The organism is Mycobacterium noviomagense, assembly GCF_010731635.1.
In the GTDB taxonomy this organism is placed as follows: domain Bacteria; phylum Actinomycetota; class Actinomycetes; order Mycobacteriales; family Mycobacteriaceae; genus Mycobacterium; species Mycobacterium noviomagense.
In genome coordinates this window covers 286,563-344,233 of record NZ_AP022583.1, presented here as the reverse complement: position 1 = coordinate 344,233, position 57,671 = coordinate 286,563, and the positions used below count along the sequence as shown (strand labels likewise).

Here is a 57,671-nt window from a genome sequence, read left to right as displayed (position 1 = left end):
CGTCGTTGCTCCACCTGATTGAGGAAATAGTCGTGTAGCTCGATGGACGCTCTCAGTCCCGCCTCGATGTCGACCGGAATGGAAATCAGGTCGAACGACAGCCGCCGGAACAAAGCGAGATCCTCTGGGGGAAGCCCGAGCAGAGTGGAGATGATGCGGGTCGGAAATTCGAACGTCAACGCCTTCACCAGGTCGGCGGTGCCTTCGTTCTTGAACTCGTCGACCAGCTGATCGCAGACGGGCCCGATGACGGACGGCTCCCAGCGCTCAAGCGCGGTAGCCCGAAACGCCTTGGCCACCAGGTTGCGGTGGTCGTGATGCTCTTTGCCGCCCATCGCCAAGATGGTGTGGCCCATCACCAGTCCGATTGTCTGATCGTAGCCCTGAGAACTGAACATCCGGTCGTCACGGAATGCTTGGAACACGCTGTCGTAATCGAACAAGACCCACTCGTCGTGTGGCACCAGTTCGGGCGGCACCTTGGAATGGTCCATCAGAGTCCCGTGCCATACCGGCTCCGTGCGCCTCATGTATTCGAAGAATGGATAGGGGCTGGTCTCACCCGTCGTGTCGAGCGTGACGGATTGGCCGTGCTGGTCGGCGCTGATCGTCATCCGCATGCCTCCTGAGCAACCGGTAAGGGCAGTTCTCGCGGAACCGCCGCCGCCCTGGTCAGCGAATCGTCGGAGTTGAACCTCGCTATCATAATATAAATAGCAACTAAGCCCAATGGGTTGTAGCGTTTACCGTAACGGGAACGGTATCCGCGACCGGCACTCGGCCAACGTCGGTAGCCGCTTTTAAGCGCGCGTCGGTGATGTCGCAGCTACGCTCGACCGGTGTGCTCACCGACGAGTTAGCACGGCGGTTCTGTTAGGCAGCTGGTGATGCGGGGGAGCGCTACTGGATCTTCCACCACATGGAATCGCAGGTCTACCTGGAAGGTGGTCAATGACGACCGAGACGAATCGCACACGGCCGCAAGGCCTTAGCAGAATCGACCCGGCACTTCGCGACGCCGCGGCCAAGCTCGACATTGTCGAGTTCAGCACCGAGTCGCTGCCCGCCGAACGCGACAGATTTAACGGATTGGCCGCAGACCGCGCCGCAGCTGTCGACACCGGCGGTGTCGCCATCGACTCTCCCTCGATCACCGGGCCCGGCGGCGCGCGGCTGGACCTTCGGCTCTACCGCGGTCTCACCAAGTCCGCGGCGCCGCTGGTCCTGTACGCTCACGGCGGCGCGTTCGTGACCGGGAATCTCCACACCGACCACGCGCACTGTGTGGCGTTGGCCCGAGCCGCCGGGTGCCTCGTGGTGTCGGTCGACTACCGGCTCGCGCCGGAAAACCCCTGCCCGGCCGCGCTCGACGATGTGCAGGCCGCGTTCCGCTACGCCATTGACAACTCTGCTCGCCTCGACGCGGACGGCAGCCGGGTGGCGGTCATGGGCCGCGATGCGGGCGCCGCGCTGGTCGCCAGCCTGGCACAGCGCACGTTCGACGAGGAGGGCCCACCGATCCGGGTGCAGATCCTGCACCAGCCGATGCTCGACTCCGATGCCACGCCGTCGCGGCGGGAATTTCAGCGCACGCCCGGCCTCAACGGTCGAGCGGTCAGCCGGGCCTGGGGCCATTACCTCGGCCACAGTGTCGCCAAAGCCCACCATGTCCCGGCGCATCGGGCAAATCTGGAAGGGCTGCCGCCGGCGTTTATCAGTTGTGCGGAGATCGACCCGTGTCGAGACGAAGCCATCGATTACGCCAACCGGCTCCTGCACGCCTACGTGCATACCGAACTGCACGTGGTCGCCGCGACATTTCATGGCTTCGATTCGACGGTGCCGGAATGGGTGGTCTCCCGGGAAAGCAGCGCCCTGCATGCTCAGGTGCTTCGTCGCGCGTTCGCGGTGTAGTCGACCGACCGTCCGTCGGCGTCGTATCGACTGAACTCCGGTAGCTCTTACTGTATTGGTCATTGCTACCATCGGAGTCGCCGCGGATCCCGAGCGGGACTGACCGGCAGATGTCGGACCGAAGGAAGGCCTGGCCACATCATGACGACGGTCGAGTCCCCCGAGAAGGCGCTCTTCGCCTCGACCACTCGGGCGTTCCTCCAAAAGGAAGCGCCGCTGACATACGTGCGCGAACTGCACGCGGCGGGAGTGTCGTTCGACCGAGGGTGGTGGCGGCGGGCTGCGAAGTTGGGGTGGACAGGCCTGCTCGTTCCCGTGGAGTTGGGTGGCGGCGCAATCTCCGGCAGCGGTATTGCCGATCTGGCCATGGTGGCCGGACTGATCGGGAAGACGGTGGCGCCCGGACCGCTGTATCCGGTCAGCACCGTGCTGTGCGCATTGGTCGAGTGCGGTGAGCATGATGCGCGCGCTGCCACCATCGAATCGCTGATCTCCGGCGAGACGGTGGCTTCATGGGCGGTCTACGAGCCTGGCCAGGGGTGGGCGCCGCTGGAGCCGTCGGTCACCGCCACGCCGCACAACTCGGGGTACCGCATCGACGGCGTCAAAGACCGCGTGGAGGCGGGCGCTCAGAGCGACATGTTGTTGGTGGTGACGCGCAGCGACGACGATCAGGTTCGCCAGTTTCTGGTTCCGACGACCGCGCCCGGGGTTCGGATTGAACCGCAGCCGTCGGTCGATCTGGTCAAACAGTACGCACGTGTGCATTTCGACGGGGTAGAAGTCGAGCGCTCCGCGGTTGTCGGCAAACCCGGCGAGACTACCGCACTGATTGAGCGGCAGAGCCAGATTGCGCAGGTGCTGCAGTGCGCCGAGGTAGTCGGAATCCTGCAGACGGTGTTCGACTTCACGGTCAAGTGGGCGCTGGACCGGCACACGTTCGGGCGTCCGTTGGCGTCGTACCAAGCGCTTAAACACCGTTTCGCCGACATGAAGACCTGGCTGGAAGCGTGTCGCGCAACGGCAGGGGCTGCGGTGGCGGCGGTCGCCGAACGCTCACCGGAGGCGGGGTTGTTGGCCAGCATCGCCAAGTCCTATGTCGGGGAAAAAGCCCCCGCGATTGTTCAGGACTGTGTGCAGATGCACGGCGGCATCGGCGTCACCTGGGAACACGACCTACACCTGTATCTACGACGGGTTGTGTTGTACCGCTCCATGTTCGGCACACCGGAGGAACACAACCTGCGGGTGTATGCGTGGAAGGAATCGTCGCGATGACAGACAACGGGTCGGCGCCCGCCGGCGAATCGGTCGCGCAGTTCCGCGCCCGGGCCCGAGCGTGGCTGGCCGCCAACATGCCGCGGATCGACCCGGCCTCACCGCCTGCGGCTAACCGCGACGATGAACGCTCCTGGCAGCGGGCGCGCGAACTGCAAAAGCGGCTCTACGAAGGCGGATTCGCCGGGATCTGCTTCCCACGCGAATACGGCGGCCTCGGGCTGGATTACGAATATCAGAAGGCGTTCAACGAGGAAAGCATCGACTATGAGATGCCGCTGATCCTCAACACGCCGACGTTCACCATATGTTGTGCCACGCTGCTTGACACCGCTAGCGAGGAACAGAAAAAGCAACACATCGCCGCGGCATTGCGCGGCGACGAGGTGCTGGTGCAACTGCTGTCTGAGCCCAGCGGCGGATCGGATCTGGCCGGCGTGATGACCCGCGCTGAGCGCCGCGGGGACCGCTGGGTGATCAATGGCGCAAAGACATGGAGCACCAGTGCGTTCGCGGCGGACTACGGATTGTGTTTGGCCCGCACCAACTGGGATGTGCCCAAACATGAGGGCCTGACCATGTTCCTGGTGCCGATCGCCCATCCGGGAATCACGTTGCGGCGCATCACCCAACTCAACGGGTCTACCGAGTTCTGTGAGGAGTTCCTCGATAACGTTGAGGTCGGTGACGACGCGGTTGTCGGCGAGGTGGACAACGGCTGGACGGTCGCGTCGCGACAGCTCTACCACGAGCGTCGCGCGGTGGGTCAAGGTTCGGAATTCGCCAGCGGCAGCGGCAGTGAGGGCGGTCGCTCGACACCGGTGGATTTCATTGCGCTGGCCACCAAGACCAGGCAGGCCGACAACGAACGGGTGCGCGAGATGGCCGGCCGGGTGCTGGTCCACCGCGCGGTCAGCGACCAGCTTGCCGAGCATGTGTACCGCAGCGTACTCGAGGGCACGCTGCCGCCGGCCGCCGGCACATTGATCCGGCTCTTCCACTCGGACACCGTGACCTTGGACATGGACACCGCGCTGGCTATTGCGGGTACGGCCGGTGTAGTCGGCGCAGAGGGAGAGGGCTTGGAGCATGGGCTGCGCTACTTGTCCCGGCAGACGGTTGCCATAGGCGGCGGCACCACGGAGATGGCCCGCAATGTCATCGGGGAACGTGTGCTGGGCTTCCCGCGAGAATACGCCGCTGATCGCGGTGTGCCGTTCAAGCAGGTGCGGCACGGTAAATCGGACTGACTAGAAGGTTGCGCCGCTGTCCTTGGCCTTGACGATGTCGTCCCAGTCGTAACCGAGCTCGAGCAGTATTTCCTCGGTGTGCTGACCGTGCTCGGGTGCCCGGGCAGGCGGTGGCGGTGTTTCATCGAATTGAACTGGGGCGGCTACTATTTCGTACTCGACACCGTGGTCGTCCCTGTTGGTGACCAGATAGCCGTTGGGTTTGGCCTGCGGCTCATTGAGCACCTCGCGCGGAGTGGCCAGCGGGGCCCAGACTCCCGGTTCATCTGCCAGCGCGCGGCGCCAGTGGTCTAGGTCGTATTCGGCGAATTTGGCAGCTATCACCCCTGTCGCCGCAGCTGCATTGGCCACCAGATTCGACGACGGCACGAAGCGCTCGTCGGTGGCCAATTCGGGCAGCCCTATCCGCTTGCAGAAGCCGACCCAGAACTTGTCGGGTTGCAGAAAGACCAACTGGATCCACCGGCCGTCCTTGGTCTTGTATCTATTGACGAGCGGGTTTATCGCCAATCCTGGCGGTGCGCCGGGGATCCCGTCGATATCGAACAGGTCGGCGACCGAAATCGAGGGCGCGATACTCCACATTGCCTGTGCCAACAGTGAGGAATCCACGATCGTGGGCTCGCCGGTGCGCTCCCGATGAAATAGTGCCCCGCAAATACCGCCGGCCAACGTGATTCCGGCCTGCAGGTCGCCGAACGCGGGGCCCTGAACGGCCGGATACTCCGTTCCGAACGGTGTGAGCGTGTAAGCCACGCCGCCCCGAGCCAGGTAGGTGGCGGCGTCGAACCCGCCCCTGTCACGGTCAGGTCCGCGCACCCCCAACCCCGTTCCGCGGGCGATGATGATGTTCGGGTTGAATGCGCGGATGTCCTCGACTGTCAGGCGGGCCCGCTCCAGCGCTGCGGGCAGCCAATTGGTGAGCAGCACGTCAGCTTGGGCCAGGAGCCGGCCGAAGATCTCGCGACCGGTTTCGGTCTTGAGATCCAATGCGATGCTGCGCTTGCCGCGGTTGCTCAACTCGAGAATGAAGTCAGTGTCGGCACGCGCGGCTTGCCGGGTGAACCACCCGATGACGAGGGCTCGCCCCGGGTCGCCGCTGGCGACGCTCTCGACCTTGACGACATCCGCGCCCCAGTCCGCCAGCGCCACACCAGCGGCCGGTACATAGGTCCACGACGCCAGCTCGACGACCCGGACACCACTGAGTACGCCTGACATTTCTGACCACCCTCCGCTCAGCTCGAATAGCTGCTGAATGCAAGAGCCATTCCAAAAGGAATTCCGCGAACCCGCCCATTGCCGTCGGTGTCTTCTCTATTTTAAGTATTCTAGATACTATAAGTATCCCTTAGACGGTACTGCCGCCGCGCGGCTTCGTGGAAGAGATGAGATGGAGTCGAACGTTCGCCTGGTCATCGTTTCCCGCCGGGTCAGGACGGTGAGCGCGGAGACCGGGTAGGCGGTGGTTCGGACCTTGCACCGATGCGCTCGTGGGGCGACGAATGACCTTGGGCGCCTAAGTCGTTGGTGAGAGCCTTCAGGAAGGACCGGCTATGGGCAGGGTGACGGGCAAGGTGGCGCTGATCAGCGGAGCCGCGCGCGGTCAGGGACGTTCGCACGCGCGGATGCTTGCCGCGGAGGGAGCCGACATCATCGCGGTAGACCTCTGCGCCGACATCGAAACCAACGAGTATCCGCTGGCCCGCCCAGAGGATCTCGACGAGACGGCCAGGCTCGTCGAGAAAGAAGGACAGCGCGCGCTGACCGCGGTCGCCGATGTTCGCGACCGGGCGGCTCTGTCCGAGGCGATCGATCGCGGCGTCGCCGAGTTCAGCCGACTGGACATCGTGGTGGCCAACGCCGGCATCTGCCCACTGACCGCGGGACTGCCACCGCAGGCCTTCGCCGATGCCGTCGATGTGGACCTGGTCGGCGTGATCAACCTGGTGCACGCCAGCCTCAAGCACCTACAAGCCGGCGCGTCGATAATCGTGACCGGATCGGTAGCGGCGTTCATGGCGTCGATGAACACCAGCGGTATCGACGGCGGACCAGGCGGAGCCGGTTATGCCTTCGCCAAACAGGTTGTCGCACATTATGTTAACGACTTCGCGCTACAACTGGCGCCGAAGTTTATCCGGATGAACGCGATCCATCCGACGAACTGCAACACCGATATGCTGCACAGCCCGCCGATGTACCGGGCTTTTCGGCCCGACCTGCAGCACCCGACCCGTGAAGACGCGGAGCTGTCGTTCCCGCTGATCCAGGCGATGCCGATTCCCTACGTCGAACCCGAGGACATCAGCGAGGCCGTGGTGTTTCTCGCCAGCGATGCGGCCCGCTACATCACCGGCCAGCAGCTGCGCGTTGACGCCGGCGGCTTCCTCAAAGTCAAGCCCTGGTCGGGGGTGTGATGGAACCGTCGGCGTCGGGAGAGGTGCCTCCGGACATCAAACGGCGCATCTATGAGTTGATGGTGCTGATGAAGGCGGCCGACGACCGGCTGTCCAAGGGCATCAGCACCGGCGAGTTCATGTGCGTGTACTGGCCCGCGCGCGGACAGGAGGCTATCGGCGCGGCGATGGGTGTCGCGCTGAGGGAGGACGACCAGTTGGTGACGACCTACCGGGGGCTGCACGACCTGATCGGCAAGGGCGTGCCCCTCGAAGAGATCTACGGCGAGATGATGGGCCGCGTCGTCGGCGCCGGCCGCGGCAAGGGCGGCACCATGCACATCGCCAAGCCTGACACGGGTGTCATGTTCTCGACCGGAATCGTCGGTGCCGGACTGCCGGTGGCCGTGGGCCTGGCGATGGCGGCCAGGCGCAAAAGGATCGACCGAGTCACCGTCGTCAGCTTCGGCGACGGCGCAACCAACACCGGTTCATTTCACGAGGCGGCGAATATGGCCGCGTTGTGGGACCTGCCGATGGTGCTCGTGTGCCAGAACAACCGCTACGCCGAGATGACGCCGACCGAACACACGATGAAGCTCGAGCGCGTTGCCGATCGGGCCGCCGGCTACGGCATGCCGGGCGTCCGCGTCGACGGAAACGACCCGCTCGCCGTGAAATCGGCGCTCGACCAAGCGTTAGCCCGGGCCCGCCGCGGTGACGGCCCGACGTTGCTGGAGTGCGTGACATTCCGCTTCCGCGGTCACTACTTCGGTGACCGGATGCCGTACATCCCCAAGGATCAGCTTGCCGCGGCGATGGCTGCCGACCCGGTGCCGCGGTTCCGCAGCCGTCTCGCCGAAACCGGCATCTGCGGCGATGACGAGCTCGACCGGATCGAGCGCGAGGCCGCCGACACCGTTGAAGCGGCGTTGCGGACCGTCATGAGCGCCGAGCCGGCCACGGTCGAGGAGCTCGAGCGCGACGTCTACGCCGATCCGATCGGGATCCCCGTATGAGCGAGCCGAGCATGGACGAGAAAGAGATGACGATGCGCGAGGCGCTGAACCTCGCGCTCGACCAGGCGCTGGAAGCCGACGAGCGAGTGTTCTTGCTGGGCGAGGACATCGCCGATCCCGGGGCGAGCGGCCCGACCGCGGGGCTTTCGACGAAATACGGCAGCGACCGCGTGCTCGACACGCCAATCTCCGAGGCCGCGATCGTCGGGGCGGCGATCGGTGCGGCGATCGACGGCCTGTTACCGGTGGCCGAGATCATGATCATGGATTTCATCGGGATTGCCGCCGACCAATTGATCAACAACGCCGCCAAGTTGCGATTCATGACCGGCGGACGCACGACGGCGCCGATCACGGTGCGCACCCAGGTGTACGGCGGACTGGCCACCGGTGCGACGCATTCCCAAACGCTGGAAGCGTGGTTCATGCACATTCCCGGGATGAAGGTGATCGTGCCGTCCACTCCGCGCGACGGCAAAGGCCTGCTGACATCGGCGATCTTCGACGAGGACCCCTGCTTGTTCGTCGAGACGATCCGCTTGCAAAGCCAACGCGGTTCGGTGCCTGTCGATCCCGGCTTCGCGATCCCGCTCGGTCGCGCCGAGATCAAGCGACCCGGTGCCGACGTGACCTTGATCAGCTACGGGCGCAGCGTGCACGACGCGCTCGCGGCCGCGGCCGGCCTGCAGGAGCAGGACATCAGCGCCGAGGTCGTCGACTTGCGCACGCTGGTACCACTCGACGTCGAGACGATGTGCGAGTCCGCCCGCCGCACGCGCCGAGCAGTTATCGTCCACGACGCCGTCCGGTTCGGTGGTCCCGGTGCCGAGATCGCAGCGATCCTGCAATCCGAATTGTTCGGTGAGCTCGCCGCACCCATCGAACGGGTGGGTGCCAGATTCGTCCCCAACCCGGCAGCCCCCGCGCTCGAGTCGCAGGTGTACCCGTCGCCGGACCGGATCGTGGCCGCGGCGCAGCGCACCTTTCGGTCGGTGAGCGCGCGTGGGTGACTTCGTGATTCGCATTCCGCGGGTCTCCGTCGCCGTGTCCGAGGCCGAACTCGTCGAACTGCTCGTCGAAAACGGCCAACACGTCGAGGAAGGCGCGCCGATCTATGTCATCGCGACCGAGAAGGCAGAACAAGAGATCGAGGCCGGTGCATCGGGCATCGTGCAATGGACGGCAGACGTCGGCGCCACCTACGACATCGGCGCCCAGATCGGCGTGATCAAATCGGAGGAGAGGGCATGGATTTGAAAGAGACTCGCGAGCGCACGATCTACGAAAAGCAAGGCGCCATCGCGCGTATCACGCTGAACTGGCCCGAAAAGGCCAACGCTCAAGACCAGAAGCTTGTCGAGGAGATGGACGCCGCGCTGGCCGACGCGGACCGCGACTACGACGTCAAGGTCCTGATCGTCAAGGCCAACGGCAACGGGTTCTGCTCGGGACACGCCATCGGCAACAACGCTGTCGACTATCCGGAATTTGTCGAGGGCTTCAAACACACCGGCACACCGTGGAAGCCGCAGACCGACCTTTTCGTCAAACCGGTGCTGAACTTGTGGGAGTTCTCCAAGCCGACGATCGCGCAGGTGCACGGCTACTGCGTCGGCGGCGGCACCCATTACGGGCTGACGACCGACATCGTCATCGCATCGGACGACGCCTACTTCCAGTACCCACCGCTGCAGGGTTTCGGCATGCCGTCCGGCGAATGCTCCATCGAGCCCTGGGTTTTCATGAACTGGCGGCGAGCGGCCTACTACCTTTACCTGGCGGAGATCATCGACGCCCAAAAAGCGCTCGCCATCGGTCTGGTCAACGAGGTGGTTCCCCGCGACGAACTCGAATCGCGTGTCGAGGCCATCGCCCGTCACATCGCCCAGGCTCCCTTGACGACACTCTTGGCGACGAAGGCAAACCTCAAGCGGGCCTGGGAGCTGATGGGCATGCGGGTGCATTGGCAGAGCTCCAACGACCTGGTAGCGCTTGCGTCGCTGAGCGCCGACGTGCAGGCCCTGGTGCAGCAGGTACTCAAAGGCAAGATTAAACCCTCCGAGATGGCCCGCCGCCAGGCAGCGGCGTCAGAAGCAGCGGAATCCGCGCAGGCGTAAGGATTGTCGGTGAACATTGCCGACCACCCGAGACACGCGCCGCAGTCCCCGGCGCTGATCGTCGGGGACGGTAAGCGGATCTCCTACGCAGAGCTGTACACCGGCAGCCAGCTTGTCGCCGCGCTGTTGTACGAAGCGGGTCTGCGGCGCGGAGATGGCGTGGCCATCGTGCTGCCCAACCGCGCGGAGTTCCTCGAGATTACTTGGGGCTGCCAGCTTTCCGGCCTTTACTACACCCCGGTCAACACGCACCTTACCCCCGACGAGGTGGCTTACATCGTTGCCGACTGCGAGGCCCGCGCGTTGTTCGTCGACTCGTGTTTCGCGGAACTCGCGCCACAAATCCGCGACAGCTGTCCCGGGCTGGATGTTTTCGTGACCGTCGGCGGCCGACTGCCAGGCTGGCGCTACTACGAGGATGCCCTGGCAGCAGCCGGTGATCCTCCGCCGCCATCGGACGGCACCGAGATGCTCTACTCGTCCGGAACCACCGGTTGGCCCAAGGCGGTACGCCGCCCGCTGCCCACGGAGAACGGGTCATGGGCGCAGGCAGTGCTGGAATTGGCACTACGTCGCCGCTACGGCATGGACACCTCAAGCGTTTATCTCTCCCCGGCACCGCTGTACCACGCTGCCGGCGTCAACTACACGATGGCGGTCAACCGCGTCGGCGCTGCGGCGATACTTATGGAGAAGTTCGACGCCGAGACCGTGCTGCGGCTCATCGAGGCCCACCGGGTCACCCACGCCCAGTTTGTACCAACGATGTTCGTGCGGATGCTCAAACTGCCCGAGCCGGTCCGCCAACGATACGACGTCTCGAGCCTGACATGCGTTTTGCACGCCGCCGCTCCGTGCCCGGTCGACGTCAAGCAGGCGATGATGAAGTGGTTCGGCCCGATCATCCACGAGTACTACGGCGGCACTGAGGGATTCGCGGGTACGACGATCGGGCCCGATGAATGGCTGGCGCACCCCGGCTCTGTCGGCAAGCCGCTCACGGCGGTTCATATAGTCGGCGAGGACGGACGTGAGCTTCCGGTCGGCGAGCCCGGCGAAATCTATTTTGAGGGCGGCCCTGACTTCGAGTACTTCAAGGATCCGGCCAAAACGGCGTCAATCTGCAACGAACAAGGTTGGCGCACATTGGGCGACGTGGGCTACGTCGACGAAGACGGCTATCTGTACCTCACCGACCGCTCGACGTTCATGATCGTCTCGGGCGGGGTGAACATCTACCCGCAGGAGGCGGAGAACCTGCTGGTGATGCATCCCAAGGTGATCGACGCCGCGGTGTTCGGGGTTCCCAACGACGAATTCGGGGAAGAAGTCAAGGCCGTGGTGCAACCGGACGACGGTGTCACGCCCGGCCCGTCCCTCGAGGCGGAACTGATCGCGTACTGCAGAGCACACCTCGCCGGCTACAAGTGCCCGCGCACGGTCGAATTCGACCCGCAATTGCCCCGCGACCCGAACGGAAAGCTCTACAAGAGGCGCATCCGCGACCGCTACTGGCAGGGGCGGACATCGCGAATCGTCTGAAGTGAACGAGGGATAGCCATGACGACAACTAAGAATTGGACGCCGCTGCCGGTGCCGTGGGCGGTTGAGGTCCCGGATCGGATCCCCAAGCAGCGGTACTACAGCGCGGAGTTCTACGCGCTGGAAACCCAGCTGTTCTGGCCGCGGGTGTGGCAGATGGCGTGTCGGCTCGAGGAGATTCCGAAGCCGGGCGACTTCGTCGAGTACGAGATCCTCGACCAGTCGATTATCGTCGTGCGCCTCGACGGTGACACGGTGCGTGCCTACCACAACGCATGCCGCCATCGCGGAGTAAAGATAGTGGAAGGCAACGGAACACGGCGCACCTTTGTCTGCCCGTTCCACGGGTGGTGCTGGGGTCTCAACGGCGAAAACACCTATCTGCCGCGCTCGGAGGTATTCGCCGAGCACAACGTTTGCCCCGATGACCTGCGCCTGGTCCCGGTCAGATGCGAGCTGTGGGGCGGGTGCGCGTGGATCAACCTTGACGACGGTGCCCCCACACTGCGCGACTGCCTCGAACCGTTCGCCTCGATCTACGACGCCTGGAAGGTGGAGTCGCTGCGCACCGAGTGGTGGCAATCGTGTCTGCTCCCCGTGAATTGGAAAGTGGCGACGGCCGCATTCATGGAGGGCTATCACGTCCCGCAGACACATCCCCAACTGTTGCCCACCTCTGGCAACGGTTCGTCGCCGACACGCAACTTGATCCAGACCAGCCTGTACTTCATGCGCACCCTCGGTGAGGGCATGGGCGGCATGACACATGAAAACGACATCCGCATCGCCGAGGGGCTGCAGAACATCGAGCTGCCGGCCGACCCGAGTGAGGCGATGGCCATCTGGCGCAGCACACTCAACGACGCGGTCGTCGCTTGGCATCGGGCCCGGGGTTGCGACATGCCCGACCTCAATGAACTCGACCGGCGCGGCATCACCGACGCGATCGGGTTCTGCTTCCCGCACTATTTCCTCTTGCCCACCTACAGCAGCGCCTCGTCCTATCGGATCCGTCCGCTCGGGCCCGAGCAGACTCTGTTCGAGATCTGGTCGCTCACCCGTATCCCGCCGGACCGGGTGACCGGGAAGCCGACTCCGCCTAAGCCGATGGCTCCGGACGACCCGCGCTGGCCGCCGATTCCCGCGCAAGACTTCTCCAATCTGCCGCGACAACAAAAAGGCCTTCACTCCAAGGGCTTTGAGTACATGAGGCTGTCGGATAAGATCGAAGGGCTCATCTCAAACTTCGAACGCGTCATCGACGGATTTCTCGCCGGCCTGCCCTACGAGACGCTGGTGCCCGCGATCCAGAAGACCAATACCACGATCGACGTGCCAGTCGCCGACCTGGAGCTGCAATGACCGGCCGCTGGGATGAATCCGTCGACCTGCTTATCGCGGGAAGCGGCGGGGGAGGAATGGTCGCCGGGCTGGCGGCGCTCGACTCCGGGCTGCAGCCGTTGATCGTGGAGAAGCAGGCACTGATCGGCGGCTCGACGGGACTTTCGGGTGGCATGGTCTGGCTGCCGAATAACCCGCTGATGCGGGCCGAGGGCATCGTGGATTCCCACGAGGACGGTCTTGCCTACTTCGACGACGTCATAGGAGACATCGGTGCGGCATCGTCACCGGCGCGCCGTGAGATGTTCCTCAATGCGGGCTTCGAAATGATCAATTTCCTTTGCCGCAAGGGCGTTCGCTTTGTCCGCTGTCCCGGATGGAGCGACTACTACCCGAACCATAGGGGTGGCAACGAGTCCGGTCGTGCCGTCGAAGGAGTTCCGTTCGATGCGGCCGAGCTCCAAGCCTGGAGTGCCAAGGTCCAGCCGGCGATGGCCAAGAGCTACGGGCGGTTCGTGATAAAGACCAACGAGTTGCGCTCCGTACAGTACTACAACCGAACGCTACCTGCCTTCGCTGTGGCACTGCGAGTGTTCTTGCGCACCAAGGCCGCTCGGATTCGCCGGCGCGACATGTTGACCAATGGCGCATCGCTGATCGGTCAGATGCTCAAGGTGCTGATCGACCTCAGCGACGGCGACCCTCCGATCTGGACAAACGCCGCGATGGACGACCTCATCGTCGAAGATGGTCGTGTCGTCGGAGCGCGAATCGTCCGCGACGGCTCAGCGGTGAACGTGCAGGCCCGGCATGGAGTCCTGCTTGCCGCCGGCGGCTTCAGCCGCAACGCGGACATGCGTCGCCGCTACAGTGGCGACCAGCCCAATGAGGCCCAGTGGTCGATCGCCAACGCCGGTGACACCGGTGAAGTGCTGCAGACGGCAATGCGCCTCGGCGCCAAGACTGATCTGCTGGACGAGGCCTGGTGGCTGCCATCGGTTTTCATTGCCGACGGAGGCGACGCGGCCAGGGCGCTCGGATCTGGGCGACAACGTCCGGGCGCGATCTACGTCGACGGGACCGGCCGACGATTCTGCAACGAGTCGAACTCCTACGTCGAGGTTGGCAAGGCGATGTACGCCAACAAGGCGGTGCCGTGCTGGATGGTCTTCGACCACGGGTACGTGCGGCGGTATGTGGCGGGCGCCAACCCGCTGAAGCGACGCCTGCCGTCGCAGCTGATAGAGTGTGGTGCGGTCAAACGGGGCGACACCATCGGTGAACTGGCCGGTCAAATAGAGATTCCCGCAGACGAATTGGGACACACTATCGAGCGCTTCAACCGGTTCGCGGCAAAGGGACTCGATCCCGACTTCGGCCGCGGGCAGTCGGCGTACAACGACTGCCTGGGCGATCCTGGGTATCGGCCGAACGCCGCGATCGGCCCGCTCGACCGGGCGCCGTACTACGCGACCAAGGTTTATCCAGCCGACGTCGGCACCTGCGGGGGAGTGATCACCAACGAACATGCCCAGGTTCTCGACGAGCAGGACCGGGTGATCGACGGGCTCTACGCGACCGGCAACATCACTGCCACAGTGATGGGCCGAACGTATCTGGGCGCCGGCGGCAGCATCGCGAGCACGATGGTGTTCGGCTACGTTGCCGCAAGGCACGCCGCCGGCCGCAGGCTCGCCGGCGAGATGAGCCATTGACCTTGGGCGAGCAGACGCAAATGGCCCCAATTTGTTTGCGAAATAGGGTCTTTTGCGTCTGCTCGCGCGCTAAGGAGCGTCGCCCCGGTCGACGAAATCGCGTGGCTTCAAACCTGACTGCAGCAGCTCGGCCCGACGCGCCTGCACATCCGATGCCGCACCGACCATGTTGGTCAAGATGTGGCTGACTTGCAAGTGCACGCGCATCCCCATCAGTTCCCAGGCCCGCTTCACGTTGTTCTTCACCGCCATCAACGTCGTCAACGGAATCTGAGCGATCCGGCGCGCCATCTCCTCGACGGTGTCCTCAAGCTCGTCGCGCGGCACCACCTTGTTGAGCAGGCCCCACTCCAGCGCTTGCTGAGCTGACAGCGTGGGCGCCAACAAAAGCCAGTCCATGACCCGATGCCAGTTCATCATCAGCCACGGCTCGATCATCGTGTGGCCGCCCGGCTCGCCGAGGCTTTGGGCAAGCGGCATCTGGAAATACGCGTCCTCGGACGCGACGCAGAAGTCGGTCAGCAATCCGAGGTAGATGCCGCCGCCCATGCAGTAGCCGTGGATTTGGGAGATCGTCGGCTTGGGGAACTCCCATAGATACAACGTCGGCCACAAAAACAGGTCAGCGGTGCCCTTGTAGAGCTCCTCGAAGGTGCTGCCGAACTCCGGGTACGGGTTCTCGTCGGGGCCCCAGCGGGCTACATGCCCGCCGCAGAAGCCGTTGCCATTGGCCTTGAGGATTACGACTTTGATCTCGCCGTCGCGGTCGGCGTCGTGCAGACACTCGTCGACTTCCCGCACCAGCGTTGAGTCCTTGGTGTTGGCCTTGTCAGGCCGGTTGAGGATGATCCGCGCAATCGGCGGATCGTGTTGGTAGATGACCGCGTTGAGGTCGCGCTGCTCCATGTCGGTGACCCTATTGCTGACCAGACGCAAAAGCCCCGCATTTCAACGCGAAATGGGGGCTTTTGCGTCTGGTGGCCGGTGCTAGGCGCTGACCTGTTTCGCCGGTGTCGACACCTTCATTAGCTTCATCAGGTTGCCGCCCATGATCTTTTCGACGTCTTCCTGGTCGAGGCCCTTGAGCTCGTCGACGAAGGTCAGCGGGTCAGCCAACCCTTCGGGGTGAGGCCAGTCGGAGCCGAACACCACTCGGTCGGAGCCGACCATCTTCACGACCTCGACGAAGTTGTCCTCCCAGAACGGGCTGATGTAGATGCACCGCTTGAACGTCTCGATGGGGTCCTCGGCGAACGCGTTCGGCATCTTCTTGTAGACGCCCTTGAGCCCCTTGAACAAATGCGGCACCCACTCGGCGCCGTTCTCGATCGACAGGATCCGCAGCTCCGGGTTACGCGACAGTGCGCCGTGGCAGATCAACGCACCCATGGCGTCCTCGATCGGCCGGTGGCCCATCACCAGCGTGCGGAAGGCGGTCGGCTTGAACGGCAGGAACTCGTCACCGGGTTCCCACACGTTCGCGAACTCTGTGTAGCCGCTGTCGGACGCGTGCATCGACACCGGGATTCCGGCTTTGATGCAGGCCTGCCAGAACGGGTCGAACTCCTCCAGCCCGAATGACCGGGTGCCCTTGTAGCCAGGCACCGGTGCAGGGCGGACCAACACGGTGCGCGCACCGCGCTCCAGACACCACTCGAGTTCTTCCAACGCCCGCTCGACGATCGGCAGGGTGATCACCGGAGTGGCGAAGATCCGCTCCTTGTAGTTGAACGACCAGGTCTCGTACATCCACTGGTTCAGCGCATGGATGACGTCGTGCGTCATTTCCGGGTCGTCCTTCATCCGCTCTTCGACCAGGCTGGCCAGCGTCGGGAACATCAGCGCGTAGTCAACGCCGAGTTCGTCCATGACCTCCAGCCGGGGTCCGGGTTCACGGAAGGCGGGGATTGCCTTCATCGGTTCGCCCATGATTTCCCGGTAGCTCTTGCCGCCGCTGCCGTGGCGGAAGTACTCCTCCTGTGCCCCCGGACGGGCCACCACCTCGAACGTCGGGTTGGGGATGTACTCGCTGATGTGGCCGCGCACCACGATCTTGGTGCGCCCGCGAATCTGCACGTAGTCGATCACGCGCTTGCGGTTGTCCGGAAGGAACTTGGTCAGCGCATCCTGGGTTTCGTACATGTGGTTGTCGGCGTCGAACACCGGGAAAGGCAGCTGGCGAGACGGCATGGCGATCTCCTTTGTCGAGGTCTTAGCTGATTAGTCTGCACGTCTGGTAATGACGTTACCACCATAAGTGGCAGGACGTAATAGGCCCCCGGATTTTCAGCGCGGCTCCTCGCCGTCGCGTTCGACAACGGCGAAGTTCACAGTGGCGGTGGCGGCGAGTTCGTCGTCGACGCTGCGGAAGATGTCGACCTGCGCGACGACGGAGCGCCGGCCGGCCCGAAGCACCCGGGGAACCGCCCGAGCAAACCCCTCCCGGATCGGTCGCAGATAGCGGACGAAGAGGTCAGCGGTGGTCAGGCCGGCGCCCGCCGGCAGATAGCGGAGCCCGAGCTGTCCTCCGGCCACGTCGGCCAGCGTGGCGATCAGGCCGCCCTGCAACGCACCGGAGGTGTTGACCACCGACGGGCTGACCGGTATCTCCACGGCGTCCTCGTGGTGAGCGGCATCCCGCAAACCGACCTGGGCGAACAGCTCGGACAGCGACGACGGCACCGAGTCGGTGTCGCCTTGATCAGCCCCGAGCGCCCGCATGCAGAACTCGTAGAGCTGGCCGGCGTCGATCGGGGTTCCGTTCAATTCCGCGCCCAGCCAATGCAACCGAAGCGCACCCAACAGGGTCTGCATGACGATCGCGGCAGCGGCTCCGACGTCCAGCCCGGGTCGAAATATGCCTTCGGTGATGCCGCGATCCACGATGTCGCGGATGAGGTTGTGCAGCGGTGACACCACTCGGGCGTAGTCGCGGGGCCGGGTTTCGGCCAGCTGCTGGTTGTACAGCGTCAATGCCCGGTTGAGGCTGTCCTGGGTGCTCGACTCGGGTTGCGCACTGATGCGGTCGACCACCAGCTTCAGCGCGGCGCAGCTGTCCATTCCGGCAATTTCGGCGCGCCAGGTCTGCGCCGTTTGTGCCATGGTTCGGTCGAACAGTGCGAGCAGCAATTCGTCCTTGCTACTGAAGTGCTGGTAGAAGGCGCGCAGCGACGTCTTGGCACGCGCGACGACTTCTTGCACGGTGAAGTCGGTGCGCCCTGTTTCACCGAGGATCTCGACCGCTGTCTTGATGAAGCGGTCGCCGCGGGTGGTTTCGACTTCCTCGTCTGGGGCGGCCATGGGCGTTTCTCCTCATTGTGGTCCGCACGTGAGAGCGCTTTGAGAATGAGGTTACCGCGTGGTCACCGTTTTGGCGCACCTGAATGCCGGGATCAAGGAAAGCGGGAACTATCCGCCGCGCTCCCGGACCATCGCCGAGCGGTTGATCTTGGTTGCCGCTGTGCGGGGGATCTGCTCGACGAACTCGACCGTTTTCGGGACCTTGTAGGGCGCGAGGCGACTTTTCGCATAGGCGATCACCTGCTGCTCGGTCAGGCTTGCGGCACTGGGAGCGGGTTGCACCACGGCGTGGACGCGTCGTCCCCAGTCTGGGTCGGGGAGTCCGATGACCACGACGTCGTCGATATCGGGATGTTCGGCGAGTGCACACTCCACTTCCGCCGGAAAGACGTTGGCGCCGCCGGTGATGATCATGTCGGCGCGGCGGTCGGCGATGTAGAGGTAACCGTCAACGTCCACGTGGCCGATATCGCCGGCGGAACGAAATCCGTCCGGAGTCGACGGAAGGGGCGGCGCCCCGCCCAGATAGCTGTAGCCGGCACTCATCGGTGCGCGCAGATAGATTTCACCCTGCTCGCCGGGGCCAAGCTCTCTGCCCTGTTCATCCAGAATCCGAATCTCGGTGCCCCGAAAGCCGCGGCCGACGCTGCCGGGATGCGCCAGCCATTCGTCGCCACGCAACACCGTGAGCCCCAGATTCTCCGTCATCCCGTAGGCCATCAGGACTTGCTCGGGACTCAGCAATTCGAACCAGGTGCGTAGCAGCCCCGGCGGGATCACCGCGGCACCCTGCAGAATCCAGGCCACGCTGGACAAGTCGCGCCGGCGGATGTCGGGTAGCGCGGCGATCCGCGCGAGCATGGTCGGTGTGGCGGTGAAGTTGGTGACCCGGTAGCGTTCGATCGCATCGACAACCCTTGCGGCGTCGAACTTTTCCAGCACCACCAATCGGTCACCGCCCAGCAGGTTGTTGAGCGGGGCAAACCCGTTGGTGTGATACATCGGCCCCGGCACCAGAATCGTCTGGGGTTGTGGCACCGGCATCCAGTGCGCCATGAAAGGGACGCTGTGTTCGGGTGTCCACAGCGCCTGCGCCAGGTTGAGGATCACTTTGGGCAGGCCGGTGGAGCCGCTGCTGCAGATCCCGTTGACCATGGGGGACAGCGCGTCCGGTAGCGGGCTGGCGGGCTCTTGGGCCGCCCGCGATGCCAGCGCCGAGCGATGCTCGTCGTCGAGGACGACGACCGGGTCGATCACCTTGAGCACCCGGGAGCGCTCCCAGTCAGGCAGATCCCAGCGCATCGGAACAGGAACAGCGCCGATCTTCCAGCATCCAAGCGCGGCCAAAACCAGATGCTCGCAGTTCGGAATAGCAAGCGCCACAAGCGCACCGACCTCCGCGCCAGCCGCGGCCAGTGCGCGGCCCCATTGATTGGCGCGAGCATCGAGTTCAGCGAAGGTCAGGCTGTGTGCGCTGCCGTCGGGCGCCAGCGTGACCACAGCTCGCTCGTCGCCGAGTTGCTCCGCGAGCTGCTGAAGCCTGGTCCCGAAAGGTATTCCGCCGTCTGCCTGACCGGGGGCCACCCCGGCGGCGATGGGCCCGACGCTCATGCCGTGGTCACCGATTGGCTGAACAGTGTTTCCAGTTCTCCGTCGCGCACGCCCGGTATCAGGCGTAAGGCGAGCTCCTCGGCGCTGGCGGGCAGCCGGATCAGTGGCTGGGTGTGTCGGTCGATGACGCTGACGTCCGACTCGTCGCAGAAACCCAGTGCGCCGAGCAATTGGTGCGATGTTCGCAAAACTTGACGGGCGGTTTCGACGGCTTTGAGTCGGAGAACCAGCGTATCGGCCGAATAGGATTGTGGCGCTGTGGATTCCGATCGCCACACCGTGTACTTGGCGAGTTCTTCGAGCCCACGTACCGCGACTGCCGCGTCGGCGACGGCGAACCGGACGGCCTGGAAGTCCGCCAGCGGCTTGCCGAACTGTATGCGGCTGTTGACGTGCTCGGTGACGATCTGCAGTGACCGCTGCACCGCGCCCAGAATCCGCCACGAGCCCAGCATCAGGTGGATATCGATGTCGCCGGGCGGGATCGTCCCGTCGGGTGCACTCAGGATGGCCGGCACCAGAAACGGCCCCAGCTTGGCGTTCGTCCGGGATGACATCTGTGGGCGGTACCGATTGCCGTCGAGGTCGGCGGCGATCCAGTCGCCCGGTAGGTCTCCGTGGTCGATGCGGGGTGCGGTGGGATTGACCAGAGCCAGCCGGGCGCCATCGATCGAAAGCAGCTCCTCGACAAGCGGATAGGGGAGTGCGTTGGCACCGGCGGCCCGGCACAGCACCGCGGCGGCGAGTAGATCGTCCGCTGACGAGCGGACATCGAGCTCGAACGCGCCGAGGTCGAGCAGCGCGCGCCGAGCCTGCCGGCGGACATCGTCGTCGCTCTCGGCCAGCAAGGCCGCCTGCGGTCCGCCGAGTCGGGCCAACCGCTTGGCCGCGACGGTGGCGAACTCGGAAATGTCTTCTGGTAGAGCGGTATTCACCGGTGCGCCCCCAAGACGTCGCGTGCCACCAGCATTTTCTGCACTTCGATGGTTCCCGACGCCACGGTGGCGGCTTGCGCGTAGCGCCAGTGGTCTTCGACCGCCCCGTGCAGCGGTGCCGAGTAGCCGCTGTCTAGCGCAACCGGACCTAGCACATCGAACAGCAACTCGGCGACCTGCTGGTCGCAGGTGGTGGTCGCGATGCGGGCCGCGCTGGCTGCCGCGCCCGCCGACGGGTCGTCCTGCAGCGACACCGCTCGGTAGGCCAGCAGCCGGGCAACCCGCAGGTCTACCAAGGCCTTCACCCAGCGGCTGCGCAGTGTTTCGGGTAAGGCGTCCCAGTCGTCGCCCAGTTCGATGCGCATCCGGGCCAGCAGTGACTCACATCGCGCGTACCGGGCAATGCCGACGCGCTCGAACGCCAGCGCTTCCCGCATCACCCGCCAGCCGTCGCCCACCTCGCCGAGGACGTCGCCGGGAAACGCCTGCACGTCGTCGAGGAACATCTCGTTGAGGTGATGCGGACCCAGCATCGATCGGATCGGTCGGACCGTGATGCCGGGCCGGTCCATGGGAACGAGAAAAAGCGTGAGCCGCCGCGACTTCGCCGCGTCGGGGTCGGTGCACGCGGCCAGCACACACCACGAAGCCATCTGCGCATACGACGTCCACACCTTTTGACCAGTGATGCGCCAACCGTCACCGTCGGGCACCGCACGGGTGCGCAGCGATGCGAGATCGGTTCCGGCTTCCGGTTCGGAAAACCCTTGGCACCAAATCACTTCGCCGGCAGCGATCGCCGACAGGTGGCGGGCCTTCTGCTCGTCGGTGCCGTAACGCATGACCGCGGGCCCGACCCAGTTGATTCCCATGTACTGCGCCCCGCGGGGTTCATGGTGGGCCCACATTTCTTCGCGCAGCACGGTCTGCTGCCAGATGGAGCCTCCACCGCCGCCGTGCTCTTTCGGCCAGGCCAGAGCAAGCAGGCCTTCGGACGCCAGGAGTTTGCAGAAGGACTCGGTGGTGGCTAGGTCTTGCGGGTCGTCGGTGCAGGCGCCAAGGAAGCCTTCGGGAATGTGGGTGGCGATCAGGTGCCGCAAGCGCTTTCGGAGTTCGCCGGCGTCGGCCCCGAGGTCGTAGTCCATCGTCGTCATCCCTTCGGCAGTCCGAGCAGCCGCTCGCCGATGATATTGCGCTGGATCTCGGAAGTGCCGCCGTAGATGGTCGCGGCCAGCGCGTCCTGACGCTCGAACAGAAGGTCCGGATCAGCACTCGATTGTGGGCCCGCGGCGGTCGAGCTGAGCTCCCAAACCCGTTGCAATGTGACCGATCCCAGCAGCTTGAGGATGTCCGCCTCCGGGCTGGGGCGGCCGGCGAGTTCGTTGTTCAGTGCCCGGTACCCGGTGGCCCGCAGCGCTTCGGCGTCGGCGAGCAGCGAGCCGAGCTCAGAGTAGATGTCCTCACCTTCCGGCGCGAGTGTGCGTGTTTGTACAGCGGTCCCCGGCGTGTCGGCGTACAGACACGCACGCTCGCGGAGTTGGCGTATCGAGGCCAGCCCGCGCTGGATTTCTACCCAGTTCATGATCCAGATCATCTGGCGTTCGTGGTGCAGCGACGCCAACGCGACGTTCCAGCCGCCGTCCAGCGGCCCCAAGAGATTGCCCACCGGCACCTCGACGTCGTCGAGGAACATCTCGCAGAACGTCTCGTCGGAAATCGACGCCATCCGAATCGGGTTAATGCTTACCCCCGGTGACTGGAGGTCGAGGATCAGACACGAGATACCACGGTGTTTCGGTGCGGCCGGGTTAGTGCGGGCATACAGCGTGCACCACCGCGACAGATGTGCCTGCGTGGTCCAGATCTTGCGGCCGTTGACCCGAAACACGTCACCGTCACGCTCGGCGCGGGTGCGCAAGCCGGCGAAGTCCGAACCAGCTTCGGGCTCCGACATTCCCAATGCCCACCACTCGTCGCCACGCAGCAGCGGCACCAGCAGACGATCGATCTGCTCGGGTGTGCCGAACTGGCGGATCGCCGGTGCAGCGACATTAGGGCCGGCGATGTTGGGCAGTTTGGGTGCCGAACGCATCGCCGCTTCGATCCGAATCTCCATCGCCGCCCGCAAATCGAGCGACCGCCCACCGTGCTCGCGCGGCCACGTCGGCTGGAGCCAGCCGGCCTCGAACGCCGCGCGCTGATAGTCGCGCCGCAGCGTGAGATCCCAACGGTATTCGCTATACCGCTCGCGGTAGTCGCGCGGCAAGAACTCGGTCAGCCAGGCGGCGAACTCGGCGACCACTTCCGGCGTTTCAGTCGTAGTCACGTTGTGCCCCCGTCGAATTGGCGCCCGACGGCGTGGTAGAGGGCGCGGCTGTCACCCAGGGTCGCCGCGCGCTGCCACGCGTGCCGTAGGTAGAGATGGATGTCGTGCTCCCAGGTTTGGGCGATCGCGCCGTGCACCTGAACCGCGGTGCGCGCACAGCCGATTGCCGCGTCGTCGGCGGCCGCCTTGGCCAGCGCCGCGGCCGTCCAGCCATCGGCGGCTGTGGTCGCTGGATCGTCGAGGCGGGCGGCCGCCGCATAGGTCAGGCTGCGGGCCCGCTCCACGCTGACGTAGTTGTCGGCCAATGCGTGCTTGACGCCTTGAAAGGCGCCGATCGGTTTGCCGAACTGCTGTCGCGACTTCGCATGCTCGACGGAGCGGGCCAGGGCGGCGCTGGCCACGCCGACGAGGTCGGCGGCCGCAGCGAGCATCGCTGGCGCCAAGGCAGATTCGACGTCGACCGGGGCGGTGATGAGCGGCTCGGTGTCGATCTCGACATCGGCCAGTGGTTGCGTGGGATCGGTGCAGTCGGCCGGCTGAATACTGATGCCGTCGCCACCGCGCGCGACCGCTGCCACCACGCTGTCGTCCGCGCTGGCCAAAGTGACGATCAACTCGGCGCGGGAAAGGTCTGGAACCGCAACGGCACGTCCGCGCAGCCGCCCGTCCTGCAGTGTCATCGGCACGCCGGGCAGCCGTTGCCGCGGCGGATGGACCGCGAGCGTGGCCACGACGCCGCCGCCGATATCGACCAGTGACGGCTCGCCTGCCGGACCGCTCGACCGCAAGACGCCCGCTGCGAGACCGACGCTGCTCAGCAATGGAATCGGTGCGATCGCGGCGCCGCATTCCTCCAGCACCACGACGCAGTCCATGAAGCCGAATTCCCCGTCGGGCGCGGCCAGCTCGGTCCAGCCGAGATCGACGACCGTCTTCCACAGCGCGCGCCAGTGTTCCGGATCGGTCATCGCCTGCCGGGCGACATCGGGCGGGCACTCGGTATGCAGAACGTCGCGCACGCTGTCGCGCAGCGCGAGTTGCTGTGAAGTCAGCCCGACATCCATGAGACCCCTAACATCATAAAAATAGTAAACTAGCGATGCAGGCGTCAATCTGTGTGATAGCACGCCGCTGGTCCTCGCCCGCGCCGCTTAAGATGCCGCGTGTGAATGGAAAAGCCGCCGAGGAGCAGCGTCTGCGCGACCTTGCGCGGCTGCGCCGTGTCCGCGACCGGATCGACCGGGAGTACGCGCAGCCGCTTGACGTCGAGGCGCTCGCGCGTGGCGTGAACATGTCGGCCGGGCACCTGTCTCGCGATTTCCGGCTCGCCTACGGCGAGTCGCCGTACTCATACCTGATGACGCGGCGCATCGAGCGCGCGATGGCGCTGCTGCGGCGGGGGATCTGAGCGTCACCAAGGTTTGTTTCGCGGTCGGCTGCTCGTCGCTGGGCACGTTCAGCACGCGGTTTACCGAGCTGGTCGGGATACCGCCCAGCGTGTATCGGCAACGGACGGCTCACGTCACGGCTGGGATGCCGTCGTGTGTGGAAAAACAGGTGACAAAACCGATCAGGAATCGAGAAGCGCCCGCAGTCGAGCTGCATCTAGCGTGAGCGTCATGGACATCACCATTCACTCGAGCATGCTGCCGCACGACGACCCCGAGGCCTCGCTGGCGTTTTACCGCGACATTCTCGGCTTCGAGGTGCGCCTCGATGTCGGAAACGGAAAGATGCGCTGGATTACGATCGGCCCGCCCAATCAGCCTGACACATCCGTCGTCCTGTACCCGCCGGCCGCTACGCCGGGCCTAACCGATGAGGAGCGCCGAGTCGTCGGCGAGATGATGGCCAAAGGCACCTACGGCATGATCGTGCTGGCAACCAAGGACCTCGACGGCACCTTCGAGCGGCTGCAGGCCGGCGTACAAGACGGACGAGTCGAGATCGTCCAAGAGCCGACGGAGCAGCCTTACGGTGTCCGTGACTGTGCGCTGCGGGATCCCGCCGGCAACATGATCCGCATCCAGGAGTTGAGCTAAGCGGTAAGCGTCATCGTCGCTGGGCGGCCCGTCGACGAGCCTCGGTCGGCACGATCGGAGGACGAGCGAAGGGGCCTCGGCGCACCGCGTGCATCCGGATCTCCGGCAGGTCCACCGACGGGTCGACCGTGTCGAGCCACGCGACGGCGTCGGCGACATCGGCGACCTGGATCGCGTGCATCTCGAACGGAACGTCTTGCAGCATCTCGGTTTCCACCGGTCCTGGCGTCACGATGTGGACGGCGATACCGTCACGGTCCACTTCCAGCGCCAGCGCCCGGGCGAACGCGTTCATGCCGGCCTTGGATGCCGAGTAGGCGGTTCGGGCCATCATCGGCTCGTGTGCCGCCGAGGAGGAGACGAATACCAGCCGCGAGCCCGCCCGCATCCGGGGCAAGACCGCGGACGTCACCACGAAGCACGAGTCGAGGTTGGCGGACATGATTTCCTGCCACTGCTCGAATGTCTGCTTGCGCGCGTACGTTCCACCCAGCATCCCCGCCGCGTGGACGACGAGATCGATGGTCTCGAATCCGCCTACCGCGCCGGAGAATCCGACCGGATCCGACGCGTCGGCCACGATATAGCGGGCGCCGATCTCCTCGGCCGCCGCCCGCAGCGGCTCCTCGCGGCGCGCGCACAGCACCACGTCATAGCCGAGCTCGCACAGCTTTCGTCCGCACGCCTTGCCGATTCCACCACTGCCACCGGTGACCAATGCAGTTCTCACGGTTCCCTCGTTGCACCGGTTTGCCATCGATGGTCTACAGACGGCGGGCGTCCCGCGGCCGCGACAGGGCCTGCGGCGACAGCGCATAAATCCGTTGATCCGGCCGGCCGGCCAACACGTGGGTCTGCGTGTCGGCAAGGTGACGGGCCGCGACCCGGCGCGCCCGGTCGACGTCACCTGCCTCGATCATCTCGGTCAGCTTGACGTGTGTGTTGAGCGCGGCACGACGCTTGGCCAGCGAGGGGTACGTTCCGTGAGCGGCACTCTCGTTGGCCCACTGCTGCTCGTGGCTGGTCCATAGCGTCTCCAGCGTGCCGACCACCGCGATGATGGTCTGGTTTCCGCACCCGCGAACCAGGGCATCGTGGAATTGCCGGCCGATTTCGGTGAATTGGCGACCGTCATCGAGGTGGGTAGCCATTGCGTCGTTGATCTGCTTGAGCTCGGGCACCAGCGTGTCGGCCCGGTCGGGCCGCTGCGCGGCCAGCGCCGCGCACGCGGGTTCGAGTTCCAGCAGCGCCGCACCGAGATCGGACACCTTGACGTACTCGCTTTGCAACAACAGCCCGAGCATGTAGGCGGCGCTGGTCTTGGCCGGCGCATGCACGACGGCGCCGCCCCGATTGCCGCGCCGAACCGACACCAGCCCCTCGGTCTCCAAAATCCGCAGTGCTTCCCGAAGGGACACGAGGCTGACATTGAATTGCTCGACCAGCACTTCTTGCCGCGGCAACAGATCGCCGTCGGCCAGTTCGCCGTCGATGATCTGACGCCGCAACTCGTCTGCGACGATCTCGGCGATCCGCGGCGCCGACAACCGACGGCGCGCCTCCGGGCCGACTCCCAGCGTGGTCATCTGATCCTCGCAGCGATACACGGTAAAGACGGTGCGGTCACCGGCGACCGCGCGGTAAATTCGTATCTTAGCAGTGATGGCACAATAGCGAGGTGAGCGAGGCGCGGGACGGCCGACCGACACCGCTTGACGACTTGCGTGTCATCGAGATCAGTGACCGGATTGCCGGCAGCTACTGCGGAAAGGTCCTGGTTGACGCCGGCGCAGAAGTCCGCAAAATCGAACCGCCGCAAGGCGATCCGCTGCGGCGGTTCACCGCCAGCCGCTCACCGGTGCCGGGTAGTGCCGACTCACCACTATTCAGCTACCTCAACGCCGGCAAGCGCAGCCTGACGATCCCGGCTTCTGACACGCGATTTCGCGCCGAACTCGCCGCCGCCGACGTTGTGGTGGTCACCGCCACCCGGTCACAAGCAGCCGAGCTCGGCATCAATCCGCAGCAGTTGCTGGTGGACTCACCGCACGCTGTCGTCGTCACCATCTCGGACTTCGGCTGGACTGGTCCATACGCCGAACGCACGGCCAGCGAGTTCACGCTTCAGGCCTGGGCGGGCTCGACCGGATTCCGCGGCGACCCCGCCGGGCCGCCGATCGCGATCGGCGGCGACCTCGGGGAATACATGGCAGGCGTGTTCGCCGCGTTCGGCACCCTGGCCATTCGCCGCCGCGTCGAGCACGGCGGTCCCGGTGAGCACCTGGACCTGTCCATGCTCGAAGCGATCACGCTGATGCAGAGCAGCGAATGGCTGCACTCGCAGCTGCTGCAGGTGCCCCCGGTCAGCCGCACCATCGAAGTGCCCTCGATCGAGCCTGCAAAAGACGGCTACGTCGGCATCACCATGGTGACCGGTCAACAGTGGCTCGACTTCGCTGCAATGGTCGAGTGCCCACAGTTGACCGAGATTCCACAGCTGCGTTTCCAGATAGGTCGGTGGGAGTACCGCGATCTCATCCGTGAGCTCATCGGTCCGTGGTTTGCCGAACGCACCGTCGAGGAGATCGTCGAACTCGGGCAGCTGTTTCGGCTGCCGATCGCGCCGTTGGGCAACGGCTCGACGATCCGCGACATGGCGTATATGCGCGATCGCGGTGTGTTTGTGCGCAACCCCTCCGGTTTCCACCAGCCACGACCGCCGTGGCTGATGTCGCGCTGCCGGCCCGCACCACTGCGTCGTGCGCCGGCGTTAGGCGAAGACGACGACGAATCGCCTTGGCAGCCAAGGAAACTCACTCCGAGTCTAGCGGATCGCCGGTTGCCGCTCGAGGGTGTTCGCATTGTCGACCTGACGGCCTTCTGGGCCGGCCCGGCGGCAACGCACCTGCTTGGTGCTTTCGGCGCCGACGTGATCAAGGTGGAATCGATCCAGCGTCCCGACGGCATGCGCTATTCGGGGGGCATGCGCACCGACGTCGATGACTGGTGGGAATACGGCTGGGTTTTCCACGCCATGAACACCAACAAGCGCTCGGTGACACTGGATTTGGCGTCCGAGGTTGGCCGGCGGCTGTTCAAGGCTCTGGTGGCGGGCGCCGACGTGGTGATCGAGAACTTCTCGCCGCGCGTGATGGACCACTTCGGGTTGACCGCCGAAACCCTGCTGGCCGTGAACCCGAAGCTCGTTGTCGCGCGAATGCCCGCGTTCGGTCTGGACGGCCCGTGGCGCGACCGCGTCGGATTCGCACCGACCATGGAGCAGATCGCCGGGCTTGCTTGGGTCACCGGCCTGCCTGACGGGCCACCCGTCGCCCCGCGCGGAGCCTGCGATCCACTGGCCGGGGTACACGCCGCGTTCTCGGTGCTGGCGGCCTTGGATTTCGCGGAGCGAACAGGACAGGGCCAGCTCGTCGAGTTGCCGATGATCGAAACGGTGCTGAACGTCACTGCCGTTCAGCCAATTGAATCGGAAGTCTTCGGAGTGACATTGAGCCGGGAAGGCAACCGCGGCCACGGCTGGGCGATTCAAAACCTCTACCGCTGCGCCCGGGACGACGAGTGGATCGCCGTCACGGTGGCGACCGACGAGCAGTGGCGTGCGCTGGTCGAGTTGATGGGTCGGCCGTCCTGGGGCGACGAGTCCGGGCTTGCCACGGTGGCCCGCCGGCGCGAGCGCGCCGACGACATCGATCGCCGGCTGCAGGCGTGGTTCGCGACCCAGGATCTGGCCACCGCGGTAGAGCGCTTGGCCGAGGCGGGCATTCCCGCCGCGCCGGTGGTGTCGCCGTCGCTGGTGACCGAAAACCCGCAGCTGCGCGACCGTGGGTTCTTCGAGTCGCTCAATCACCCGCGCACCGGCACCGGCTGGTATCCGCGTCCGCCGTTCGCGCCGCTGGCCGGCCACCGCCGGTGGCTGCGGCGCACGCCGCCCACGTTGGGTGAGCACAATGACGAGGTACTGCGCGAACTGTGCGGACTGGTGGAAGCCGACCTGGAGCGGTTGACGGCAAGCGACGTGATCGGAACCCGGCCCAAGGGCGCGTGACGCAGCTTTCGGCCGGCTAACACCGGATTATCCGGGAAGCCGCTGGGGTACCTCAGGAACATCCCTGACACCGACATGGCCGTGGATTCAATGAATCGTTTGTCGGCGCAGCGTCTTAGGGCCGGAAAAACAGGCGCGCGTGCCGCGACCACATTTAAGGACAGTTATATGAGTGAGCCCGACGCGATCGTCCAACAACTCCGGCGCACCCTCGACAAAGAGCAAGGCCTCGCCGATTTGCTCGAGCGGTCTTTGGTGAAGGCCCGCGAATGGGCCGATGCAGATTTGAAACCGGAGCTGTTCGCAGCGCTGGAGTGGCCCACCGATATCGCTGAATACGAGGCCTACCTCAAGCGCTTCATCAGGTGGGTGCCACACGAATCCAACGCCGACGCCTGGAAGAACGAAAAGAGCCAGGCGCAAGAGGTCAGTGACCGAATGTCACACTTCTACTTCCTGGCCTCTCAGAAGGTTGACGGCGAGGCGCTGCAGAACTCCGCCGTCTTCCGCGACTGGATGAGCGAATTCGCCCGACAGTGGGGCAGTTTCCTGGACACGCCGGAGTCCTTCGGCCCGGAAGCGTTGCAGTCGTTCATCGACAATGCCCCGGAGTACCGCATGCACGAGTCCCTGATCGACGGCGTGCCGAACGCGCCCAGCGGCTGGCTGACGGCCAACCAGTTCATCGCCCGCGAAATCAACGGCGGGCTACGTCCGATCGCCGAACCTTCGAACAACTTGGTTGTCACGTCGCCAGCGGACTGCCAATACCAGCACCTCTACGACATCGACGCCGACTCAAACATCCCGGCAACCCCAGTCAAAAACGAGAAGTACGGCAATATCAAACAGCTCATGGAAGGCAGCAGCTACAGCGAAAGTTTTGCCGGCGGCACGTTTGTGCATTACATGCTGCCGGTGCATGCCTACCACCGCTACCACCTGCCCGTCGGAGGCGTGGTCAAGGAATCCTTCCGGATCAACGGCAAAGTCTTCATGCAGGTCGGCCTCGACAGCGGCCAGTTCGCCGCCAGCGACAGCGCCAGCAGCGGATACGAGTTCTCGCAGACGCGGGGAGTGGTCACCATTGACACCTCGGCATCCGGCGCAGGCGACATCGGCGTCGTCGCGGTCATCCCGGTGGGCATGGCGCACGTGTCATCTGTTGTGCTGACCGCGGTGGAAGGCAAGCACATGGCCAAGGGCGAAGAGTTCGGCTACTTCCAATTCGGCGGCTCGGACATCATCATCCTGTTCCAGGAGGGGATTGGTCCGCAGATCGACACCAGCGAGGATTTCCGGCTCGTCGGCACCCCGGTAGCGCGCTGCAAGCCTCGGTCCTCCTAACCGCCGGCGGCGGGAAGTGCTTAGCTATGGGTATTGATCGGCTCGTAAGCGTGAGGAGCATCCGATGAGGGTGATTGTCGACGAATCGTTGTGCGAGGCCAATGGGTTCTGTGAATCACTGGCCCCTGACATCTTCGAGCTGGGCGACGCGGAGGTGGTGCAGATCGCCGACGGGCCGGTGCCGCGGGACCGCGAGATCGATGTGCGCGCCGCAGTCGACCAGTGCCCTAAGGCGGCCCTGCGGATCGTCGAGTGAGTACTAGCGAGGCGTCAGCGAGATCGCCATCTCGTCGTAGATCTGCATGTTGGTGATCAGGTTGGGGTGGGCCACCGTCGGCGGTCCGACCGCGATGTTGTCGCAGCGCAGCAGCAGCTCGTCGAATACGGCCCGCAGCTCCGCGCGAGCCAGCATGGCGCCCAGACAGTGGTGCGGTCCGCCGCCGCCGAACGCCACATGCGGGTTGCGTCGACGGCCGATGTCGAACCTGAACGGACCGTCAAAGACCTCTTCGTCGCGATTGGCCGAGCGCAGCATCGAGACCACCCGGTCGCCCTTGGGGATGTGCTGGCCGTCCATCTCAACATCGACCTTGGCGGTGCGGGTCCAGTACGCCACTGGGGTGGCCCACCGAAGCACCTCTTCGACCGCGGTAGGGCGCAGCGCTTCCTCGTCGCGATAACACGCGATTTGTTCAGGGTTCGCGACGAAAGCGCGGAGACCGGATGCAAGGGCGTTCTTGGTGGTGTCACTGCCGGCGAAGGCCAGCACGAAGAAGAAGATCTCGAGCTCGTTGCCGGGCAGCCGGAACTTCTCGCCGTCGTCGCCGGTGATTTCCGCGGTGGCCAGCGTGCTCCAGATGTCGTCGGCAGGCTCGCGTCGTTTCTGCGCGGTGAGTTCGAGTGCGTACCCGAAAACGGTGGCGTAGAGCTCGGTTTCCTCTTGTGCGCTGAGCCGGCCTTGTGGTGAGCGTGCGGTCAGGATGCGGTCGAAGGCGGTGAAGATCTGCGGCCGGTCTTCCTCGGGGATGCCGATGATGTCGCCGATGACCGTCATGGGCAGTTGATCGGCGACATCGGTGATCCAGTCGCCGCCACCCTGACTGAGGAGGCGGTCAATCATCCGCGCGGCGCGCGCCCGAATGCCGTCTTCCAGCTTGGCGACCGCCCGTGGGTTAAACGCGCTCGAGATCAGTTTGCGGCGCCGGTTCAGCTCCGGCGGATCCATGTCGATGATTGTCGGGTACGACAAAAACGTGTCGATGGGCTGGATCAGCGGGCCGTCGACTGCGGTGAACGAGTCGGCGTCGCGGTGAAGGCGCACGGCGTGCCGGTGCTTGGTGGTTATCCAGAAATCACGTTGGACGCCGGTCTTCGCGACGCCGGGCGTGCGGTCGTGGCGGAAAAGCGGCCTGGTACGCCGCAGTTCGGTAAACAGTTCATCCGGAAAGCCGTTGCGCCACAAGGCGAAATCGGAAAGATCCACTGCCGCGGTCGTCATGGTCCAACCTCGATTCACTGGGCCGTCGCGGTGCCTCGCCACGGCCACCGTACCGCCGCTCGTTGACGTTCAATGCCTAAGATAGTAAAAATAGAGCGAGTCTTCGAACCGCGGTGAGCCAGATGCAGGCTGCCCTCCGCCGCGTGGGAAACGGAGAGATAGTGACGCAGACCGTTTCGAATTCCGCCATGGACCCCTCGGAGCGGGAATTCGGTCCGAGGGGCATCGGATTGTCGCCGTACCGGTTCCCCACCGGCTGGTTCATCGTCGGGTTCGGGTCCGATCTGGCCGTCGGTGACGTCAAGCGGGTGCACTACTTCGGCGAGGAGCTGGTGCTGTTCCGCACCGAATCGAGCCACGTGCATGTACTCGACGCCTACTGCCAGCACCTGGGCGCCAACATGGGTGTCGGCGGCACAGTCGAGGGCGAAAACATCGTCTGCCCCTGGCATGGCTGGCGCTGGCGTGGTGACGGCACCAACGCGCTGATTCCGTACAGCAAGATCGGCTGCAAGCAGAACGTGCGAATCCGCACCTATCCGAGCACCGAGTGGTACGGCTTCATCCTGGTCTGGCACGAGCGCCACGGCAGGCCGCCGTACTGGCAACCACCCGTGCTACCTGAGCTGGAGACCGGAGAATACTACCCGCTGCATCCGCACAGCCGAATGTTGAACCGGGTCAAGGTGCACGCGCAGATGATCATCGAGAATGCGGCCGACCCGTATCACGTTCAGTACGTGCACAAGGCCGCCAACCCGGCCACCACCGCCTCGTTCGAGGTCTCCGGCTACCATTTGCACGCCACGGTCAACGCGAATTTCGGGGGCGGCCGCGAACGCACCTGGTTGACGCCGAACGGGCCGGTCGACGCCAAAATCATCTACGACAACTACTCGCTGGGGCTGGGCATCGTCCGGTTCCCCAGCGAGCTGGTGGCCACCATCCAAGTCACTGGGCAGACGCCCGTCGACGAGGACTACACCGACTACTTCTACACCCAGGCGTCAGTTCGCGAACCGGGCGACACCGGCGAGGTGCCTACCGGACGCGCCGCGCGATTCTTGGCCCTGCAGCAAGAGGTCGTCAAACAGGACTTCTTCACGTGGGAGAACATGAAATACCTGGAAAAGCCCAACCTGGCGCCCGAAGAAGCCCACGATTACGCGGCTCTGCGCCGCTGGGCGCACCGCTTCTACCCCGGCGAACAAGCTTCGCCCAACGACTTCGGATACACCCCCGACGGCGAGCCGGACCCGGCAGCCGCGCAAGCTTGAGCCGCCTGATGCGCGGAGTCGGTCCGGCTGATTTCGGAGTAGACCGGTTCAGCGTTCCCGCTGTACTCGACCGTCGCGCCCAGCAGCACCCCGACCGGGTAATGATGTCAATCGCCGGGATCCCGGTGACTTTCGAGCAGATGCGGCAGCGGTCCTGCGCCGCCGCGAGCGCTTTGGCCAACCTCGGCGTCGGGCGGGGTGACGGTGTCGCGCTGTTCACCGCGACCTGCCCGGAATGGGTGTACTTCTGGTTGGGCGCAGCCCGCATTGGCGCGGTGAGCGCTGCGGTGAACGGCGCTAACAAAGGGGACTTCCTGCTGCACGCATTGCGGTTGTCGCAGGCAAAGGTTGTCATCACCGACCTTGAGCGCCTCCCGCATGTCGACGAGGTCGCGGCCAGCTTGGGTACCCTCAGTGACATTGTGGTGCAAGGAGATTCGCTCGATGACTTGCTAAGCCGCGGAGCCGCTGAGTCGGTCCTCGACAACCCGGCCGATGTCGGCGAGGTGGGGTCGCTGTTCTTCACCTCCGGGACCACGGGGCCGTCCAAAGCGGTTGCCACCACGTGGCATTACCTGTTCTCTGCGGCCGCAACCGTGGCGGCGGCCTGGGAGTTCAAGGCCGGCGAGGTCGTGTGGACCGCGATGCCGCTGTTTCATCTCAGCGCGGCGCCATCGGTGCTGGCACCCATGCTGGTCGGCGGCACAACCGTGCTGGCGTCCGCCTTTCATCCCAGCGAAGTGTGGGACGAGGTGCGCGCTTGCGGGGCGGCCGGATTCGCCGGCGCCGGCGCGATGGTGTCCATGCTGTGGAACCAGCCTCCTGACCCCCGTGACGCCCAGCTGCCACTGCGGTTCATCTCAGCGGCACCCATCGACGCCGCCGTCTACCGCGACATCGAAAAGCGCTACGGCTGCCGGATCGTCACCATGTACGGCTTGACCGAGGCCTTCCCCATCGCCGTCAAAGGCGTCGGCGACGAGGGTGTTCCCGGGACGTCGGGCCACCCGAATCCGAGTTTCGAGGTCCGCATCCTCGACTCGGACGGCAATCCACTGCCCGCAGGGAAGGCAGGCGAAATCGCTTGCCGCGCAAAATATCCGCACGTGATGAGCGAAGGCTATGTTTCGCCTCCCGACGAGGACCCGGGCCTGCGCATCGACCAGCACCCGTGGTGGTTTCGCACCGGTGATCTCGGCGTGCTCGACGGCGAGGGCAACCTGACTTACCTTGACCGGGTTAAAGATTCGCTGCGCCGACGCGGCGAGAACGTCTCCTCGGTCGAAGTGGAGAGCATCGTCATGCGCCATTTGGCTGTGCGCGAGGCCGCGGTAGTCGGGGTGCCAAGCGAACTCGGCGAGGACGACATCCTATTGATCGTCACTTTGCACTCAAACGCCACACTGGATCATGCGGAGCTTCTGGACTTCTGTGCTGACCGTATGCCGTACTTCTGTGTACCGCGATATGTCGAGATCGTGAACGATCTGCCAAAAACTGTGATCGGCCGGGTGCGCAAGGATATTCTTCGCGCCCGAGGTGTCGGCCCTAATGCATGGGACCGAGAAAGTCACGGATACATCGTCAGTCGTTGACCTGGAGACGGAGAAAACCACCATGACCATGACCTACCAGCAGGAATACCTGCTCCATGCAGCGACGGGGCGAGCCGCAATCCTCAATCTCAGCGCCAGACACAACCGGTTTTACTCCGAAGGGGACCGTGACCGTTGGATCGCGACGTTCCGCCACTCCGGTGCCACCTTTACCCGCGACGGTGAACTGTTCACCGACCTGCGCGCCGCATTCGACGGCGACGGTAAACAGCGGCTGGTCACCGTTGACCACGAGATCAGCGTCGACGGCGTCAACGCAACCCAGCACTGTGTCGCCATCCTGTTCACCGTGGACCGGGTTGGTGTTACGACCTTAAGGACCACGGGAACATACCGGGACCAACTCATTTACGAGCGCGGCGGCTGGTATTTCACATCCCGTGAGCTGCAGTGGGATTCAATGCCGAGTCGGCACCCGCTCATGATGTGATGGACCTCAGAGAGAAACTCGCCTTCGGCAGCTACGAGGATGCGCTGCGCATGGTCGGGGTGGCCACCGAACCGCGAACCGCGGGCACAGTGGTCAGTGCGGCGCGCATCCAGCTGTTTGCCGCGCTGATTCACGATTCGAATCCGTCATACTGGGACGCCGATTTCGCCGCAAAAACCTGGGGTGGTCTGCTGGCACCGCCCGCGCTGCTGATGGGATGGCTGATATCGCCGCCGTGGCTGCCGACCGGTGAGCGGTGGGTTGCGTCGATCGCGCTGCGGGTGCCACTTCCCGGCACGACATTCATCAACGCCGCCAACGACGCCGAGTTCCCCTCGCCGATCGTGGAAGGAGACCGGCTCACGGTCGTCGAGCAGGTCGTGTCGGTGTCAGCAGAAAAGCGAACTCGGCTCGGCGTCGGCCACTTCGTCGAGACTCTGGAAACCTACCGCCGCCAAGGCGGTGCCGTGGTGGCCACGAACCGCAATACGTTGTTCCGCTTCACTCCCGGCACATCGTCATGACGGTCCACTGGCAACAGCTCAGTGTTCCGGTGGACTTACCGGAGGTTCGCGACGCTATCGACTACCAGCGGGTGGTCGAGAACGCGGGGGCGACATGGGATTACTTTCCCGGCCACATCGACCCCACCTACGCCCAAAGCCAGGGCCACCCAACCATCTTCGTCAACACCATGCACCTCGCGGGCTTCGCCGACCGTGTCGCGACCGACTGGGCCGGACCGCACAGCCGAGTGGTGCGCCGCAAGATGACGCTCGCCGGTTCGATCTATGCCGGCGACACCATGGTGGGCCGAGGACGTGCAGTGGCGAAGCGCCGCGACACGTCGGTTGACCCTCCCCGCTATTTGGTGGATCTCCAGATCGAGGTGACCAACCAGCGGTGCGAGCTGTGCTGTCCGGTCGAACTCACCCTGGAGCTGTTCCTTTAAGTGGCGGCAGCGCGCCGTTGCTGACGACCGCTTGCAGCTCGACGTATTCGCTCAGGCCCTCCGGGCCGAACTCGCGGCCGATACCTGACTGCTTGAAACCGCCGAACGGCGTTCCGATATCGAGCATGTACATGTTGATGCCGTACGTGCCGGTGCGCACACCGGCCGCGATCTCGAGGCCGTGCGCGACGTCGGCCGTCCACACCGATCCGGCCAAGCCGTAGTCGCTGTCGTTGGCGATGCGAACCGCGTCCTGCTCGTCTTTGTAGGTGAGCACGGTAAGTACAGGGCCGAAGATCTCTTCGCGTGCGATGCGCATGTCGTTGGTGGCATCGGTGAACAGCGTCGGCCGCACATACCAGCCGCGGTCCATAGGCGGTCCGTCGCCGCCCAGCACCGTGCGAGCACCCTCGGCCACCCCGCAGCGGATGTAGTCCTGCACCCGGCGTTGTTGGCGTTGGGCCACAAGGGGTCCGATGTCGGTCGCCTCGTCGGCGGGATCACCGACACGCAGGCCAGACATCATGGCGGCGAGCGCGTCGACGACCTCGTCGTGACGGCGTTCGCTGACCAGGATGCGGGTTTGCGCCACGCAGGCCTGCCCGTTGTTCATCAGACCGGCCGTCTTCAACCCGGTGACGGTCTTGTCGATGTCGGCGTCGTCGAGAATGATCGCCGCCGACTTGCCACCCAGCTCTAAGCTCACCCGCTTGAGCTGCCCACCGCAGATGGCGGCGATCCGCCGCCCGGTGGCGCTGGAACCGGTGAAGGCAACCTTGTCCACACCGGGATGCCGAACCAGGCACTCTCCGACGTCGCGGCCGCCGGGAAGGATCGACACCACGCCTTCGGGCAGGTCGATCTCCTCCAGCATCTCGGCCAACCACAAAGCATCCAAAGGGGTTTCGGGGGCGGGCTTGACGACCACAGTGCAGCCGGCGATCAGCGCCGGGATCAGCTTCGGCATGATGAGGAATTGCGGCACGTTCCACGGCACGATCGCGCCCACCACGCCGACCGGCGCCTTGCGTAGGTGACCCTCGCCGAGCACACCTCGGCGGCGCTCCTCCCAACGGAACTCCCGCCCGGTGGCCAGCGCCAGCTGCATCATGTGGGCCGCGCCAGCGGCCTGACCCAGTCTCGAAAAGCTGCGCGGAGAGCCCATTTCCGCGGTGATCAGGTCGGCCATCTCGTCGATGTGGCCGGCATAGATCGCGGCCAGCTTGTCGATCTTCTCCATGCGCTCGCGTGGCTCCAACCGCGGCCAGGGACCGTCGTCGAAAGCCTGTCGCGCGGCGCGTACCGCGGCGTTGACGTCCTCGGGCCCGGCCTCCGGAACCTCGCCGACCGGCTGCTCGGAATGCGGTGAAATGACCACGAGACGGCGCTCGGTGGCGGGTTTGCGCCAGCGTCCACCGATGAACAGTTCGTCATAGAACCGGTGGGCGGGATCGGTCATGGCACCACCCCAAGATCGAACGGCTATTGCTGCTAATATAATAAAAAAACCTGACCAGAAGAAAAGGCGGATTTGAGCGACCAACTGCGGGCAGACACCGAGTGGCGCCGCTATCCCTTTCGTTTGGTGCCCGGCGACGCGATGCTGGAGTTTCCCGCTGCCGAAGGCGCACACCCGGATCAGGAGTCTGACACCTGGTTTCTTGCCGGTGAGTTGCTCGGCACCTCGGGTCGGCGTTTCGCGTTCTTGACAATTTTCAACAAGAACCGTCCAGGTGGATCGGTGGTCGCCGACTTCTACACGATGGCGCTATTCGATTGCGACACCGGGGTCTACGGCACCTACACCGACTACGACATGCCGCCGGACAGCCTCAAGCGGGCGGGGCCACCCAAGCTGGCCGCGGTTACCGGACACCTCGACCTCAGCTACGACAGCGGGGCCGGAACAGCGGTTTGGACCATCCGCCGCAGCAGCGACGGCGAACTGGTGCCGTACACCTACCACGTCGACCTCGTCGGCGTAGATCAAGCGGGCCGACCGATGCAGCTTGCGATGGACGTGACACCGACGCGCGCACCGGTGCCCGTCGGTGCCTTGACGTACCGCGGCAAGATCGAGTGCTTCGGCCAGTCCGACACCTACTCGTATTTCCAGACCAGGATGACGATGACGGGGACACTGCGCTGGGGCCAGGTGTGTGAACAGGTCGGCGGCGAGGCGGGCCACGTCGATCGGCAGTGGTTTCCTAAATACGCCGGGGGCGGAGGCACCGGGGGAGACCCGAGAGCCCGGTCGCACGAATGGCGCACAATCAACCTCGACAACGGTATCGACCTGAGTATCTGGCGGCAGTTCGACCGCACCAACGGCAATGCGCTGCAACCATTCTCGGGCGTCACCGTCAGCTATCCGGACTCGCCACCGGAGTGCGCCGAGGATGTCGATATCACGATCGACAGCTATGTGCAATGGCCGGATTCGGTTCACCCGCTTCTGCCGCCCCTGGCAGAGACCCGGTTCATGCCAGACCGCCACCGGCTGACCTGCGCCACCCTGCAATTGGATCTGACCGGCGAGCCCTTGGTGGCCGCCCCAGCACATGCTCTGCCGATCGAATATATGGAGGGTCCCTATCGCTATCACGGGACTCTGCGCGGAGAAGCGGTGAGCGGGTTCGGGTTCTACGAGCGCTCGCTGGCTCTCTACCGCGATTGGGAGCTGGCCGGCGTATCGGCGGCCGACTGAACGGCCAAGGCGTCAGCCCAGCTGCGGTGGCGATGCTGCAGACCAGGCTCGTTGCGACCGAACAACAGCTGCTCGCGGGCTCCTGACTCAAGGTTGGCTTGTAGCTGTGCGGCCAGTCGGTAATCCTCGTCGCGGACGGTGGCGTGGGCATAGTCGAACACGGCCCGAGCACCGGCCGCCACCGATTCGTCGGACAGGTCCAGCGGCGTCGAGTTTTGGTGGACGGTAACGGATCTGCCTGGTTCGCTGCCTGGATAGATACGGAACAATTCGCCGTTGGCGATGGTCACCGACAGGACGATGTTCGGGAATAGGGCATAGATGACGACCATGTTCTGGAATGGGTCCCACTGGTCGTCGGGAACGTTCTCCAGTTCCAGGATGGAGTTGAGCGGGAAGATCAACCGATGGTGGGCGCCGTACGCGTCGAAGACGGTGCAGTTGCTGCGGGCGATCGTGGCAAACGTCTCGCGGTGCACGGTTGCGAAATGGTAGTTCTCCGAGAAGGTGTCGACCGCCAGTTTCCAGTTGATCGGGGAGTCGAGCACCTTCTCGCCCAATGGAGCCCACCGCCCGATGCCCCATGAGTCGAGTTCGTCGGCCAGCGACCCGAGATGCGCGGCGACGTCCAGCGTGGCGCCGGGGTCCAATGCGATCCAGAGGAATCCCGCGAACTCGGTGGCGGGCAGTTCGGTCAGAACGTCGGACTTCACAGCGACCCGCGGGAAGCCTTCTCGTCCCGGAACCGCAACCAGACGACCGGTGTTGTCGTATGTCCACGCGTGGTATGGGCAGCTGAACCTTTTCGCGGTGCCGCATCCGCTCGCGACTTGCGATTGGCGATGCAGGCAGACATTGTTGAAAGCCTTGACCATTCCGCTGGACGTTCTGGTCAGCAGGATCGATCGTCCCATCACCGTCTTGGTGCAGTAGCTACTCGGCTCCGGCAACTCCGAGACGTAGCCGACGAGCTGGGGGCTGGCCATCAGCATTGCCCGCTCGCGTTCATGTCGCTCGAGCGAGGTGTATTCGCGCGCGTCGACATTGTGCTCTGCCGGTGCCAGGTCGGTTGTCTTGTCACGCGCCAGCTTCAGCGCACGGCGGGTCAGGTCGATGAGCTGATCGCGGTCCATGCAACCAGTACAGACCTTGCCACAGTTGTAAGGTCAAGACGTGGCTGAGCAGTTGCTGATCGGCGACGTCACGGCCCTGACCGGAATCGCGCCGGGCCGCATCCGCCACTACGAAAAGATCGGATTGCTGCGGGCAGAGCACCTGTCCAACGGCTATCGCGTTTTCGATGTCGAACAGGTCCTCGAGCTGCTGCGCATCGACCTGTTGCGCAGCCTGGGCGTCAGCATCAGGGACATCCAGCGGTTGCTGAAGGGCGAGCAGACCACGCTGCTCGATGTCCTCGACGAGCACCGCGCATCGCTGGTCGCTCAACGCGACCGGCTCAATCAATTAATCGCCGCCATCGACGCTGCGACCGACATTGCCGACTCCGACGTCAACGAACCCATCCTGCGGCGACTGGCAACATCGCACCGCGACAGCATCGGCGTGATCGGGCGGCTCAGCGCCCCGCTGTCTGCGCCGATCGCCGCGATGTATGCCGAGTTGTTCAACGAGTGGCAGCTGCCGGTCCCTGCTCTGTTCGGCCAGATGCTGCTGCCGCCGGCGGCCAGCACCCTGCTGGAAGCTCTCGCCGAGACGCCGGGTCGCCAGATCTTTTTCGACCGGTTACGCCGATTGGCGCGCGATGTGGTCGCACTGGATGAAAATCCCGCCGCCGCAATTGCACTCGCACACCGCTGGATAGACGAGCAGTTGACCGATCCGCTGCCGGACGACGTGGTCGGCGTACTGCGGTGCGTGCAACCGCTGCTGGAACACGACCCGGTCATCGTGCAGGGGTTCAGAACATGGGCGGAATCGATTACCCCTGCCGCTGCCCACTTCATCGACGAGATCGCGCGGGAAGCCGCCCGCCGAGGTTTGGTCACCGTCAGCGTCATCGTGCTGCCTCAGTCACCGAATCCGCACAGCGCCCCGGCGTCTTGACGTTAATTGCCTCCGGAAGGTTGCCACGCGAATCCGCCTGGCGTACTCACGCAGTAGATGGGTGCGCCCGAGTTCGAGACGGCCGTCGCACCCGCCTGTTGGGGACTGCAGGGGATGCCAACGGCCGGCCGGCCATCTATGCCAGCCGCGGGGGTTGTCGGCGACGGCGACGGTGACATGGTCGTCGGCGACACAGTTGTCGCTACTGGTGACTTCGTCGCTGCCGATGACGGCGTGCCCGTTGGTGACGGCGGTTTGGCGGTCGTCCGTGGTGTGGTGGTCACAGGTGGCGGGGCGGCGGTACTGGGCAGCGGTGCGGCCTTCGCAGGTGCCGTGGGGGCGGGCGGCAATGTCGTCGTCGACGACGGGTTTTCGAGATTGGTCGGACCGGGTTCGAACTCGGAGCGCAAACGAAGCGCCATGACGATGAAGAACCCGATCACCACCACGACGATGGCCAGGACGAATGCTGCGGCTCGGGGCAGCAGACGACCGCCCGACCGTACCGGTTTCTCGACGTTTGTCGCACCGGGTACCACAGGAGCCGAGGATGTTTCGGCATCGCCGAATTCAGTGTGTGCCGAGCTCACGGCATGGTCCAGCTCAGCCAGCGGAGCGGCCGGCGTTGGTTCGGTCAGCCACACGGCGTCGCTGTCGGACTCTCGCGGGGTGAGCACGTCTGGGGTGGGCTCTGGCGCCGGCGATGCTGCTGGGCGGGTGAGGACTGCAGTGGTTGCAGCATCCCCGAGGTCCGACAGTTTGCGCTGATCGGCCGCAAGGGCCTTGGCGAAGTCCTGACATCGCGGAAACCTGTCGTTGGGATCCTTGGCCAGGGCGCGCGAAAAAGTGTCGTCGAAGTGGCCCATGTCTGCTTTCACATCGCCTGGCAGTGGCGGCGCTTCGGTGAGGTGCTTGCTGATCACCACCGCGGGGTTGCCGTGCGCGAACGGCGGTAAGCCGGTCAAGAGGTGAAAAGCTGTTGCCGCCAACGCATATTGGTCGGCTCTGCCGTCGATTGAGCCACCCATCAGCTGCTCGGGCGCTGCGTAGCTCACAGTGTCGACAGTGATGCTCGTCTGTGTCGCACTGTTGATGTCGTCGAGGTGTCGTGGGAAACCTAAGTCTGCCAGCAGGATTCGTCGTCTACCGGATTCGGACTGGGCGACGAGAACGTTGCCCGGTTTCACATGCCGGTGCAGCAGCCCGTGGTCGTGAGCGTAGTCGAGCGCGTCTGCAATCGCGCTGACGATCTCGACCACCTCGTCTGGCGGCATGCCGTCTGGATGGCTATCGCTTAGCAGTTGGGCCGCGCTGGCGCCGTCGACGTAGTCCACCGAAAGCCACAGATGACCTTCGAACTCCCCCCGGTCGTGCAGGCCGACGATGTGCGGATGCCAAAGCGCCGCTGCCCGGTCGGACTCTCGGTTGAACCGTTCGCGATACTTCTGGTCCGCCGATACGTCGGCCGGCAGGACCTTCAACACGTGACGACGCGGCAACCTGGGGTGCTCGGCCAGATAGACGTCACCGGTTGGCCCGCAACCCAGCAGCCGAACAATCTTGAACCCGGCAGCTGTCGCACTACTGAGCAGCGGCATGGGGAGGATCGTAGCGTTACCGCTTGCAGACCCATCCTGTGCAGGCGTCGCCGGCCGACACATCGGCGCGGTGATTGGTTCCCATGTGACCGGAGACGTCACTGTGACAGATGATGCATTTGTCGTACCCTGTGGCACGTGTTCGTTTCCCGTCGGGACCTGCTCAAATTCGCCGCGGCGACGCCCGCTTTGTTGGGTCTTGGTATGGCAGCGACATCGGCTCCGGCCGGAGCCGCCCCGTTGGGCGTCTTGTTGGACTATGCGGCCGGGGTCATCCCCGCCGGTGACATCAAGGCCGCCGGCGCCGCCGGCTCTATCCGGTATGTGTCGGACCGCCGGCCGGGCGGCGCGTGGATGCTCGGCAAGCCGATTCAACTAGCCGAGGCACGTGATTTGTACAGCAGCGGACTCAAGATCGTCTCGTGCTATCAGTACGGCAAGCAGGACACCGCCGACTGGCTGGGCGGCCAAAATGCCGGGGTCCAGCACGCCAAGCGCGGCTGGCAGCTGCACCAGGCCGCCGGTGGTCCGGTCGGTGCGCCGATTTACGCGTCGATTGACGACGATCCATCCTACGAGCAGTACAAACAGCAGGTAGCGCCCTATCTGCGGGGCTGGGAGTCGGTGCTGGGACATCAGCGGGTCGGGGTCTACGCCAACTCCAAGACCATCGACTGGGCATTGCAGGACGGCTTGGGCTCCTACTTCTGGCAGCACAACTGGGGATCACCCCCAGGGTTCACCCACCCTGCCGCCCATCTGCATCAGGTGGAGATCGACAAGCGCAGTGTCGGCGGCGTCGGCGTCGACATCAACCACATCCTCAAACCACAATTCGGCCAGTGGGACTAGCCGGGCCAGGTCTCGGGCCGGCAACAGGGCCGTCGAACCTGACTCGCGGGTAAGGTTCCAGCAAACTGCTCGCTCGCCGTCGAACGAGCCTCGGTTTCAGCGACGCCGGCGAGGGGCGTCCATAGATGTGAGCCCTCGGGCCCGGCACCGCTCCAAATTTTAACATAACGATTAGGTAACAATCCTGCCTTGATCTGCGCTGTTGTGCCTACTCGACCGTAACCACCTGCATGCAGCAGGTTTGTCTCGCAGGTCTTCCGTGGCGGTTCAGCGGGGTGTTACCCGCGACACCCTTACCTGTGCGTAGAACTCACCAGTAACCGCTCAGCACACAAAATCGGCTCAGCTTCTTATGACACTCTTATTGCATCCGATGGGGTCGCCGCGACGCTCGAGGCCGACGAGCGGTCCGCCGACAACGCATCGGTCGGCCGGATTGCGGCTGGATTCTACGGGGAATCGAGGACACGCCAGTCGGGCAGCTCGACGCCCGGAAACGCGAGACGCACGGAACGCCATAGGGAGATACAGAAGGTGACGATCTACGAGCACGACAAGGTGTCTGCTGACCACGGTGAAAACGTCTCGGAGGTCGTGCGCGGCACCCATGCTCTGGTCGACCGCCTCGCTGCTGGGGAGCCCTATGCGGTCGCGTTCGGTGGGCAGGGCAGCGCCTGGCTGGAAACCCTCGAAGAGCTGGTGTCATCGGCAGGGATCGAATCCGAGTTGGCGACGCTGGTCGGCGAGGTCGAGTTGCTCTTGGAACCGGTTGCCCAAGAGTTGGTTGTGGTGCGTCCGATCGGCTTCGAGCCGTTGCAGTGGGTACGCGCACTCGCCGCCGAAGACCGCATTCCGACGGCCAAACAACTGATGTCGGCCGCGGTGTCGGTGCCGGGCGTGCTGCTGACTCAGATCGCTGCCGTGCGCGCCCTCGTGCGGCAGGGCATGGATTTCACGGGCACGCCGCCGGTAGCGGTGGTGGGGCATTCGCAAGGGGTGCTTGGCGTCGAGTCGCTGAAGGCAGCGGGCGAGCGTGATATCCAGCTATTGGCTTTGGCGCAGCTGATCGGTGCAGCCGGCACGCTGGTGGCCCGCCGACGCGGCATCTCGATCCTGGGCGACCGCCCGCCGATGGTGTCGGTGTCCAACGCCGATCCCGAGCGCATTCACCGGCTGCTCGACGAGTTCGCCCAGGATGTGCGGACCGTGCTGCCGCCGGTGCTGTCCATCCGCAATGGCCGGCGGTCGGTGGTCATCACCGGAACACCCGAGCAGTTGTCGCGCTTCGAGCTGTACTGCAAGCAGATCTCCGAAAAGGAAGAGGCCGACCGCAAGAACAAGGTCCGCGGCGGCGACATCTTCGCTCCGGTCTTCGAACCGGTGCAGGTGGAAGTCGGCTTCCATAGCCCGCGGTTGGCCGACGGCATCGACATCGTCGGCGGGTGGGCCGAGAGGATCGGCATCGACGTCCAACTGGCCCGGGAGATGACCGAGGCGATCTTGGTGCGCCAGGTCGACTGGGTGGACGAGATCGTCGGCGTACACGAGGCCGGGGCGCGCTGGATTCTCGATTTGGGGCCCGGCGACATCCTGACCCGGCTGACCGCGCCGGTGATCCGCGGCCTCGGGGTGGGCATCGTGCCCGCGGCCACGCGCGGCGGTCAACGCAACCTCTTCACCGTCGGCGCCGTTCCGGAGGTGGCGCGACCCTGGTCGAGCTACGCCCCCTCGGTGGTGCGTTTGCCGGATGGGCGGGTCAAACTGTCGACCAAGTTCACCCGGCTGACCGGTCGGTCGCCGATCTTGCTGGCCGGCATGACCCCGACCACCGTCGACGCCAAGATCGTCGCCGCTGCGGCCAACGCCGGGCACTGGGCGGAGCTGGCCGGCGGCGGGCAGGTCACCGAGGAGATCTTCCACAACCGCATCGAAGAGCTGGGCACGCTGCTCGAGCCGGGCCGCACCTATCAGTTCAACGCGCTGTTCCTCGACCCCTACCTGTGGAAGCTGCAGGTGGGCGGAAAGCGGTTGGTGCAAAAGGCCCGCCAGTCCGGTGCGCCCATCGACGGTGTGGTCGTCAGCGCCGGCATCCCCGAGCTGGAAGAGGCCGTCGAGCTTATCGACGAGCTCAATGGGGTCGGCATCAGCCATGTCGTGTTCAAGCCGGGCACCGTCGAGCAGATCCGTTCAGTGATCCGCATCGCCACCGAAGTGCCGACCAAACCGGTCATCATGCACATCGAGGGCGGCCGCGCCGGTGGTCACCACTCCTGGGAAGACCTCGACGACCTGCTGCTGGCCACGTACTCGGAGCTGCGGTCGCGGCCCAACATCACTGTCTGTGTCGGCGGCGGCGTCGGTACCCCGGAGCGGGCGGCCGAATACCTGTCCGGACGCTGGGCCGAGCCGTACGGCTTCCCGCTGATGCCAATCGACGGCATTTTGGTCGGCACTGCGGCGATGGCCACGCTGGAATCCACCACGTCGCCGTCCGTCAAGCGGATGCTGGTCGAAACGCAGGGCACCCCGCGGTGGATCAGCGCCGGAAAAGCCCAGGGCGGCATGGCTTCTAGCCGCAGCCAACTCGGTGCGGACATTCACGAAATCGACAACGCCGCCTCCCGCTGCGGTCGGCTGCTCGACGAGGTGGCTGGCGACGCCGAAGCGGTGGCCAAGCGCCGCGACGAGATCATCGCCGCGATGGCCAATACCGCCAAGCCGTACTTCGGCGACGTCGCCGACATGACTTACGCGCAGTGGCTGCGCCGCTACGTCGAGCTGACCGTCGGCGACGGCACCTCGACCGCCGACACCGCTTCGCCGGGCAGCCCCTGGCTGGCCGACACCTGGCGGGAGCGCTTCGAGCAGATGCTGCAACGGGCCGAGGCGCGGCTGCACCCGCAGGACCACGGCCCGATCGAGACCCTGTTCGCCGACAAGGCAGTGCTGGAGCAGCCCGAGGAGGCGATCGCGGCCCTGCTGACGCGCTACCCGGATGCCGAGACCGTGCAGCTGCACCCGGCGGACGTGTCCTTTTTCGTCACGCTGTGCAAGACGCTGGGTAAGCCGGTCAACTTCGTGCCGATCATCGACAAGGACGTGCGCCGCTGGTGGCGCAGCGATTCGCTGTGGCAGGCCCACGACGCGCGCTACGACGCCGACGAGGTCTGCATCATCCCCGGGCCCACCTCGGTTGCCGGCATCACCCGGATGGACGAACCCGTCGGCGAGCTGCTGGACCGCTTCGAGCAGGCCGCCATCGACGAGGTACTGGCAGCCGGAGCCGAACCGCAGCCCGTTACCTCACGGCGGGTCGGTCGCACCGACGTCACCGGGCCGCTGGCCGTCGTCCTCGACGCCCCCGACGTGCTGTGGGCCGGGCGCACGGTGACCAACCCCGTGCACCGCATCGCCGACCCGGACCAATGGCAGATCCACGACGGAGCCGACGAGCCCCGCGCCACACACTCCTCCACGGGAGCGCGGCTGCATAGCCAGGGCGACCACGTCGTGCTGAGCGTGCCAGTGTCGGGCACGTGGATCGACATCCCATTCACGTTGCCGCCCAACACGATTGACGGCGGCACGCCGGTGGTGTCCATCGAGGACGCCACCATCGCCATGCGCCGCGTGCTGGCCATCGCCGCCGGCGCTGACGGGCCCGAAGCCTTGCCGCCGGTGCACGACGGGACCGCCACGGTGACGGTGGATTGGGACCCCGAGCGAGTCGCCGACCATACCGGGGTCACGGCCACCTTCGGAGAGCCGCTGGCACCCGGCCTCAGCACTGTCCCCGACGCGCTCGTCGGCCGTTGCTGGCCTGCGGTGTTCGCAGCTATCGGCTCGGCGGTCACCGACACCGGCGTCCCGGTGCTCGAAGGCCTGCTGAGCCTGGTGCACCTGGACCACGCCGCGCATCTGCTCGCCAAGCTGCCTACCGATCGCGCCGAATTCACCGTCGCTGCAACGGCTTCCGTCGCCGTCGACACCGAGGTGGGCCGGGTCGTGCCGGTCTCGGTCACCGTGGCCGGACACGACGGCACGGTGCTGGCCACGCTCGAAGAGCGGTTCGCGATCCGCGGGCGCACCGGCGCGGCCGAGCTCAGCGACCCGGTCCGCGCTGGCGGCGCGATCTCCGACAACGCCACCGACACCCCGCGGCGCCGTCGCCGCGACGTCACCATCACCGCACCGGTCGACATGCGTCCGTTCGCGGTTGTCTCCGGGGACCACAACCCAATTCACACCGACCGGGCGGCAGCGCTGCTCGCCGAACTGGAATCCCCGATCGTGCACGGCATGTGGCTGTCGGCCGCCGCGCAGCACGTCGTCACCGCCACCGATGGGCAAGCCCGCCCGCCGGCCCGGCTCATCGGCTGGACCGCGCGCTTCCTCGGCATGGTGAAACCGGGCGACGAGATCGACGTCCGGGTCGACCGCATCGGAATCGACCAGGGCGCCGAGGTTTTAGAGGTCGCAGCACGGATCGGCTCGGATCTGGTGATGTCGGCTACTGCCCGGCTGGCCGCGCCCAAGACCGTCTACGCGTTCCCGGGTCAGGGCATCCAGCACAAGGGCATGGGCATGGAGGTGCGGGCCCGGTCGAAGGCGGCCCGCAAAGTTTGGGACGACGCGGACAAGTTCACCCGCGAAACCCTCGGCTTCTCGGTGCTGCACGTGGTGCGCGACAACCCGACCAGCATCATCGCTTCCGGTGTGCACTACCACCACCCCGACGGGGTGTTGTACCTGACGCAGTTCACGCAGGTAGCCATGGCCACCGTGGCGGCGGCTCAGGTCGCCGAGATGCGGGAGGCCGGCGCTTTCGTCGAGGGCGCGATCGCCTGCGGGCACTCCGTCGGCGAGTACACCGCGCTGGCCTGCGTGACCGGCATCTACGAGCTGGAAGCCTTGCTGGAGATGGTCTTTCACCGCGGCTCGAAGATGCACGACATCGTGCCGCGCGACGAGCTGGGGCGCTCCAACTACCGGCTGGCCGCAATCCGGCCGTCGCAGATCGACCTGGCCGACGCCGACGTCCCGGCGTTCGTTGCCGAAATTGCCGAGCGCACAGGCGAATTCCTGGAAATCGTCAACTACAACCTGCGCGGCTCGCAGTACGCGATCGCCGGCACGGTTCGCGGCCTGGAGGCGTTGGAAGCCGAGGTGGAACGGCGTCGCGAAATCACCGGCGGCAAGCGGTCGTTCATCTTGGTACCGGGGATTGATGTGCCATTCCACTCGCGGGTGCTGCGCGTCGGTGTAGCGGAATTCCGCCGCTCGCTGGATCGCGTGATGCCGCGGGACAAGGATCCCGACCTGATCATCGGGCGCTACATCCCCAACCTGGTGCCTCGGCCGTTCTCCCTGGACCGCGACTTCATCCAGGAGATCCGCGATCTGGTGCCCGCGGAGCCGCTCGACCCGATCCTCGCCGACTACGACACCTGGTTGCGGGAGCGACGGCGTGAGATGGCGCGCACGGTCTTCATCGAACTGCTGGCCTGGCAGTTCGCCAGCCCGGTGCGCTGGATCGAGACGCAGGATTTGCTGTTCACCGAAGAAGCGGCCGGCGGTCTGGGCGTCGAGCGGTTCGTCGAGATCGGAGTGAAGTCCTCGCCGACAGTTGCCGGGCTGGCGACCAATACCCTCAAGCTGCCCGAATATGCCCACAGCACAGTGGAAGTGCTCAACGCCGAGCGCGACGCCGCGGTGTTGTTCGCCACCGACACCGACCCCGAGCCGGAAGACGTGGCCGAGGAAGCGCCGGTTGCTGAGGCTGCGCTCGAGGCGGTCGCGGCTGCCCCGACTGCACCCGCACCCGCGGCGGCCCCGAGTGGCCCGCGCCCCGAGGACATCCCGTTCGACGCCGCCGACGCCACCCTGGCGTTGATCGCGCTGTCGGCCAAGATGCGGATGGACCAGATCGAGGAACTCGATTCGATCGAGTCGATCACCGACGGCGCGTCCTCGCGGCGCAATCAGTTGCTCGTCGACCTGGGCCAGGAGCTGAACTTGGGTGCCATCGACGGTGCAGCCGAAGCCGATCTGGCCGGGTTGCGGTCGCAGGTCACCAAGCTGGCCCGCACCTACAAGCCCTTTGGCCCGGTACTTTCCGATGCGCTCAACGACCAACTGCGCACCGTTTTGGGGCCGTCCGGAAAGCGGCCCGCTGCCATCGTCGAGCGGGTCAAGAAAACTTGGGACCTCGGCGACGGATGGGCCAAGCACGTCACCGTCGAGGTTGCGCTGGGCACCCGGGAAGGCACCAGCGTGCGGGGCGGGGCGCTCGGGCATCTGCACGAGGGCGCCCTGGCTGACGCCGCAGCCGTCGACAAAGTCATCGACGCCGCAGTGACCTCAGTGGCTGCCCGCCGAGGCGTCACGGTGACGCTGCCATCCACCGGTGGTGGCGGTGCGATCGTCGACGCGGCCGCGCTTTCGGAATTTACCGAGCAGATCACCGGCCGCGACGGCGTGCTGGCGTCAGCGGCGCGCCTCGTGCTGGGCCAACTGGGGCTCAATGATCCGGTCAGCGTGCCACCCACGGCAACCGACGCCGAACTCGTCGATTTGGTGACCGCCGAACTCGGTGCCGACTGGCCGCGGCTGGTGGCACCGGTGTTCGACGCCAAGAAAGCCGTCGTCTTCGACGACCGCTGGGCCAGCGCACGCGAGGATCTCGTGAAGCTGTGGCTGGCCGACGACGACGAGATCGACGCCGACTGGGCGCAACTCGCCGAACGATTCGAAGGCACCGGCCACGTCGTCGCGACCCAGGCCACCTGGTGGCAGGGCAAGGCGCTGGCCGCCGGCCGCACTATCCACGCGTCGCTGTATGCCCGGATCGCCGCCGGCGCAGAGAACCCGGACAAGGGCCGCTACAGCGACGAAGTCGCGGTGGTGACCGGCGCATCGAAGGGATCGATCGCGGCCTCGGTGGTCGCACGACTGCTCGACGGCGGCGCCACCGTCATCGCCACCACGTCCAAGCTCGACGACGACAAGCTGGCCTTCTTCCGCACGCTGTATCGCGACCACGCCCGCTACGACGCGGCGCTGTGGGTGGCGCCGGCCAACATGGCGTCCTACTCCGACATCGACGCCCTGGTCGAATGGGTGGGCAGCGAACAGACCGAAAGCCTTGGCCCCCAATCGATCCACATCAAGGACGCGCAAACCCCGACGCTGCTGTTCCCGTTCGCGGCGCCGCGGGTGGCCGGTGACCTGTCCGAAGCCGGGTCGCGCGCGGAGATGGAAATGAAGGTGCTGCTGTGGGCAGTGCAGCGGCTCATCGGTGGGCTGTCGAAGATCGGCGCCGAGCGCGACATCGCCTCGCGGCTGCACGTGGTGCTGCCCGGCTCACCCAACCGCGGCATGTTCGGTGGGGATGGCGCCTACGGCGAAGCCAAGTCGGCGCTCGACGCCGTGGTGGCCCGCTGGCACGCCGAATCGTCCTGGGCGCAGCGGGTCAGCCTGGCGCACGCGCTGATCGGCTGGACCCGCGGCACCGGGCTGATGGGCCACAACGACGCGATCGTCAGCGCCGTCGAAGAAGCCGGCGTCACAACGTATTCCACCGACGAGATGGCCGGCATGCTGCTGGGACTCTGCGACGTGGAGTCCAAGGCCGCTGCCGCCCACGCGCCGCTCAAGGTCGACTTGACCGGCGGGCTCGGCGATGTCGAGCTCGACATGGCCGAGCTGGCGGCCAACGCCCGCGAACAGGCCACGGGTGAGCCGGCTTCGGACGACACCGCGCCGGCGGGCACCATCGCCGCGTTGCCGTCACCGCCCCGCGGATACACACCCGCGCCGCCTCCGCAGTGGGACGACCTCGACGTCGACCCCGCCGACCTGGTGGTCATCGTCGGCGGCGCCGAACTCGGCCCGTACGGCTCCTCGCGTACCCGCTTCGAGATGGAGGTCGAAAACGAGCTGTCGGCCGCCGGCGTGCTGGAGCTGGCCTGGACGACCGGGCTGATCCGCTGGCACGACGATCCCCAACCCGGTTGGTACGACACGCAATCCGGTGAGCTCGTCGACGAATCCGAGCTCGTCGAGCGCTACCACGACACAGTGGTCGAGCGGGTCGGGATCCGCGAATGGGTCGACGACGGCTCGATTGACCCCGACCACGCGTCACCGCTCCTGGTGAGCGTGTTCCTGGACAAGGACTTCACGTTCGTGGTGTCCAGCGAAGCGGAGGCGCGGGCGTTCGTGCAGTTCGACCCCGAGCACACGCTGATCCGGCCGGTGCCCGAGTCCACCGACTGGGAGGTCACCCGCAAGGCGGGTACCGAAATCCGCGTTCCGCGTAAGAACAAGCTCTCGCGCCTGGTCGGCGGCCAGATCCCGACCGGGTTCGACCCGACCGTCTGGGGGATTCCGCCAGACCTCGCCAGCTCGATCGACCGGCTGGCGGTGTGGAACATCGTCGCGACCGTCGATGCGTTCCTGTCCGCCGGGTTCAGCCCCGCCGAAGTGATGCGCTACGTGCATCCGACGCTGGTGGCCAACACCATGGGCACCGGCATGGGTGGCGGCACCTCGATGCAGACCATGTATCACGGCAACCTGTTGGGCCGCAACAAACCGAACGACATCTTCCAGGAAGTGTTGCCGAATATCGTTGCCGCGCACGTGGTTCAGTCCTACATCGGAAGCTACGGCGCGATGATCCACCCGGTCGCGGCGTGTGCGACCGCCGCGGTGTCGGTCGAGGAGGGTGTCGACAAGATCCGGCTGGGCAAAGCCGAACTGGTGGTGGCCGGCGGCATCGACGACCTGACGCTGGAAGGCATCATCGGCTTCGGTGACATGGCGGCCACCGCTGACACCGAGATGATGCGGGCCAAGGGCATCAGCGACTCGAAGTTCTCCCGGCCTAACGATCGGCGCCGGCTGGGCTTCGTCGAAGCGCAAGGCGGCGGCACCATCCTGCTGGCCCGCGGGGACCTGGCTTTAAAGATGGGGTTGCCGGTGCTGGCGGTGGTGGCGTTCGCGCAGTCGTTCGGCGACGGCGTGCACACCTCGATCCCGGCGCCCGGGCTGGGCGCGCTGGGCGCGGGCCGCGGCGGCAAGGAGTCGCCGCTGGCGCGGTCGCTGGCCCGACTGGGTGTCGGTGCCGACGATATCGCGGTGGTCTCCAAGCACGACACCTCGACGCTGGCCAACGACCCGAACGAAACCGAATTGCATGAGCGGCTGGCCGACTCGCTGGGCCGTTCGCCGGGCGCGCCGCTGTTCATAGTGTCGCAGAAGAGCCTGACCGGGCACGCCAAGGGCGGCGCGGCGGTCTTCCAGATGATGGGGATGTGCCAGATGCTGCGCGACGGGGTGATTCCGCCCAACCGGAGCCTGGACTGCGTCGACGACGAGCTGGCGGGTTCTGCGCATTTCGTGTGGGTGCGCGACACCTTGCGGCTCGGCGGGAAGTTCCCGCTCAAGGCCGGGCTGATCACCAGCCTCGGCTTCGGCCACGTGTCCGGTCTGCTCGCACTGGTGCATCCGCAGGCGTTCCTCGCGGCGCTGACCCCCGAGCAGCGCGCGGAATACCAGCGGCGCGCGGATGCCCGCCTGCTGGCCGGTCAGCGCAGGCTGGCCTCCGCGATAGCCGGCGGCCCGCCGCTCTACGAGCGGCCCGCCGACCGCCGCTTCGACCACGATGCGCCGGAGAAACCTCAGGAGGCGGCGATGCTGTTGAACGCGGCCGCCCGGCTCGGCGACGGCGACGTCTACACCCGATGAGCATCCGTTAGACCCGTGAGCATCGTCGGAGTGGGCATCGACGTGGTTTCCATCCCTGATTTCGCCGAACAGGTCGACCAGCCGGGCACGGTGTTCGCCGAGACCTTCACTCCCGGGGAGCGCCGCGACGCCTCCGACAAGAGTTCGTCGGCGGCGCGGCACCTGGCGGCGCGCTGGGCGGCGAAGGAGGCGGTGATCAAGGCGTGGTCGGGGTCGCGGTTCGCTCAGCGGCCGGTTCTGCCGGAAGGCATCCACCGCGATATCGAGGTGGTCACCGACATGTGGGGCCGGCCGCGGGTGCGGTTGACCGGCGCGATCGCCAAGCACCTGGCCGACGTAACCATCCACGTGTCGTTGACCCATGAAGGCGACACCGCGGCTGCCGTGGCCATCCTCGAAGCGCCATAGTGCAAACGCCTGCCCACAGTCGGCCGGGCTAACCTCGATCACATGAGCGATCTTGTCGAACGCGTCCGGGACGTGCTGCCGGAGGCGCGCCGCGATCTGGAAAATTTGATCCGCATCGAATCGGTGTGGGCCGATCCGGCCCGGCGCCCCGAGGTACACCACAGCGCGCAAGTAGTCGCAGATCTGTTGTCGCAAGCCGGTTTTCCCGACGTGCGGATCGTCAGCGAGGACGGTGCCCCGGCGGTCATCGCCCGGTATGCAGCGCCGCCCGGTGCGCCCACGGTGCTGCTGTATGCCCATCACGATGTGCAGCCCGAAGGTGATCATGCCCAATGGGCGTCGCCGCCTTTCGAGCCGACCGTACGCGACGGCCGGCTCTATGGGCGCGGCAGCGCAGACGACAAGGCCGGTATAGCAACGCATTTGGCGGCGTTTCGGGCGCACGGCAGTCGACCGCCGGTTGGGGTGACGGTGTTCGTCGAGGGAGAGGAGGAGTCTGGATCTCCGTCGCTGGGGCGCCTGCTGGCTGCCCACCGCGACCTGCTGGCCGCCGATGTGATTGTGCTCGCGGACTCCAACAATTGGACTACTGACATCCCGGCGTTGACAGTGTCGCTGCGGGGGCTGGTGGACTGCGTTGTGGAGGTTGCCACCCTCGATCATGGGCTGCACTCCGGGCTGTGGGGCGGCGTGGTTCCCGACGCGCTCAGCGTGCTGGTGCGGCTGCTGGCCAGCTTGCACGACGACGACGGCAACGTGGCGGTCGCTGGCTTGCACGAAAGTACGGCCGCCGCAGTGGATTATCCACCGGAGCGAGTCCGGGCCGAGACGGGCCTGCTGGACGGGGTGAGCGAAATCGGCTCTGGCTCGGTGGCGCAGCGGTTATGGGCGAAGCCGGCGATCACGGTGATCGGCATCGACACCACATCGATTGCGGCGTCGTCGAACACGTTGATCCCGCGGGCGCGGGCCAAAGTCAGCATGCGGGTTCCCCCCGGCGGTGACTCCGCCGCGCACCTGGATGCGTTGCGCGCCCATCTGGAGACGCATGCCCCCTGGGGCGCGCACGTGACCGTGACGCCGGGCGAGGTCGGGCAGCCCTACGCGATCGATGCCAGCGGTCACGTCTATGACGCCGCCCGTGTGGCCTTCCGGCAGGCGTGGGGCGTCGACCCGGTCGATGTGGGGATAGGCGGCTCGATCCCGTTCGTCGCCGAGTTCGCCGCGGCGTTCCCGCATGCCAAGATCCTCGTCACCGGCATGGAAGATCCGGCAACCCAGGCGCACAGCGTCAACGAGAGCGTGCACCTCGGTGTCTTGGAAAAAGCCGCAGCCGCCGAGGCGCTGCTGCTGGGCATGCTCGCCGCGCCGACTGTATAGCTTGCGCTCGACGAATCCAAGACGAAATCGCGCCTAGAAGCTGCACATTCGACGACCGGGATTTACACGCCGAGGTCTCGCCTCAGCTTGGCCACGTGGCCAGTCGCCTTGACGTTGTACTGGGCCAAGGCGATCTTGCCTTCTTCGTCGACGAGGAACGTCGAGCGGATGACGCCCTGCACAGTTTTGCCGTACATTTGCTTGGCGCCGTAGGCGCCCCACGCGGTCAACACCTTGCGATCGGGATCGGACAACAGCGGGAACGTCAGCCCTTCGGCATCGCGGAATTTGGCCAGCTTCTCCGGCTTGTCGGGGGAGATGCCGACGACCTCGATGCCGGCGTCGTTGAGGTTGTGCAGATTGTCGCGGAAGTCACAGGCCTCTTTGGTGCAACCGGGTGTGGACGCGGCCGGATAGAAGTAGACGACGAGGCGGCGTCCCTTGTAGTCGGCTAGCGACACGGTGTTGCCGTCGGCGTCGGGCAGCCGGAAAGCGGGCGCTTTGTCGCCGGGTTGCAGGCGCACGGGGTCGGCCAACGAAGTCCCCTTTCTGTTCACCGAAGCGCCGGAGGCGGTGCCGGCTGCTCTAGGGTAGTGCGGCAAGACGGCAACTTCAGCGAGCGTGCCCACATGCGGGCAAGACATGGAGGGGACAGTGGCGGAGCGCGATCCCGACACCATCAAGCAGGAGATCGACCAGGCCCGCGAACAGTTGGCCGCAACCGTCGACTCGCTCGCGGCGCGGGCAAATCCCCGCCGGCTCGCCGACGACGTCAAGGCCCAGGTGATCATGTTCGTGAAAAAGCCTGTGGTGGCGGTTTCCCTGGTCAGCATCGGAGCGCTCACCGTGGTGTTGGTGGTGCGCAGAGTCAGGAATCGGTGATCCTGAAGGCTGATACGCCTGCGGCAAGGCGCTAATGGCGACACAACTATTTGTACGTTTCCTGCAGTTGGCGGCGGACCGTCCGGGGTGCTTTCGCGTGGCCTGTTGCGGCGTAAGGTTCGACCATGAACGTCGGCGGCGGGGCGCCGGACATCCACTATGCCAAGAGCGGCGGCCTGAACATCGCGTTCTCGGTGACCGGCGCGGGACCCGACCTTGTCGTCGCACCCGGCTTCATCTCGCACCTCGACATCATGTGGGAGGAGCCGTCGGTCGCCCACTTCTACTCCCGGCTCGCGTCCTTCCGGCGCGTCGTCACCTTCGACAAGAGGGGCACTGGCCTCTCCGATCCGACGACGCACGCGCCGACGTTGGAAGAGTCCGTCGACGACCTGCGAGCCGTCATGGACGCGGCCGGATGCAAACGCGCCGACCTCGTGGGCATTTCGGAGGGCGGCGCAATGGCGATGCTGATGACAGCCAGCCATCCCGACCGCGTGAATGCGCTCGTCCTGTACGGCACGTTCTCCCGGCTGCTGCGAGCGCCTGACTACCCCCTCGGTGTCACCGAGGAGCAGCTTTCGGCTTTGGTCGAGATCAGCGCCAAGGGCTGGGGTGAGGGCGTCGGACTCGGTGCATGGGCTCCGAGCCGGCGTGGCGACGCCGACCTGCGGCGATGGTGGGCGCGGCTGCAGCGGGTGGCCGCCAGCCCGGGCATGGTCCGCAACATCTTCGCGCTTTACCCCCAGCTGGACATCCGCGATGTGCTGCCCGTGATCCAGGCGCCAACGCTCGTGCTGCACCGGCGCGACGACCGGATGGTCAGGTTCGAGATGGGTCGCTACCTTGCTGACCGCATCTCTGGGGCCAAGTTCGTCGAGCTCGACGGCACCGACCATCTGTTCTTCACGGGCGACGCGGACACCTTGCTCGACGAGATCGAGGAGTTCCTCACCGGCGTCCGGCCGGCGCCTGCGGTCGAACGCGTCCTGGCCACCGTACTGTTTACCGACATCGTCGACTCCACGAAGCGAGCGGTCGAGCTCGGTGACGAGCGATGGAAGGAGCTGCTCGGCAGGCACGACGCCCACGTCCGGCGCCAGCTTGAGCGCTTCCACGGCCGTGAGGTCAACACGACGGGCGACGGCTTTCTCGCTCGGTTCGACGGACCTGCCCGCGCGATCCGATGTGCCATCGCGACTCGCGATGCGCTGCGGAGTCTGGGCCTCGAGGTGCGGGCGGGCGTACACACGGGCGAGGTCGAGCTGCGCGGCGACGACATCAGCGGCATCGCCGTCCACATCGCCGCGCGCGTGGCAGCAGCGGCCGGGGCGGGCGAGGTGCTGGTGTCGCGCGTCGTTGTCGACCTGGTCGCCGGGTCCGGCCTGCGCTTTGCCACTCGCGGCGAGCACGTCCTCAAGGGTGTGGCGGGCGAGTGGGGGCTTTTCGCCGTCCAGGGTTGACGCAGTCGGGTTCCTTGGCGATGCCCTGGATCGCCTCTTGCGGCACGAAGGGGGCGCGGAATGGCCACTGGTACAAGCCTTTCGGGGAAACGTTGCCCGATCACTTCCGGGCGACGTAGTAATAGTTGATCGGATCCGACTCGATTTCGCGCACAGCCACGTCGCTGAACCCCGCATCGCTCAACATCGACGTTGCGCGCTGGCTGCCCCATACCGTGCCCAGTCCGGCGCCGTCCAACCCCAGCGACACGCTCATGCAGTGCATCGTCGAGACGGTGTAAAGGTAGGGCGCGAAGGGCACGCCGATGTTGTCCTCCAGGCAGCTCGACGCCTTGATGTCCACCATCAAGAACACGCCGCCCGGCCGCAGTGCACGGAAGATGTTCGCCAGCACACGCGCCGGCTGGGCCTGATCGTGAATCGCGTCGAACGCGGTGATCACGTCGTAGGCCTGTGTCGTGTCGAACTGAGCGACGTCGCGCCGCACAAACTTCGCGTTGGTCAAACCGAGCCGTGCCGCCTCGGCGGTGCCGGCCGCCAGGCCCTCCTCGGAGAAGTCGATGCCAGTGAACCGGCTGGCCGGGAAGGCGCG

At 65.5% G+C, this 57,671-nt stretch carries 46 protein-coding genes and 1 pseudogene (2 of these 47 cut by a window edge); 29 read left to right on the top strand and 18 right to left on the bottom strand.

Going from position 1 to position 57,671, the window contains the following annotated elements; translation table 11 throughout:
• Positions 1–614, bottom strand: partial view of a cytochrome P450 gene (locus G6N15_RS01370; protein ID WP_083084138.1) — the 5' portion only. It extends 601 nt beyond the left edge of the window; 614 of the gene's 1,215 nt are visible here — the first part of the coding sequence; it begins with the start codon at positions 612–614; its stop codon lies off the left edge, out of view.
• A 337-nt stretch (positions 615–951) separates the two neighbouring features.
• Between G6N15_RS01370 and G6N15_RS01365 the strand changes: the two genes are divergently transcribed.
• The 3 genes from G6N15_RS01365 to G6N15_RS01355 all read left to right on the top strand — a co-directional run bounded on the left by G6N15_RS01365 (position 952) and on the right by G6N15_RS01355 (position 4,442).
• Positions 952–1,914: an alpha/beta hydrolase gene (locus tag G6N15_RS01365; RefSeq protein WP_083084140.1), complete on the top strand. Its 963-nt coding sequence runs from the start codon at positions 952–954 to the stop codon at positions 1,912–1,914.
• Between the two features lie 141 nt (positions 1,915–2,055).
• Entirely contained in the window at positions 2,056–3,192 is a 1,137-nt protein-coding gene (locus G6N15_RS01360) for an acyl-CoA dehydrogenase family protein (RefSeq protein WP_083084142.1), read from the top strand.
• Positions 3,189–4,442, top strand: a complete 1,254-nt coding sequence (locus tag G6N15_RS01355; RefSeq protein WP_083084554.1) for an acyl-CoA dehydrogenase family protein — start codon at positions 3,189–3,191, stop codon at positions 4,440–4,442. Before G6N15_RS01360 ends, G6N15_RS01355 begins: the two co-directional genes overlap by 4 nt.
• Here G6N15_RS01355 and G6N15_RS01350 read toward each other — a convergent pair whose 3' ends face one another.
• Positions 4,443–5,663: a CaiB/BaiF CoA transferase family protein gene (locus G6N15_RS01350; protein ID WP_083084144.1), complete on the bottom strand. Its 1,221-nt coding sequence runs from the start codon at positions 5,661–5,663 to the stop codon at positions 4,443–4,445.
• Between the two features lie 335 nt (positions 5,664–5,998).
• Between G6N15_RS01350 and G6N15_RS01345 the strand changes: the two genes are divergently transcribed.
• From G6N15_RS01345 to G6N15_RS01310, 8 genes are read left to right on the top strand one after another with little or no spacing between them, the layout of a single operon-like run.
• Positions 5,999–6,862, top strand: a complete 864-nt coding sequence (locus G6N15_RS01345; RefSeq protein WP_083084146.1) for a mycofactocin-coupled SDR family oxidoreductase — start codon at positions 5,999–6,001, stop codon at positions 6,860–6,862.
• Positions 6,862–7,860, top strand: a complete 999-nt coding sequence (locus G6N15_RS01340; RefSeq protein WP_083084148.1) for a thiamine pyrophosphate-dependent dehydrogenase E1 component subunit alpha — start codon at positions 6,862–6,864, stop codon at positions 7,858–7,860. The genes G6N15_RS01345 and G6N15_RS01340 overlap by 1 nt, the downstream gene beginning before the upstream one ends.
• Before the next feature lie 11 nt (positions 7,861–7,871).
• Positions 7,872–8,870, top strand: coding sequence for an alpha-ketoacid dehydrogenase subunit beta (locus G6N15_RS01335; RefSeq protein ID WP_083084557.1), 999 nt, complete (start codon positions 7,872–7,874; stop codon positions 8,868–8,870).
• A complete protein-coding gene (locus G6N15_RS01330; RefSeq protein WP_083084150.1) occupies positions 8,863–9,117 on the top strand; it encodes a lipoyl domain-containing protein in 255 nt (84 codons plus the stop codon). The genes G6N15_RS01335 and G6N15_RS01330 overlap by 8 nt, the downstream gene beginning before the upstream one ends.
• The gene (locus G6N15_RS01325) at positions 9,108–9,977 is read left to right on the top strand and encodes an enoyl-CoA hydratase-related protein (protein ID WP_083084152.1); all 870 of its coding nucleotides are present in this window, start codon (positions 9,108–9,110) and stop codon (positions 9,975–9,977) included. Before G6N15_RS01330 ends, G6N15_RS01325 begins: the two co-directional genes overlap by 10 nt.
• Positions 9,978–9,986: 9 nt before the next feature.
• Positions 9,987–11,519, top strand: a complete 1,533-nt coding sequence (locus G6N15_RS01320) for an acyl-CoA synthetase (RefSeq protein ID WP_083084154.1) — start codon at positions 9,987–9,989, stop codon at positions 11,517–11,519.
• An 18-nt stretch (positions 11,520–11,537) separates the two neighbouring features.
• A complete protein-coding gene (locus tag G6N15_RS01315; RefSeq protein ID WP_083084156.1) occupies positions 11,538–12,881 on the top strand; it encodes an aromatic ring-hydroxylating oxygenase subunit alpha in 1,344 nt (447 codons plus the stop codon).
• The gene (locus G6N15_RS01310) at positions 12,878–14,575 is read left to right on the top strand and encodes an FAD-binding protein (protein ID WP_083084158.1); all 1,698 of its coding nucleotides are present in this window, start codon (positions 12,878–12,880) and stop codon (positions 14,573–14,575) included. The genes G6N15_RS01315 and G6N15_RS01310 overlap by 4 nt, the downstream gene beginning before the upstream one ends.
• Before the next feature lie 69 nt (positions 14,576–14,644).
• On the opposite strand, the gene G6N15_RS01305 is transcribed toward G6N15_RS01310, so the two are convergent.
• The 8 genes from G6N15_RS01305 to G6N15_RS01270 form a co-directional block, all read right to left on the bottom strand.
• Positions 14,645–15,481 (bottom strand): enoyl-CoA hydratase-related protein, encoded by an 837-nt coding sequence (locus G6N15_RS01305; protein WP_083084160.1) that lies wholly within the window; start codon positions 15,479–15,481, stop codon positions 14,645–14,647.
• Positions 15,482–15,562: 81 nt separating this feature from the next.
• A complete protein-coding gene (locus G6N15_RS01300; protein ID WP_083084162.1) occupies positions 15,563–16,765 on the bottom strand; it encodes an amidohydrolase family protein in 1,203 nt (400 codons plus the stop codon).
• Positions 16,766–16,861: 96 nt separating this feature from the next.
• Positions 16,862–17,875 carry a hotdog fold thioesterase gene (locus G6N15_RS01295; protein WP_083084164.1) on the bottom strand — a complete coding sequence of 338 codons (1,014 nt, stop codon included), beginning with the start codon at positions 17,873–17,875 and terminating at the stop codon, positions 16,862–16,864.
• Positions 17,876–17,983: 108 nt separating this feature from the next.
• Positions 17,984–19,486, bottom strand: a complete 1,503-nt coding sequence (locus G6N15_RS01290; protein WP_083084167.1) for a class I adenylate-forming enzyme family protein — start codon at positions 19,484–19,486, stop codon at positions 17,984–17,986.
• Positions 19,483–20,421, bottom strand: a complete 939-nt coding sequence (locus G6N15_RS01285; protein ID WP_083084169.1) for an acyl-CoA dehydrogenase family protein — start codon at positions 20,419–20,421, stop codon at positions 19,483–19,485. The genes G6N15_RS01290 and G6N15_RS01285 overlap by 4 nt, the downstream gene beginning before the upstream one ends.
• Positions 20,418–21,575, bottom strand: a complete 1,158-nt coding sequence (locus tag G6N15_RS01280; protein WP_179961772.1) for an acyl-CoA dehydrogenase family protein — start codon at positions 21,573–21,575, stop codon at positions 20,418–20,420. Before G6N15_RS01280 ends, G6N15_RS01285 begins: the two co-directional genes overlap by 4 nt.
• On the bottom strand, positions 21,572–22,723 hold the full coding sequence (locus tag G6N15_RS01275) for an acyl-CoA dehydrogenase family protein (RefSeq protein WP_083084563.1): 1,152 nt from the start codon (positions 22,721–22,723) through the stop codon (positions 21,572–21,574). The genes G6N15_RS01280 and G6N15_RS01275 overlap by 4 nt, the downstream gene beginning before the upstream one ends.
• Before the next feature lie 20 nt (positions 22,724–22,743).
• Positions 22,744–23,811 (bottom strand): acyl-CoA dehydrogenase family protein, encoded by a 1,068-nt coding sequence (locus G6N15_RS01270; protein ID WP_083084171.1) that lies wholly within the window; start codon positions 23,809–23,811, stop codon positions 22,744–22,746.
• Between the two features lie 92 nt (positions 23,812–23,903).
• Here G6N15_RS01270 and G6N15_RS01265 point away from each other — a divergent pair.
• Positions 23,904–24,361 (top strand): annotated as a pseudogene (locus tag G6N15_RS01265) (helix-turn-helix transcriptional regulator).
• A 5-nt stretch (positions 24,362–24,366) separates the two neighbouring features.
• Complete coding sequence (locus G6N15_RS01260) at positions 24,367–24,789, top strand: VOC family protein (RefSeq protein WP_083084566.1); 423 nt, start codon at positions 24,367–24,369, stop codon at positions 24,787–24,789.
• 10 nt (positions 24,790–24,799) lie between these two features.
• Here G6N15_RS01260 and G6N15_RS01255 read toward each other — a convergent pair whose 3' ends face one another.
• Positions 24,800–25,519 (bottom strand): SDR family oxidoreductase, encoded by a 720-nt coding sequence (locus tag G6N15_RS01255; RefSeq protein ID WP_083084173.1) that lies wholly within the window; start codon positions 25,517–25,519, stop codon positions 24,800–24,802.
• Positions 25,520–25,553: 34 nt separating this feature from the next.
• Complete coding sequence (locus tag G6N15_RS01250) at positions 25,554–26,375, bottom strand: FadR/GntR family transcriptional regulator (RefSeq protein WP_083084568.1); 822 nt, start codon at positions 26,373–26,375, stop codon at positions 25,554–25,556.
• Positions 26,376–26,467: 92 nt separating this feature from the next.
• Here G6N15_RS01250 and G6N15_RS01245 point away from each other — a divergent pair, with 92 nt between their 5' ends.
• From G6N15_RS01245 to G6N15_RS01235, 3 genes are all read left to right on the top strand, one after another.
• Positions 26,468–28,855, top strand: a complete 2,388-nt coding sequence (locus G6N15_RS01245) for a CaiB/BaiF CoA-transferase family protein (RefSeq protein WP_083084175.1) — start codon at positions 26,468–26,470, stop codon at positions 28,853–28,855.
• Positions 28,856–29,023: 168 nt separating this feature from the next.
• Entirely contained in the window at positions 29,024–30,202 is a 1,179-nt protein-coding gene (locus tag G6N15_RS01240; protein WP_083084177.1) for a phosphatidylserine decarboxylase, read from the top strand.
• Positions 30,203–30,266: 64 nt separating this feature from the next.
• A complete protein-coding gene (locus G6N15_RS01235; RefSeq protein WP_083084180.1) occupies positions 30,267–30,458 on the top strand; it encodes a ferredoxin in 192 nt (63 codons plus the stop codon).
• Between the two features lie 3 nt (positions 30,459–30,461).
• Here the strand turns inward: G6N15_RS01235 and G6N15_RS01230 are convergent, their stop codons facing one another.
• Positions 30,462–31,700 carry a cytochrome P450 gene (locus G6N15_RS01230; RefSeq protein ID WP_083084182.1) on the bottom strand — a complete coding sequence of 413 codons (1,239 nt, stop codon included), beginning with the start codon at positions 31,698–31,700 and terminating at the stop codon, positions 30,462–30,464.
• Between the two features lie 122 nt (positions 31,701–31,822).
• On the opposite strand from G6N15_RS01230, the gene G6N15_RS01225 reads away from it, so the two are divergent.
• Genes G6N15_RS01225 through G6N15_RS01205 form a run of 5 tightly spaced genes read left to right on the top strand, consistent with a single transcriptional unit; the run spans position 31,823 to position 35,975 of the window.
• A complete protein-coding gene (locus G6N15_RS01225) occupies positions 31,823–32,977 on the top strand; it encodes an aromatic ring-hydroxylating oxygenase subunit alpha (RefSeq protein WP_083084184.1) in 1,155 nt (384 codons plus the stop codon).
• Positions 32,978–32,985: 8 nt separating this feature from the next.
• The gene (locus G6N15_RS01220) at positions 32,986–34,572 is read left to right on the top strand and encodes an AMP-binding protein (protein WP_083084186.1); all 1,587 of its coding nucleotides are present in this window, start codon (positions 32,986–32,988) and stop codon (positions 34,570–34,572) included.
• A 22-nt stretch (positions 34,573–34,594) separates the two neighbouring features.
• Positions 34,595–35,023, top strand: a complete 429-nt coding sequence (locus G6N15_RS01215) for a nuclear transport factor 2 family protein (RefSeq protein WP_083084188.1) — start codon at positions 34,595–34,597, stop codon at positions 35,021–35,023.
• Complete coding sequence (locus tag G6N15_RS01210; RefSeq protein WP_083084190.1) at positions 35,023–35,547, top strand: FAS1-like dehydratase domain-containing protein; 525 nt, start codon at positions 35,023–35,025, stop codon at positions 35,545–35,547. Before G6N15_RS01215 ends, G6N15_RS01210 begins: the two co-directional genes overlap by 1 nt.
• The gene (locus G6N15_RS01205; protein WP_083084192.1) at positions 35,544–35,975 is read left to right on the top strand and encodes a MaoC/PaaZ C-terminal domain-containing protein; all 432 of its coding nucleotides are present in this window, start codon (positions 35,544–35,546) and stop codon (positions 35,973–35,975) included. The genes G6N15_RS01210 and G6N15_RS01205 overlap by 4 nt, the downstream gene beginning before the upstream one ends.
• On the opposite strand, the gene G6N15_RS01200 is transcribed toward G6N15_RS01205, so the two are convergent.
• Complete coding sequence (locus G6N15_RS01200; RefSeq protein ID WP_083084194.1) at positions 35,953–37,434, bottom strand: aldehyde dehydrogenase; 1,482 nt, start codon at positions 37,432–37,434, stop codon at positions 35,953–35,955. The two genes, G6N15_RS01205 and G6N15_RS01200, sit on opposite strands and share 23 nt — an antisense overlap.
• A 141-nt stretch (positions 37,435–37,575) precedes the next feature.
• Between G6N15_RS01200 and G6N15_RS01195 the strand changes: the two genes are divergently transcribed.
• Positions 37,576–38,682, top strand: a complete 1,107-nt coding sequence (locus G6N15_RS01195) for a lipocalin-like domain-containing protein (RefSeq protein WP_083084571.1) — start codon at positions 37,576–37,578, stop codon at positions 38,680–38,682.
• Here the strand turns inward: G6N15_RS01195 and G6N15_RS01190 are convergent.
• Entirely contained in the window at positions 38,640–39,815 is a 1,176-nt protein-coding gene (locus G6N15_RS01190; RefSeq protein WP_083084196.1) for an aromatic ring-hydroxylating oxygenase subunit alpha, read from the bottom strand. The genes G6N15_RS01195 and G6N15_RS01190 overlap by 43 nt on opposite strands.
• Before the next feature lie 40 nt (positions 39,816–39,855).
• On the opposite strand from G6N15_RS01190, the gene G6N15_RS01185 reads away from it, so the two are divergent.
• Positions 39,856–40,746, top strand: a complete 891-nt coding sequence (locus G6N15_RS01185; protein ID WP_083084198.1) for a MerR family transcriptional regulator — start codon at positions 39,856–39,858, stop codon at positions 40,744–40,746.
• 2 nt (positions 40,747–40,748) lie between these two features.
• Here G6N15_RS01185 and G6N15_RS23495 read toward each other — a convergent pair whose 3' ends face one another.
• Positions 40,749–42,344 carry a serine/threonine-protein kinase gene (locus G6N15_RS23495; RefSeq protein ID WP_083084200.1) on the bottom strand — a complete coding sequence of 532 codons (1,596 nt, stop codon included), beginning with the start codon at positions 42,342–42,344 and terminating at the stop codon, positions 40,749–40,751.
• Positions 42,345–42,482: 138 nt separating this feature from the next.
• Between G6N15_RS23495 and G6N15_RS01175 the strand changes: the two genes are divergently transcribed.
• From G6N15_RS01175 to G6N15_RS01160, 4 genes are all read left to right on the top strand, one after another.
• The gene (locus G6N15_RS01175; RefSeq protein ID WP_139797663.1) at positions 42,483–43,196 is read left to right on the top strand and encodes a DUF1906 domain-containing protein; all 714 of its coding nucleotides are present in this window, start codon (positions 42,483–42,485) and stop codon (positions 43,194–43,196) included.
• 534 nt (positions 43,197–43,730) lie between these two features.
• Entirely contained in the window at positions 43,731–52,946 is a 9,216-nt protein-coding gene (locus tag G6N15_RS01170; protein ID WP_083084202.1) for a type I polyketide synthase, read from the top strand.
• 15 nt (positions 52,947–52,961) lie between these two features.
• Positions 52,962–53,354, top strand: coding sequence for a holo-ACP synthase AcpS (acpS, locus tag G6N15_RS01165; RefSeq protein ID WP_083084205.1), 393 nt, complete (start codon positions 52,962–52,964; stop codon positions 53,352–53,354).
• A gap of 42 nt (positions 53,355–53,396) precedes the next feature.
• The gene (locus G6N15_RS01160; protein WP_083084207.1) at positions 53,397–54,734 is read left to right on the top strand and encodes a dipeptidase; all 1,338 of its coding nucleotides are present in this window, start codon (positions 53,397–53,399) and stop codon (positions 54,732–54,734) included.
• Between the two features lie 62 nt (positions 54,735–54,796).
• Here G6N15_RS01160 and bcp read toward each other — a convergent pair whose 3' ends face one another.
• Complete coding sequence (gene bcp / locus G6N15_RS01155; RefSeq protein ID WP_083084209.1) at positions 54,797–55,270, bottom strand: thioredoxin-dependent thiol peroxidase; 474 nt, start codon at positions 55,268–55,270, stop codon at positions 54,797–54,799.
• Between the two features lie 118 nt (positions 55,271–55,388).
• On the opposite strand from bcp, the gene G6N15_RS01150 reads away from it, so the two are divergent.
• Positions 55,389–55,616, top strand: coding sequence for a DUF3618 domain-containing protein (locus tag G6N15_RS01150; protein ID WP_083084576.1), 228 nt, complete (start codon positions 55,389–55,391; stop codon positions 55,614–55,616).
• 125 nt (positions 55,617–55,741) lie between these two features.
• A complete protein-coding gene (locus tag G6N15_RS01145; protein WP_083084212.1) occupies positions 55,742–57,079 on the top strand; it encodes an adenylate/guanylate cyclase domain-containing protein in 1,338 nt (445 codons plus the stop codon).
• A gap of 100 nt (positions 57,080–57,179) precedes the next feature.
• On the opposite strand, the gene G6N15_RS01140 is transcribed toward G6N15_RS01145, so the two are convergent.
• Positions 57,180–57,671 carry the end of a class I SAM-dependent methyltransferase gene (locus tag G6N15_RS01140; protein ID WP_083084215.1) on the bottom strand. 591 nt of this gene lie beyond the right edge of the window, so 492 of the gene's 1,083 nt are visible here — the last part of the coding sequence; its start codon lies beyond the right edge, outside the window — the gene reads right to left on this strand; its stop codon occupies positions 57,180–57,182.

Bases quoted from the DNA above. Each gene is read 5' to 3' on its own strand.
- G6N15_RS01365 (WP_083084140.1), top strand. From the start codon at position 952: ATGACGACCGAGACGAATCGCACACGGCCGCAAGGCCTTAGCAGAATC.
- G6N15_RS01360 (WP_083084142.1), top strand. From the start codon at position 2,056: ATGACGACGGTCGAGTCCCCCGAGAAGGCGCTCTTCGCCTCGACCACT.
- G6N15_RS01355 (WP_083084554.1), top strand. From the start codon at position 3,189: ATGACAGACAACGGGTCGGCGCCCGCCGGCGAATCGGTCGCGCAGTTC.
- G6N15_RS01350 (WP_083084144.1), bottom strand. From the start codon at position 5,663: ATGTCAGGCGTACTCAGTGGTGTCCGGGTCGTCGAGCTGGCGTCGTGG.
- G6N15_RS01345 (WP_083084146.1), top strand. From the start codon at position 5,999: ATGGGCAGGGTGACGGGCAAGGTGGCGCTGATCAGCGGAGCCGCGCGC.
- G6N15_RS01340 (WP_083084148.1), top strand. From the start codon at position 6,862: ATGGAACCGTCGGCGTCGGGAGAGGTGCCTCCGGACATCAAACGGCGC.
- G6N15_RS01335 (WP_083084557.1), top strand. From the start codon at position 7,872: ATGGACGAGAAAGAGATGACGATGCGCGAGGCGCTGAACCTCGCGCTC.
- G6N15_RS01325 (WP_083084152.1), top strand. From the start codon at position 9,108: ATGGATTTGAAAGAGACTCGCGAGCGCACGATCTACGAAAAGCAAGGC.
- G6N15_RS01315 (WP_083084156.1), top strand. From the start codon at position 11,538: ATGACGACAACTAAGAATTGGACGCCGCTGCCGGTGCCGTGGGCGGTT.
- G6N15_RS01310 (WP_083084158.1), top strand. From the start codon at position 12,878: ATGACCGGCCGCTGGGATGAATCCGTCGACCTGCTTATCGCGGGAAGC.
- G6N15_RS01305 (WP_083084160.1), bottom strand. From the start codon at position 15,481: ATGGAGCAGCGCGACCTCAACGCGGTCATCTACCAACACGATCCGCCG.
- G6N15_RS01300 (WP_083084162.1), bottom strand. From the start codon at position 16,765: ATGCCGTCTCGCCAGCTGCCTTTCCCGGTGTTCGACGCCGACAACCAC.
- G6N15_RS01295 (WP_083084164.1), bottom strand. From the start codon at position 17,875: ATGGCCGCCCCAGACGAGGAAGTCGAAACCACCCGCGGCGACCGCTTC.
- G6N15_RS01290 (WP_083084167.1), bottom strand. From the start codon at position 19,486: ATGAGCGTCGGGCCCATCGCCGCCGGGGTGGCCCCCGGTCAGGCAGAC.
- G6N15_RS01280 (WP_179961772.1), bottom strand. From the start codon at position 21,575: ATGACGACGATGGACTACGACCTCGGGGCCGACGCCGGCGAACTCCGA.
- G6N15_RS01270 (WP_083084171.1), bottom strand. From the start codon at position 23,811: ATGGATGTCGGGCTGACTTCACAGCAACTCGCGCTGCGCGACAGCGTG.
- G6N15_RS01260 (WP_083084566.1), top strand. From the start codon at position 24,367: ATGGACATCACCATTCACTCGAGCATGCTGCCGCACGACGACCCCGAG.
- G6N15_RS01250 (WP_083084568.1), bottom strand. From the start codon at position 26,375: ATGACCACGCTGGGAGTCGGCCCGGAGGCGCGCCGTCGGTTGTCGGCG.
- G6N15_RS01240 (WP_083084177.1), top strand. From the start codon at position 29,024: ATGAGTGAGCCCGACGCGATCGTCCAACAACTCCGGCGCACCCTCGAC.
- G6N15_RS01235 (WP_083084180.1), top strand. From the start codon at position 30,267: ATGAGGGTGATTGTCGACGAATCGTTGTGCGAGGCCAATGGGTTCTGT.
- G6N15_RS01230 (WP_083084182.1), bottom strand. From the start codon at position 31,700: ATGACGACCGCGGCAGTGGATCTTTCCGATTTCGCCTTGTGGCGCAAC.
- G6N15_RS01225 (WP_083084184.1), top strand. From the start codon at position 31,823: ATGCAGGCTGCCCTCCGCCGCGTGGGAAACGGAGAGATAGTGACGCAG.
- G6N15_RS01220 (WP_083084186.1), top strand. From the start codon at position 32,986: ATGCGCGGAGTCGGTCCGGCTGATTTCGGAGTAGACCGGTTCAGCGTT.
- G6N15_RS01215 (WP_083084188.1), top strand. From the start codon at position 34,595: ATGACCATGACCTACCAGCAGGAATACCTGCTCCATGCAGCGACGGGG.
- G6N15_RS01210 (WP_083084190.1), top strand. From the start codon at position 35,023: ATGGACCTCAGAGAGAAACTCGCCTTCGGCAGCTACGAGGATGCGCTG.
- G6N15_RS01205 (WP_083084192.1), top strand. From the start codon at position 35,544: ATGACGGTCCACTGGCAACAGCTCAGTGTTCCGGTGGACTTACCGGAG.
- G6N15_RS01200 (WP_083084194.1), bottom strand. From the start codon at position 37,434: ATGACCGATCCCGCCCACCGGTTCTATGACGAACTGTTCATCGGTGGA.
- G6N15_RS01195 (WP_083084571.1), top strand. From the start codon at position 37,576: ATGCTGGAGTTTCCCGCTGCCGAAGGCGCACACCCGGATCAGGAGTCT.
- G6N15_RS01190 (WP_083084196.1), bottom strand. From the start codon at position 39,815: ATGGACCGCGATCAGCTCATCGACCTGACCCGCCGTGCGCTGAAGCTG.
- G6N15_RS23495 (WP_083084200.1), bottom strand. From the start codon at position 42,344: ATGCCGCTGCTCAGTAGTGCGACAGCTGCCGGGTTCAAGATTGTTCGG.
- G6N15_RS01160 (WP_083084207.1), top strand. From the start codon at position 53,397: ATGAGCGATCTTGTCGAACGCGTCCGGGACGTGCTGCCGGAGGCGCGC.
- G6N15_RS01145 (WP_083084212.1), top strand. From the start codon at position 55,742: ATGAACGTCGGCGGCGGGGCGCCGGACATCCACTATGCCAAGAGCGGC.